This is a genomic window from Pseudomonas sp. FW305-96 (assembly GCF_058783825.1).
On the sequence record NZ_JBYSYW010000036.1, the window covers coordinates 1 to 57,671 of the forward strand.

The window sequence follows — 57,671 nt, forward strand, 5'->3', positions numbered from 1 at the left end:
GTCGGCCAGCGTATCGAACTGGGGCTGAGCGGCGCGCTGGATAACCGCAGCGGCATCATCGAAAGCGCCAGTACCCTCGCCATCACGGCCGCCACTCTGGACAACCAGGGGGGGCAACTGCGTGCCGTGGGCACCAGCGGCAAGAGCCAGTTCGCCATTGGCGGGTTGTTCGACAACCGCAATGGCCAGGTGGAGATCGGCAACAGTGACCTGACCCTCGGCGCCGGCCTGCTGCAGAACGTCGGTGGCAAGGTGCTGCACGTGGGCAAGGGCGTGTTCGACATCGACACCGCCAACCTTACCCGTGCCGGCGGCAGCCTCAGCACCCGCGGCGGCCTGACCCTGACCGCCGACAGCTGGACCAACGGCAGCGCCATCCAGGCCGGGCGCCTGACGGTCAATGTCAACAACCTCACCCAGACCGGTGGCGGCCAGTTGCTGGCATTCGACAGCCTGGTGGGCAACGGCGGCAACTGGAGCAACGAAGGTCTGATCGCCAGTGACGGCGCGCTCAGCCTCAACCTGGGGGGTACCTACAGCAGCGCCAATGGGCGGGTGAACAGCCTGGGTACCCTGGGGGTGAGCGCGGCGCAGATGAACCTGGGCAGCAACGCCAGCATCACGGGGGTGGGCAACACCACGATCAATGTGGCGGGCCTGCTGACCAACCAGGGGCGGCTGAGCTCGGCGGGGGATCTGCTGGTCAATGCCGGTAGCGTGAACAACCTGGGGACTTTGGGTGGCAACCAGTTGGTGCGGGTGACCACCGGCAGCCTGCGCAACGATCACAGCCTGTTGTTCAGTGGCGGGGACATGCAGCTGTATACCGGCGCCTTGACCAACTTCTATGGCGACGTCTACAGCCTGGGTGGCTTGACGGTGGCTGGCAATGCCGCGGGCGGGCTGGCGAACAAGATGGAGAACATTTCCGGCAGCCTCGAGAGTGCCGGGGACATGCGCCTGAATGCGCAGGCCATCGAGAACAGGAAGGAGGTTTTCAAGACCACGGGCACACCGAAGTGGAGCTCGATCGGTATGCGTCAGACTGGGCCGGGCGCCGGTCATATGGTGCTCGAAGAGTACTACGAGAGAAAGGTCGAGATCGACTCGCCTGCCGGGGCAATCCGTGCTGGCCGCGACCTGTTTGTGCTCGGGGGGCGGCTGGAGAACTCGGCTTCGGTGATCACCGCCCAGCGTGATATCACGGTCAACGTGCAGAACTTCCTCAACAAGGGCGAGGCACTGGGCACCTATTCGGAGCTGAAGTCGTTCTACCTGACAGGCGTTGACAAGGTCAAATACGCCATGCCGTACTTTGCCGCGGTGATGCGCTATAACGCTGCCAATGACCCGGAATATAAAAGGGACACCAGTAACGGCGGCAGGAATGTCGTAGGCACGATGCGAATGTGGGATGCCAACTGGAACGAATCACGCATCACGCCCTATACCCGGCTTGGCGGTACCGCAAACTACAACACCATCGCGGTCATCGGCTGGAAGAGCTGGTTTGACGGATTCTCGATCGGCTCGCTGAACATCGCGCCGGCATACAACCCTGATGTGAGAGCGCCGCTGCCCGCGCAGATTCAAGGCGTCACGTTCTTCGATCCGCGCACCATCGTGCATGACACCCAGGTCGGTGCGGCGAATGCCGTTGTACAGGCGGGTGGCCGGGTAAGCATCAACGCCACCAGGGACGTGATCAACAGCGTCATCCAGGAAGGGCTGACGGTCGGTGGCCCGGCAGCCAAGGCGTTCGACCCCAAGTTGCCGAGCGCTGCCGGCAGCACGGTCATCAATATTCATGCCCAGCTTCCCCCTGACCTGGCACAACAACAGGTCAACCCCCTCGCCTTGGGTGGTTTCACCTTGCCCACCGGGCAGAATGGACTGTTCCGCCTGAGTGGTCAGGGCGGCAGTGGCGCAGGTGGTACAGCCCCGAGCTGGACGCTTGGCAGTGCTGAAGTCTTGACCCAAGGCCGCCAGGTGTCGACCCCAGGCGCCCAGCCTGGTGCGCTGCAGGCTGTGGATGCCAGTGCGGGGAACCAGAGCCATCAGCAGATCGACCGCATCGCCCATCAGGGCGGTGCCGTGGGCGGCAACGCAAGTACCATCGGTGTCTACGCACCGAACGGCGCACCGGTCGACGTCAATCGCGCGACGCGACATCCCGGTGCCGATGCCCGGGAACCCTCGGTCAACGGCAACCTGGGGATCAGCGCGCGTCCCGACATTGCGGGTGTCACCCGTATGCCGGACAGCCAGTACACCAGCAAGCCACACAAGTATCTGATCGAGACCAACCCGGTCCTCACCGACCTCAAGCAGTTCATGAGCTCGGACTATCTGCTCGGCAACCTGGGCTACGACCCGGACCAGAGTTGGAAGCGCCTGGGTGATGGACTCTACGAGCAGCGCCTGATCCAGCAGGCGGTGGTGGCCCGTACCGGCCAGCAGTTCATCGATGGCCAGACCTCTGGCGATCAGCTGTTCAAGTACCTGATGGACAACGCCATCCGCAGCAAGGACCAGCTCCAGCTGAGCCTGGGTGTGGGCCTGACGGCCTCCCAGGTGGCGGCGCTGACCCATGACATCGTGTGGATGGAAAAACACCAGGTCAACGGCGAAGAGGTCCTGGTCCCGGTGCTTTACCTGGCCCAGGCCAACAACCGCCTGGCCCCCAACGGTGCGTTGATCGCCGGCCAGGACGTACAACTGATCGCCGGCGAGAACCTGACCAACGTCGGGACCTTGCAGGCCAGCCGCAACCTGTCCGCCACCGCTGGCAACAACCTGGTCAACACTGGCCTGATCCAGGCCGGAGAGCGTCTGGAACTGCTGGCCGGCAACAACCTGAGCAACAGCGCCGGCGGCATCATCACCGGGCGCGACGTGAGCCTGACTGCGGTCAATGGCGATATCCTCAACCAGCGTGACCAGGTGCGCGCCGTCACCCATTTCGGCGGCACCAGCCAGCACAAGGACTACCTGGATAACGCCGCCCGTATCGAAGCCGGGAACAGCCTCAGCCTCAAGGCCGGCCAGGATATCAACAACGTCGCCAGCGTGATCCAGAGTGGCGGCGACCTGTCCCTCAACGCCGGGCGCGATGTCAGCGTGCTGTCGGTCGAGGAGCGCGAAGGCTTCTACAGCAACCGCCAGCGCAACAACACCGTGCAGCAGCATGGCGCGACGGTTACCGCCGGTCGCGACCTGAGCATTGGCGCGGGCCGTGATCTCACCGCGGTGGCCAGCCAGATCGATGCGGGCCGCAACCTCTCCCTGGCCGCAGGCGAGGACCTGAACCTGACCTCCGCCGCCAACGAAGCCCACAGCTTCAGCCGCAGCAAGAAGGTCACCCAGTCCAAGGACCAGGTCACCCAGGTCTCGACCACGGTCAAGGCCGGGGGTGACGTGTCGCTGTCTGCCGGCCAGGACATGGCCATCGTCGCCAGCCAGGTCAAGGGCAAGGGCGACGTCGACATCGACGTCGAGCGCGACCTGACCATCGCTTCCGACCAGAACGAAAGCGCGTCCTATTACCTCAAGAAGAGCAAGGGGTCGTTCGGTCGCAAGAGTTCGAACCAGAAGGAGAGCTACCACAGCACCAACGTCGCCTCGGTGATCGAGGCGGGTGGCGATCTCACCGTCAACGTCAGTAAGCAGGACTATGGCGGCATCTCCCTGGACGGCGGCCGCGATGTCACGGTGATCGGCAGCCAGCTCAAGGCCGGCGGCGATCTCATGATTGGCGCGACGCGCGATGTGGCGGTGTTGTCCGGCGTCGAGGAACACGGCGAGTTCAGCAAGAAGACCAAGTCCGGCTTCCTGGGCCTGTCGAAGAGCGGCAAGAGCCAGCTGCAGACCCGCGCCACGCAGGTGGGCAGCGAGCTCGATGCCGGCAACGACATTGTCCTGGCGGCTGGCAGCGATGTGCGCTTGCGCGCGAGCAAGGCCAATGCCGGCAACGATGTGGAGCTACGCGCCGGGTTGGTGGACGACGAGGGCGATGTCAACCTGGTGTCGGCCAACGACACCGCCTATAGCCGCAGCGAGGAGTACAAGCAGAAGCTCAAGCTCTCGCTTTCGGTCAAGGACATGCTGTCGCCGACAGCGCTGATGCTGCCGGGCGTGCAAAACGTCTCGATCCCCTCGGTCTCGATTGCGTCGGCAAAGACCTCCGGGCATGAAGCGCGCAGCAGCACCAGTGTCGGCAGCCAAGTGGTCGCCGTACGCGACGCCACTCTGGAGGCGGAACGCGATATCAACGTGCTCGGTAGCGGCATCAATGCCGGACGCAATGTCAGCCTGAATGCCGGGCGTGACGTGAACATCACTGCGGCGCAGAACCAACGTGACGATACACAGTGGTCCAAGTCGAGCAGCGTCGGGCTGCATTCGGACACCGACGACAACGGTACCAATTTCTTCGCGGGCGTTGAAAAAGAGAAAGCCAAGGACCGCCTGCGCGAGCAGTTGGCTGCCGGCAGTCGCATCCAGGCTGGCAAGGACCTGGATATCAATGCTGGACGTGATATCAACCAGACCGGTTCGGACTTGCTGGCGGGGCACGATATCAGCCTTGGCGCCGGACGAGACATCAACATCGATGCCGGCCGTGACACGCGTATTCAGGAGCAGGAGCGCGAGTATGAGAGCCAGGGGGTCAGCGGCTCGATCAAACATAACGCCGGCAGTACCAAGGATGCGATAAGCAATACCGGCAAGGGCGAGGATGGTGTCAGCAAGGGTTCCAGCACCTTGCAGACCGTGGATGCCATCGGCCAGTTCTTCACCGGCCCCACCGGTGACGGCAAGATCGGCAACAGCAAGCAGACCAGCAGCCAGCAAAGCGTGGAGCAGAGCAATCGGCCTTCGACGCTGGACGCCGGCAACGATGTGAAGATGCAGGCTGGCAACGACGTCAATATCAAGGGCAGCAAGGTCCAGGCCGGGCGTGACATCGACATCAAAGGCCGGGATATCAACATAGATGTCGCCAAGGGCAGCAGCAGCCAGGAAAACAACCAGTCGCAGAGCTGGGGCGGCGTGCATGGTGGCACCAGCGGTGGCTTCAAGGTCGGCATCGGCGGCAGCCATGGCACTGCCAGTGCCGATAGCCAGCAGGGTACCTCCACGCCTGCGCAGCTGGAGGCCGGGGGCAACATCAAGCTCGATGCCAGCAATGACCTGAACATCGTGGGCAGTCAGGTCAAGGCCGGTCGCGATGTGGAGTTGAACGCGGGGAATGAGCTGAACATCGTGGCTGCCAAGAACGACAGTCAGCAGGAGCAGAACCGTCATAGCGGCGGTGGCGAGGTCGGCCTGACCTTCGGCTCGGAAGGTGTGGGCGTTTACGCCAGCGTCAACATGGGCAAGGGCGACCTGGAGCGTGAAACCCAGCGTCATCAGCAAGCCTATGTGTATGCCGGTGACCAGCTGAAGTTCACCAGCGGCAAGGACACCAACATCAAGGGCGCCCAGGTACGCGGCGACGAAGTGATCGGCCGTGTCGGTGGCGACCTCAACGTGGCCTCGGCCATCGACACTGGCAAGGTCAAGGGCAAGGAGTTCGACATCAATGCCACTGTTACCGTGGGCCCGGGCGCCGGTGTCAGTGGGTCGGTCGGCTATGGCAAGACCACCGGCAAGACCGAGTGGGTCGAGGACCAGACTCGCATCACCGGGCGTGACAAGGTCGATATCCGCACCGAGAACCACACCCAGCTCGACGGTGCGCTGATCGCCGCCGACAACGGCAATCTCAAACTCGACACCGGCACCCTGGGCTTCAGCGACATTGCCGGCAAGGACAAGGAGCACGGTTACTACCTGAATGTGGGTGGCAGCTGGAAGAAGGGTTCGGCCAGTGCCGAGCAGGATCCTTCCAACGGCAAGGTCACCGCAGACGCAGGTAACGACGAGAAGGGCCCGAAGAACCAGACCAGCTGGAGCGTCAGCGGCTGGGAGTATGAAAAGGACCGTGAGCAGACCGTCCGTGCCACCGTGGGTGCAGGTGATATCACTGTGCGCAAGGACGCCGAGAGCGGCCAGGACTCCACCGTCGGGCTGAACCGTGACCTCGACAAAGCCTACGAAATCACGCGGGACAAGGAGTCGCGCACCGATCTCTATGTGACCGACAGCTCGCTGAACGATGTGCTCAATCCCAAGGAGACGCTACAGAAGTGGAGCGATGGGCTGCTCGACTACGACAAGACGGCGCTGAAGAACTTCGAACAGGCCGGCAATGCCCTCAACGCTCTGGTCAATCGTTACCAGCGGATGACCGGGCGGCCAATGGACAGCGGCGCTGTCGCGGTCGCGGGCCGGGCGCTGGCGGAAAACACCCTCGAGTCGTTGATCCTGGCAGGGATGTCGCCACGCGATGCCATGGTCTTGATGGGCAATGAAGACTTCCAGACCCAGGTATTGCAGCAGCTCAACAATCTTGAGCATGTGTTCGAGCAGTCGCAGGATTTCACCCGGGAGCTCGAGCGAAAACTGGGGGCTCTTGAGCTTGATACAACGCATGTCACGGCGGAGCGCGACAGCGTCCAATGGACACTGACCTACGTCTCTACCATCAACGAGTACCTGGGTGCGCATCCGGATGCGGCCGAGGCGGTCACCGTGGCAATTGCCATGCTGCAAGGCCCCAAGGCTGTCATTCAGATGGCTGTCAGCCAGGTGATCGACCAGACGGAGCTGGGCAAGGACTTCAATGCTAAGGTCGAGGAGGCCGTGGCGAAGGTTGGCAAGTACATTGCCGAGCGCATGGAGGGAGAGGGCGACCTCGACAAGAAGGAAGGCGGCGACTTCCTGATTGGCGGTGGCAAGTTGATCACCAGCGTGATCATGGGCGCCATACCAGGACGCAAGGGCGGCACCCACCATGAAGGAAGCAATGGGCCGGGCTCTCACCTGGATGTGCCGGACACCCGCAAGCCGCACGAGCCTCCTGCCGGCGAGGGGCCGCCCAAGGGGCCGGCATCGGCGTTCACCCAGCTTTCCAGCCAGGCACGGCGTTATCTCAATGAGCTGGAGGCGCACACGGGCCTGAAAGTCACCGCCGAGCAACGCGACAACCTGGCAAATGCCTTGCGGGAAAAGAACTACACCAAGCTCACGCCCAAGGAAACCCAGAAACACCGACGCGAGTTCAACAAGATCAAGGACGAGCTGATCGGCCAGTGGGAAACCAAGACAGGCCAGACGTGGCCCCGCTACACCGAAAATGTGATGAGCAAGGATGGGACAAAGGTGGTACGTAAGGCCGGACAGCCCTACGATGCACACCACATCATCGAAAGTGGGTTCGGCGGACCTAACGAATGGTGGAACATGCACCCGGCACGCTTCCCCGACCAGCATCAAGGTGGCATCCATGGGAAAGACAGTGTGGGCAGGGAAATCTTCACATCACGATAAGAGGGTAGGGTGAATGGGAATGTATGACGATCTACAGCCGGACAAGGTGTCCGGCCCCCTTTCCAAACTGGCGACCGCCGAAGCGCAGGTGCTCTCGGCGCTGGCTGGCGCCCATTCGCAGGTGCCGGCTGATTACCTGGCATTCATCAGGGAGCTTGGATGGGGGGAAGTGGGTGAGGCGGCCTATATGTTGTACGAAGGCCTGCTTACGCCTGACCAGGTCTACGATGAGGATGGGGAGAACGCCCTGGAAGGCATACTGCTGTTCGGGGATGACCTGCAGGGATACTGTTCAGGGTTTGACACGAACAACGGTTGGGTGGTCGTCGATATCGACCCGGTGAGCCGTGAGGCTCATCAGGTTGCGGACAGTTTTTCCGAATACATCCGTGAAATGCTGAACGACTTGTAACCTGCAGGGCGCGCTGCGCAGAGCAATGAGCGGGTTCGTGGTTTTGATGGAACACCTGGCAACCTCTGTCAGTCCCACGCTGTGTACCTACTTGTCCACAGCAGGAGGCTTACCCCATGAGCACATACGACTGGGACCTGATCGAACGCTTGCTGCACGAAGTGCAGAACGGCGCCGGTCACAGTTTTACGCCGCGCCCCTATGCCGAGCAGCATGCCGCCGCGCTGGCCGCCGATGGCGAGGCGCCGGGCGACCTGAACCAGCTCAAGGCCCAGGCCTGCAAGTACGAAAAGATCCTCTTCGAACGGGGTTTTATCGAGAGCCGGCCTGAAGCGGAAGGCGGCAATGGCGAGAATTTCGTCCTCAGCCCGCGCGGTTCGCGCCTGCTCAGTCTGATCGACAGCAGCATTCCGGGCTTCGAACACCCACGCCAGGTGCTCGATGAACAGCCCGATGCCCTGGATGAAGCCACCTTCGAGCACGTCTCGGCCAAGGCGCAGATCGCTGGCGGGTCAATTTAGACTGGCATCGGCAAGGCCGGTCCCCCGATAATCGGGATCCATTCTCACTGCCGAGCCTTGCCATGTCATTCAACCCGCAGAGGGGCCGCCCATGACCGCGGTCCGCAAGAACCCCGACGCTTTTGCTTTCCAGGTCATGCTGGGGCTGTGCCTGATCTGGGGCTGCCAGCAGGTGCTGATCAAATCCGCCGCGGTGGATATCGCACCGGTCATGCAGGCGGCGTTTCGTAATGGCATCGCGGCGGTACTGGTCGGCTTGCTGGTGTGCTTCCGGGGTGGCTGGAACCAGGTCGGCAGCACCTGGCGCGCCGGGCTGTTGGCCGGCGCGTTGTTCGGCCTGGAGTTCCTGTTCATCGCCGAGGGGCTGAAACTGACTTCGGCGGCGCATATGTCGGTGTTCCTCTACACCGCGCCGATCTTCACCGCCCTGGGGCTGCATTTCATGATGCCCAGCGAGCGGTTGCGGCTGTTGCAGTGGCTGGGGATCCTGCTGGCGTTTGCAGGGATTGCCCTGGCCTTTGCGGGCGGTGTTTCCCTCGAACATCTCGATGGGCGCATGTTGCTGGGCGACGCCTTGGCGATCCTGGCAGGCCTGGCCTGGGGCGCGACCACGGTGGTGGTGCGCGGCTCGCGGTTGTCCGAGGCGCCGGCGACCCTGACTTTGTTCTACCAGTTGGCAGTGGGGTTTGTCGGGCTGGTGCTGATCGCCTTGGTGAGCGGGCAGATCGCCGATTTCTCGCTGACCCCGCTGGCGGTGGGCAGCGTGCTGTTCCAGGGGATCGTGGTGTCGTTCGTGAGTTACCTGACCTGGTTCTGGTTGCTGCGCAAGTACCTGGCCTCGAACCTGGCGGTGTTTTCCTTCATCACGCCGCTGTTCGGGGTGACCTTTGGCGTGCTGCTGCTGGACGAGCCGCTGAGCCTGAACTTCGTGATCGGCGCGGTGATGGTGCTGCTCGGGGTGATCATGGTCAGCGCCGAGGCGTGGGTGCGGCAGCAGTTGCGCAAACTGGTGGGGTAAGCGGTCGGCAGTTCCGGCCCTATCGCGAGGCAAGCCCGTTCCCACAAGGGCTTGCCTCATCACAGGGTCAGCCTGCCTGTCTCAAGCTGGCACAGGTTGGTGGACCCGAGAAGCCCCCGGTCAATATCCCGGCCAATCCCATCCCTACCGCAGCCAGTACCAGTGCGGGCTGTAATCCCCCACTGAAATGGCTGCTCAACGCCGCCAGCAACGGCCCACTCAATTGCCCAAGGGCGAAACAAGCGGTCAACATCCCGGCATTGCGCTGCGTGGCATGAGGCGCCAGCTCCCGCGAGCGCTGCATCACCAGTTGCATGCAGGCCAGGAACGGCCCGCCGCACAGCAGCACGCCCAATGCCAGGCCTACGCCGCCCCCCAGCAGGCAGGCCAGAACACCCAGCCCTTGCAGCCACAGGGTGATGCTCAGCCAGGTCGAGGTGCGGCCCGGGCGGCGCAGGCTGACGATCATCACACCCAGCGCCGAGGCCAGGCCGAACGCTGGCCAGAACAGGTCGGCCAGCCATTGCCCATGGAACTGCTGGCTGGCCATCTGCGACAGGAAGGTGGCCGGCAGGATGTAGCCGATCCCGTATAGCGCGTAGACCAGGCCCAGGCGGCTGATGCCATTGTTGGGGCCGCGGTCGTTGCCAAGGGGCAAGGTGACGGGTTCGAGCGCTCGCGGCAGCCACGGCAGCACTGCGAGCAGCATGACCAGTGCGGCGACCCCGTAAACCAGCCACAGGGCCGCCGAATCCAGCCCCAGCAGGTGCGCAGCCAAGGCCAGCAAGCCTGTCACCGCAATCCCGACACCGGGCCCGGCGAACACCAGTGCGCCGAGGCGCTGGCGGCCATGGGCACTGGCCAGTTGCTGGCTGAGGCTGGCGATCATCACCAGCACCCAGGCGCTGGCCACGCCGGTGCCGAAGCGCAGCAGCAAATGGCTCCAGAACCCGTCGGCCGCCCAGGACGCCAGGGTCAGCAGTACGCACAGCCACAGCCCGCCATGCAGGCGCAGGCGGACCTGGCGTGGCTGGCGGGCGAACATGGCGTCCACCGCGCCGAGGAAGTAGCCCAGGTAGTTGGCGGCGGCGACCAGGCCGCCAGCGGTCAGGTCGAACTGGCCCTCGGCGATCAGCCGGGGCAGTTGCGGGGTCAGGGCGAAGCGGCCGATGCCCATGGCCATCATCAGGGCCACGGCACTGGCCAGCAGTTGCACGAAGGGCGACATGGAAAGTCTCCTGCACGAAGGGGATGCGATGGATGGCAGGGTAGGGCGCATTGACTTTCAATAAAATTGAATAATGATGATGAAGTTGTTCTGTTTTGGAGAATCTCATGGAGTTCAGCCAACTGCGCATCTTCCAGGCCGTGGCCGAGGAGGGGTCATTGACCCGCGCCGCCGAACGCTTGCACCGGGTGCCCTCGAACCTGTCGACACGCCTGCGTCAGCTTGAGGAGCAACTGGGGGTGGAGCTGTTCCTGCGCGAGCGCCAGCGTCTGCAGTTATCGCCGGCTGGCAAGGTACTGCTGGATTATGCTCAAAGCCTGTCCAACCTGCGTGACGAGGCGCTCGCGGCGGTGCAGGGTGGCCAGCCAGCGGGAGATTTCGTGCTGGGCACCATGTACAGCACGGCGGCCATCCACTTGCCGGCGCTACTGGCGCGTTATCACCAGGCCTATCCAGCAGTGAACCTGCAGGTCCAGGCGGCGCCTAGTGCCGAACTGCTCGAAGGCGTGCTCAGCCATCGGTTGGACGCGGCGTTGGTCGACGGCCCGCTCAACCTGGCCGGGCTGGATGGCGTGCCACTGTGCGAGGAAACGCTGGTACTGATCACCAGCCCCGAGCACCCGGTGGTGCACAGCGCCAGGGATGTCGCCGGCAAGGCGGTGTTCACCTTCCGCCAGGGCTGCTCCTACCGCATGCGTCTGGAAGCCTGGTATGCCCATGCTCACACGCCCATGGGCCGGGTGATGGAGATCGAGTCCTACCAGAGCATGCTGGCTTGCGTGATCGCCGGGGCCGGGGTGGCTTTGATGGCGCAATCGATGCTCGACAGCCTGCCGGGGCGCGACCAGGTGCGTGCCCACCGTTTGCAGGCACCGTTCGATCATGCGATGACCTGGTTGATGTGGCGCCAGGGCAAACGCGGGGCCAATCTGCAGGCCTGGATTGATTTGCAACAAAGCGAAACGATTGACCGACCGTCGGAAGCTGCCATCTGCGCTTGATCCGGGTCAGAATCGCCCATATCTGTAAAAGCAGAGGCATGCGCAATACAAGACATCGGACTATGATCTGTATGACGCATCGCAAGATTGATTGACCGAGAGGCTGACCCGTCAAGGGGGCAATATGAACGAACGCATGTACAACTGGCTCCATGACCTCGCTGTCGCCTTGGGCCTGCTCCCGCCACCGTTGCAGCCGGTGCCGATCCCGACCGACGAAGAGCAGCGCAAGCGCCAGCCGCGTCGGCGTTGAGCACCCGGCAAAAGGCCGCCGCATCCGATCGATGCGGCGGCCTTTTGCGTTCAATGGGCGCGCTACTTGCCCCGTATGAGCCGACGCAGCGCGAAGCGGTTGGGATGGCACGCCTCGGCCACCGCCCTGGGCACCGGCAGCGGCTCACCAGTGACCCACGCCGCAATCAACTCACCGGACAACGGCGCTGTGATCAGGCCCCGTGAGCCGTGCCCACTGTTCACGTACAACCCATCAAGCCACGGGCAGGCCACGTCCGGTACCTGCCGCGCATCCTTGCCCAGCATGGCGTAAGCCTCGTTGAACGCCTCGACATCGGCCATCGGCCCGACGATGGGCAGGTAATCCGGGCTGGTGCAGCGAAACGCCGCCCGGCCCTGCAACTGCGCCGGGTCCAGCTCGGCGGTGCACAGGCGGGTGGCGAGGTCTGGCGAGATATCATCGAGCAGTGCCAGGTTACCTTGATGCTCGGCCACAGTCGGTGCCAGGTCTTCGCTGTTGAAGTCGAAGCTGGCGCCAAGGGTGTGCTCGTCCCCGCGCGGGGGTGCCACGTAGCCGTCGGCACAGACCACGGTGCACAGCGCACGGCTGCCTTCGGTCACGGGCAGGCGGGTGATCTGCCCACGAATGCGCTTGAGCGGCAGCCCGGCGCACGCCGGGAAACGGCGGATATCGGCGGCGCCGGCCAGCACCACCAGCGGTGCGCTGGCCAGCAGGCGCTCACCTTCCCAGGCCTGCCACAGGCCATCGGTACGGCGCAGTTCGAGCACATCGGCGTGGGTAAGCAGGCGGATACGCGGGTGATCCAGTTGGGCCTGGCACAGCGCAGGCGGGTGCACCCAGCCACCTTCGGGGTAGTACAGGCCGCCGCTGGGCAACGCGACCCCGGCGATGGCTTCGGCCTGGGCGCGCTCCAGGCGCTGTAGCAGGCTGTTGTCAAAGGCCGCGGCCAGCTTGGCCTGGCGCGCGTTCTCCTGGTCATCGAAAGCCAGTTGCAATACGCCGCAGGCCTCCCAGTCCTGGCCATGCTGCAGGTGCTCGAGCCAGCGGCGGGTGTAGCCGAAGCCGGCGAGGATCATCTGCGAAAGGGCTGTGCCGTGGGCGGAAAGCTTCAGGTACAGCACACCTTGTGGATTGCCCGAGGCCTCCCGGGCCGGGCCGTCGTGGCGCTCCAGCACGCAGACCTGCCAGCCCCGTGCTGCCAGGCTCTGGGCGGTGGCGCTGCCGGCCAGGCCGGCGCCGATGACCAGCGCTTCGCGTGGCCCCGATGCGGGTGCCGGGTGGGCGTACCAGGGTGGTGCGCCAGTGGCCGGCGCACCGCTGTAGACCCCGTGCATCACTTCCCACTTCTTGCCGATGCCCGGCACTTTCTTCATGGTAAAGCCGGCCTCGATCAGCGAGCGACGCACCCAGCCGGTGGTGGTGAAGGTACCCAGGGTGGTGCCGGGGTGCGACAGCCGCGCCAGCTGGGCGAACAATTCCGGCGTCCACATGTCGGGGTTCTTTGCCGGGGCGAAGCCATCGAGGAACCAGGCGTCGATGCGGGCATCGAGCTGAGGCAACTGTTCCAGCGCGTCGCCGATCATCAGGGTCAGGGTGACGCGGCCACCGGCGAGGCTGAATTGCTGGAAGCCTGGGTGGATCGCCACGTACTGTTCCAGCAACGGCTGGGTGAAGGCGGCCAGCTCCGGCCACAGTTGCATGGCGCGGGCCAGGTCGTCGCGGGCCAGCGGGTACTTCTCGACGCTGACGAAATGCAGTCGCGCCTCGGCGGGCGCAAGCTCCGCGAACAGTTGCCAGGCACAGAAGAAGTTCATGCCGGTGCCAAAACCCGTTTCACCGATCACCAGGCAGGCATGCGGCTGCAGCTCGGCGAAGCGCTGGCGCAGGTGGTTCTGCTCGATGAACACATGCAGGGTCTCGTCGATGCCTTCGTTGATGGCGAAGTAGACATCATCGTATTGCCGGGAGTGGGGACGGCCCTGGTCATCCCAGTCGATCTGGGCCTGTGTGGGGGGGAGGGTGTCGGACATGGTCGGCTCGGTTGCAACAAAGGGGGGATCTTAAGCGATCTGCAGACGCTTGCGTCGTTCGTGGCAGCGGCCTGGTGTCGCGATGGTGAGCGCAGAGGGCGCAAAAATCCTCCTCGATCCGCTAATCTTGCTTATCCATTGAAGGAGCCCTCCATGTTCGAATCCGCCGAAATCGGTCACAGCATCGACAAGGACACCTACGAAGCCGAAGTGCCCGCCCTGCGCGAGGCCCTGCTCGAAGCCCAGTACGAACTCAAGCAGCAGGCACGCTTTCCGGTGATCGTGCTGATCAACGGCATCGAGGGCGCCGGCAAGGGCGAGACGGTCAAGCTGCTCAATGAATGGATGGACCCGCGGCTGATCGAGGTTCGCACCTTCGACCAGCAGACCGACGAAGAGCTGGCCCGCCCGCCGGCCTGGCGCTACTGGCGGGCGCTGCCACCGAAAGGGCGCATGGGCGTGTTCTTCGGCAACTGGTACAGCCAGATGCTCGAAGGGCGGGTGCACGGCCAGTTCAAGGACGCGGTGCTCGACCAGGCCATCGCCGGCGCCGAGCGCCTGGAGCAGATGCTATGCGACGAGGGCGCGCTGATCATCAAGTTCTGGTTCCACTTGTCCAAGAAACAGATGAAGGCGCGGCTCAAGGCGCTCAAGGAAGACCCGCTGCACAACTGGCGCATCAGCCCGCTGGACTGGCAGCAGTCGCAAACCTACGACCGCTTCGTGCGCTTCGGCGAGCGGGTGCTGCGTCGTACCAGTCGCGACTACGCGCCTTGGCACGTGATCGAGGGCGTCGATCCGTATTACCGCAGCCTCGCGGTGGGGCGCATTCTGTTGGAGAGCCTGCAGGCGGCGCTGGACAACAAGCCACTCAAGCACCAGGGCAATGTGACACCGCTGGGGCGCAGCATTGACCAGAAGAGCCTGCTGGGCGCACTTGACCTGAGCAAGCGCCTGGACAAACGCGATTACGAAGAGCAGCTGGTCACCGAGCAGGCACGCCTGGCGGGGCTTTTGCGTAACAAGCACATGCGCCGGCATGCGCTGGTGGCGGTTTTCGAAGGTAACGACGCTGCCGGCAAGGGCGGGGCCATTCGCCGCGTGGCGGCGGCGCTGGACCCGCGCCAGTACCGCATCGTACCGATTGCCGCGCCCACCGAGGAAGAGCGTGCCCAGCCGTACCTCTGGCGGTTCTGGCGGCACATTCCGGCGCGCGGCAAATTCACCGTCTTCGACCGCTCCTGGTATGGCCGGGTGCTGGTGGAGCGGGTCGAGGGCTTCTGCAGCCCGGCGGACTGGATGCGCGCCTACGGCGAGATCAACGATTTCGAGGAGCAACTGAGCAATGCTGGCGTGGTGGTGGTCAAGTTCTGGCTGGCCATCGACCAGCAAACCCAGCTCGAGCGGTTCGAGGAGCGCGAGCAGATCCCGTTCAAGCGCTACAAGATCACCGAGGAAGACTGGCGCAACCGCGACAAGTGGGATGTCTATTCCGAAGCGGTGGGCGACATGGTCGACCGCACCAGCACCGAGATCGCGCCGTGGACCCTGGTGGAGGCCAACGACAAGCGCTGGGCGCGGGTAAAGGTGCTGCGCACGATCAACCAGGCGCTGGAGGCGGCGTTCGCCAAGGACAAGAAGTAGATAGTGCATGGGTGTTGGCTTGCCCCTATCGCGGGGCAAGTCGCATCGGCGCACCGCCGCTCCCACGAAAGCCCGCCCACGCATTGAGCATGCATCCTGGGAATGACCTGATGAAATCTTTTCCCACCACATCCTTCCCGGCAAGCCTTTAGACTGCAGCTTCCCCCGCCAAAGCCTGATTCGAGGACACCATGCACATATCTTCCGGACGCTGGGTCCAGGGCCTGCTGCTGGCGCTGCTGACCGCGTTTCTCTGGGGCATTCTGCCGATCAAGCTCAAGCAGGTGCTGCAGGTGATGGACCCGGTGACCGTCACCTGGTATCGCCTGAGCGTATCCGGGGGCCTGCTGTTCGCGTGGCTGGCGGCCAATCGGCGACTGCCGTCGTTCAGCCGACTCGGCGTCAAGGGCAAGGGGCTGGTGGCCGTCGCGGTGGCGGGTCTGGTCGGCAACTACGTGTTGTATCTGGTCGGGCTCAACCTGCTCAGTCCCGGTACCGCGCAACTGGTGGTGCAACTGGGGCCGGTGCTGTTGCTGGTGGCCAGCGTCTTCGTCTTCAAAGAGCGTTTCAGCGTGGGGCAAGGCCTGGGGCTGTTGGTGCTGCTATTGGGCTTCGCGTTGTTCTTCAACCAGCGCCTGGAAGAACTGCTCACGTCACTCGGCACCTACACCACCGGTGTACTCACCATCATCCTGGCCACCAGCATCTGGGTGTTCTATGCCCTGAGCCAGAAGCAACTGTTGACGGTGTGGAGCTCGCAGCAGGTGATGATGGTGATCTACATCTGCTGCGCGCTGCTGCTGACGCCTTGGGTGCATCCGCTGGAGGCGTTGCAGCTCAGCCCGTTGCAGGGCTGGTTGTTGCTGGCCTGCTGCCTGAACACGCTGGTGGCCTATGGCGCGTTCGCCGAGGCACTGGCGCATTGGGAGGCCTCGCGGGTGAGCGCGACGCTGGCGCTGACGCCGTTGGTGACGTTCGTTGCGGTGGCCCTGGCGGCCTGGCTATGGCCGGACTACGTGCATGCCGAGCAGATCAATGGCCTGGGGTATGTCGGGGCGGTGACCGTTGTACTGGGTTCGGCGTTGGTGGCGCTGGGGCCATCGCTGGTGGCTGGCTGGAAAGCGCGTCGCGCGCTGGTTGATTGACGCCTCATCACGGCGCACCGCAATGAGGCCGCTGGATCAACCCTTGCCGCCGGGCGCCAGCATGTTCTCTGGTCGCACCCACTGGTCGAACTGCTCGTTAGTCAGGTACTTGAGCTCCAGCGCCGCCTCGCGCAGGGTCTTGCCCTCGGCATAGGCTTTCTTGGCGATTTCCGCCGCCTTGTCGTAGCCAATGTGCGGGTTCAGCGCTGTCACCAGCATCAATCCACGCTCCAGGTGCGCCGCCATCTGCTCGGCATCCGGCTCGATGCCGGCCACGCAGTGCTGCTGGAAGTTGCTGCAACCATCGGCCAGCAGTTCGATCGACTGCAGCAGGTTGTGGATGATTACCGGTTTGAACACGTTCAGTTGCAGATGCCCCTGGCTTGCGGCAAAGCCGATTGCCGTATCGTTGCCCAGCACCTGGCAGGCCAGCATCGACAAGGCCTCGCACTGCGTCGGGTTGACCTTGCCGGGCATGATCGAACTCCCTGGCTCGTTGGCTGGCAGGCGTACCTCGGCAATCCCCGCGCGCGGGCCGGAACCCAGCAGCCGCAGGTCGTTGGCGATCTTCATCAGGGCCACGGCGAGGGTCTTCAGCGCCCCGGCCAGGCTGGTCAGCGGCTCATGGCCGGCCAGGGCGGCGAACTTGTTCGGCGCGGTGACGAACGGCAGGCCGGACAAGGCCGCCAGCTCCGCGGCGATGGCTTCGGCGAAACCGTGCGGGGCATTGAGCCCGGTGCCCACGGCGGTGCCCCCCTGGGCCAACTCGCAAACCGCCGGCAAAGTCGCGCGGATGGCGCGCTGGGCGTAGTCGAGCTGGGCGACGAAGGCCGAGACCTCCTGGCCGAAGGTGATCGGCGTGGCGTCCATCATGTGCGTGCGCCCGGTTTTCACCAGGTGCGAGTGGCGCGCCGACAGCTCGGCCAGGCCGGCCGACAGTTCGGCGATCGCCGGCAGCAGTTTCTCATGCACCGCCTGGGCCGCGGCGATGTGCATGGCGGTGGGGAAGCAGTCATTGGAGCTCTGCGAGCGGTTGACGTGATCATTGGGGTGCACCGGCACCTTGCCGCCGCGCCCCTTGCCGGCCAGCTCGTTGGCGCGGCCAGCGATCACCTCGTTGACGTTCATGTTGCTCTGGGTGCCGCTGCCGGTCTGCCACACCACCAGCGGAAACTGGTCGTCGTGTTCGCCGTCGAGCACTTCGTCGGCGGCCTGCTCGATCAGGCGGGCGATGTCGGCGGGCAGGTCGCCGTTGCGGTCGTTGACCCGGGCAGCGGCTTTCTTGACCAGCGCCAGGGCGTGCAGCACCGCGAGCGGCATGCGCTCCTTGCCAATGGCGAAGTTGATCAGCGAACGCTGGGTTTGCGCACCCCAGTAGGCGCCCTCTGGAACTTCGACCGGGCCCAGGCTGTCTGTCTCGATACGGCTCATGCTGCGCTCACTCCTTTGTGGTTCGAAATCGCAGTTTAGGCCCTGATTCGACAGAGCGGTTCCATCGCTCGTCGTGCCACTTGAGCACTTCGCCATCACAGCGCAGAATGCTCTACTCTGAGGTACTCGCCTCCCTTTCTTGAAGGAAATGCAATGACCCGTCTCCGTGTCCTCTGTGCCGCCGTTGCCCTGGTTTGCGCCAGCGGCCAGGTACTCGCCGCCACTCCAGCCCACAACGCTGCCGCCGAGAAATTCCTGACCCTGGCCAATGCCGACAAGCTGGGCACCCCGGTGTACATGCAGGTCCAGCAGATGTTCGCCCAGCGCTTCGAGCAGACCAAGGCGCCGGCCTCCAAGAAAACCGTGCTCGACAGCTACCAGGCCAAGGCCAACGCCGCCCTGGACAACGCCATCGGCTGGAAAAAACTCAAGCCGAAGATGGTCGACCTGTACACCGCGACCTTCACCGAGGCCGAGCTGAACGATCTGGTCAAGTTCTACGAATCGCCGCTGGGCAAGAAGGTCCTGCGGGAAATGCCCAAGGTCACCCAGCAGTCCGCCCAGCTGACCCAGCAGAGCCTGGAACCGGCCGTGCCAGTGGTCAACAAGCTGCTCGAAGACATGACCAAGGAACTGGACCCAAGCGCCGGCAAGGCCCCGGCGAAGAAGTGAGCGTGACGCGATGAGCATGCAGCAACGCATCGAGCAGCAACTGGCGCCGCTGGGCACGCAACACCTCGAAGTGCACAACGAAAGCCACATGCACAGCCGTGGCCAGGAAACGCACTACAAGGCGGTGCTGGTCAGCGAGCAGTTCGCCGGGCTGAACAGCGTCAAGCGCCACCAGAAGGTCTACGCCACCATGGGTGATCTGATGGGCCAGATCCACGCCCTGGCGATTCACACCTACACGCCTGAGGAATGGGCGGCGGTCGGTGTGGCACCGGCCTCGCCGGTGTGTGCCGGCGGCGGCAAGCACTGAATCCTTTCCGTCGTTCTGGTACAATTCGCGTTATTCCTTCGGGGCCGCTTTGCGGCCCCATGCTTTTGCCAAACCCGGTCCGCCCCTTACGAGGGCAACCACCTGGAGATTCAACGCAATGACCCAACCGATCGTCGTGGCGGCGCTGTACAAGTTCGTCACCCTGGAAGACTACGTCGAACTGCGCGAGCCGCTGCTCAAGGCGATGCTCGACAACGGCGTAAAAGGCACCCTGCTGCTGGCCAACGAAGGTATCAACGGCACCGTTTCGGCCACCCGCGAAGGCATCGACGCGCTGCTGGCCTGGCTGCGCAACGACCCACGCCTGGTGGACGTCGACCATAAAGAGTCGTACTGCGACGAGCAGCCGTTCTACCGCACCAAGGTCAAGCTCAAGAAAGAGATCGTCACCCTCGGCGTGCCGGGCGTGGACCCGAACAAGGCGGTCGGCACCTACGTCGATCCGAAAGACTGGAACGCCCTGATCAGCGACCCGGAAGTGCTGCTGATCGACACCCGCAATGACTATGAAGTGGCCATCGGCACCTTCAAGGGTGCCATCGACCCGAAGACCGAGACCTTCCGCGAGTTCCCCGACTACATCAAGGCCCACTTCGACCCGAGCAAGCACAAGAAGGTCGCCATGTTCTGCACCGGCGGCATCCGCTGCGAGAAGGCCTCCAGCTACATGCTCGGTGAGGGCTACGAAGCGGTCTATCATCTTAAGGGCGGCATCCTGAAATACTTCGAGGAAGTACCCCAGGAAGAAAGCCTCTGGGACGGCGACTGCTTCGTCTTCGACAATCGGGTCACGGTGCGTCACGACCTGACCGAGGGCGAGTACGACCAGTGCCATGCCTGCCGCCACCCGATCGACGTGAAGGACCGGGAGTCGGAGCACTATTCGCCAGGCGTGAGCTGCCCGCACTGCTGGGACAGCCTGAGCGAGAAGACCCGGCGCAGCGCCATCGACCGCCAAAAGCAGATCGAGCTGGCCAAGGCGCGCAACCAGCCGCACCCGATCGGTTTCAACTACAAAGCCGAGGCCTGATGCATGTCCGCACGCCTGCTCTATGTGATGGACCCGATGTGCTCCTGGTGCTGGGGCTTTGCCCCGGTGGCCGAGGCGCTGATCGCCCAGGCCCTTGAGGCGGGTGTCGAGACCCGCCTGGTGCCGGGCGGCCTGCGCACCGGCGGCAGCGCCCTGGACGCCTCGACCCGCAAGTACATCCTCGAGCATTGGCAGGCGGTGCATGACGCCACCGGGCAGCCGTTCCGTTTCGACAACGCGATGCCCGACGGTTTCGTCTACGACACGGAGCCGGCATGCCGCGCCCTGGTGACGGCACGCGAGCTGGACGACAAGCGGGCCTGGCGCCTGCTGCAACTGATCCAGGCATCGTTCTACCAGCAGGGCGTGGATGTCACCCGCGCCCCGCAACTGGTGGAGCTGGCCGAGCAGGCCGGCTTCGACCGTGAACAGTTCTCCCAGCGCTTTACCCTCCCTGACACCCGAATCGCCACCAGTGCCGATTTCGCCTGGGTGCAGGACCTGGGCATCGCTGGCTTCCCCACGCTGCTGGCCGAGCGCAATGGCCAACTGGCCCTGCTGACCAATGGCTACCAGCCGCTGGAAAGCCTGCAACCCTTGCTCGGCCGCTGGCTGCAGCAGGCCGCCTGTGCTTGACCTGCCAGGGTCGCCAGACCCTGTGCCAGGGAAGTCGCCCGCTGTGCCCGATCGCCTGAGCTGGGCGGAAATCCGCCGTCTGGCCCTGCACCACAAGCAAGCCCTGTGGACTGCCAACCTGGTGGCCGTGCTTGCCGCCCTGTGCAGCGTGCCGATTCCCTTGCTGCTGCCTTTGCTGGTGGATGAAGTGTTGCTGGGGCATGGCGACGCGGCGCTGAAGTGGATGAACAATTTCCTGCCCGCGGGCTGGCAGGTGGCCGCGGGTTACATCGGGCTGATGCTGTGCGCCACCCTCGGCCTGCGCCTGGCGGCGCTGGTGTTCAACGTGGTCCAGGCCAAGCTGTTCGCCGGCCTGGCCAAGGACATCGTCTACCGCCTGCGCATCCGCCTGATCGAGCGGCTCAAGCGCATTTCGCTCAAGGAGTACGAAAGCCTGGGCAGCGGCACGGTGACCACCCACCTGGTCACCGACCTGGACACCCTCGACAAGTTCGTCGGCGAAACCCTGAGTCGCTTCCTGGTGGCCGTGCTCACGCTGACCGGCACCGCGGCCATCCTGATCTGGATGCACTGGCAGCTGGCGCTGCTGATCCTGCTGTTCAACCCGCTGGTGATCTATTTCACCGTGCAGTTGGGCAAGCGCGTCAAGCACCTGAAGAAGCTCGAGAACGACAGCACCGCACGTTTCACCCAGGCATTGACCGAGACCCTCGACGCGATCCAGGAAATCCGCGCCAGCAACCGCCAGGGCTACTTCCTCGGCCGCTTGGGACTGCGCGCCCGCGAGGTGCGCGACTACGCGGTTGCCTCGCAGTGGAAGAGCGACGCCAGCGGTCGCGCCAGTGGCCTGTTGTTCCAGTTCGGCATCGACATCTTCCGTGCCGCTGCCATGCTCACGGTGCTGTTCTCCGACCTGTCGATCGGCCAGATGCTGGCGGTGTTCAGCTACCTGTGGTTCATGATCGGGCCGGTGGAGCAGTTGCTGAACCTGCAATATGCCTACTACGCCGCCGGCGGTGCGCTGAGTCGCTTGAACGAGCTGCTGGCGCGGGCCGACGAGCCGCAGTACCCGGCGGCCGGCGACCCGTTCGCCGGGCGCGAGACGGTTGGTATCGAGGTGCGCGACCTGCGCTTCGCCTATGCCGACGAGCCGGTGCTCGACCAGCTCAACCTGACCATCGCCCCGGGCGAGAAGGTCGCCATCGTCGGTGCCAGCGGCGGTGGCAAGAGTACCTTGGTGCAGTTGCTGCTTGGGCTGTACAGCGCCCAGGCCGGGACCATCCGCTTCGGGGGCGCCAGCCTGCAGGAGATCGGCCTGGAGACCCTGCGCGAAAATGTCGCGGTGGTGCTGCAGCACCCCTCGCTGTTCAACGACAGCGTGCGTGCCAACCTGGCCATGGGTCGTGACTGCAGTGACGAGGACTGCTGGCAGGCGCTGCGCATCGCCCAGCTGGACGCCACCATCGCCGCGCTGCCCCAGGGCCTGGACAGCATCGTCGGGCGTTCCGGCGTGCGCCTGTCTGGTGGCCAGCGCCAGCGCCTGGCGATCGCCCGCATGGTGCTGGCCGAACCCAAGGTGGTCATCCTCGATGAGGCCACCTCTGCGTTGGACGCGGCTACCGAGTACAACCTGCACCTGGCCTTGGCACGCTTCCTCAGCGGGCGCACCACGCTGATCATCGCCCACCGCCTGTCGGCGGTGAAGCAGGCGGACCGGGTGCTGGTGTTCGATGGCGGCCATGTCGCCGAAGATGGCGACCACCAGCAACTGATCGCCGAAGGCGGCCTGTACGCCAAGCTCTACGGCCACCTGCAGCAAACCTGAAAACCGCCTCAAGCTTCGAGCTGCAAGCGGCAAGTTGAAGTCAGCGCACTTTTTCTTGCCGCTTGGGGCTTGCAGCTTGTCGCTCCTTCATGGCAAATGGCCTACGCTGTGCTTGTCTAGGTCGATTCGTGCCTTATCTGCCGTCATGACAGGGATTACATGAAGGGAAATCGGACTCTCGAAGCGCCAAGGCTGCTGGGTATCATCTGGCCCTTCGTCGCCGTTGTGGTTTTCCAGGTACTGCTGGGCAGTCTGAGTCTTTATGCGTTGTCCGCCGTGCGTGCCTATGTGGCGGGCGAGAGCCTGTGGTCCAAGGCGCAGAAGGACGCTATCTACTACCTCAACCTCTATGCCGATGATCGTGATCCGCTGACCTATGCCCGCTATCGTCGGGCCATCCTGGTGCCCCAGGGGGATCACAACCTGCGCCTGGCCCTGGATCGGCCCGAGCCAGACCTGGAGGCGGCGCGCCAAGGCGTGCTGCAGGGCGGCAACCATCCCGAAGACGTTGCCCGGATCATCTGGTTCTACCGCAACTTTCGCCATATCAGCTACATGGAAACCGCCATCGATTATTGGGACATCGGTGACGACTACCTGCGCCAGCTCGACGTACTGGCCCAGCAGATGCGCGAAGGGTTTGCCGGCGACAAGGTCGACGCCCACCAGGTAGCCAACTGGAAGGCGCGCATCGTTGCCATCAATGATGGCGTGACGCCCGCCGCCAAGGCGTTCAGCGATGCCCTGGGCGAAGGTTCGCGGATGCTGCTCAAGGTGTTGATGCTCACCAACCTGGCAACCGCGCTGTTCCTTATCGCCATGGCCTGGCGGCGCTCGAGCAAGCTGCTGGCACAGCGCCAGGCGTTCGCCAGTGCGTTGCAGGAGGAGAAGGAGCGGGCGCAGATCACCCTGGAGTCGATCGGCGACGCGGTGATCACCGCCGATGTCGACGGTTGCATCAGCTACATGAACCCGGCCGCCGAGCAACTGACTCACTGGCAGGCGGTGCAGGCCCAGGGCCTGCCGCTGGCGGCGCTGTTCAGCCTGCTCGACGAGAATGCCGAAGGCGATAGCATGACGCTGGTCGAGCAGGTGCTCAGCGGCAGCCTCAAGGGCGGCGCCGAGCACGCCCGGTTGATCCAGCGCCTGGATGGCAGCACGGTGTCGGTCAACCTGGTGGGCTCGCCCATTCTCACCGAAGGGCAGGTCAGTGGCATCGTGGTGGTGCTGCACGACATGACCCAGGAGCGCCAGTACATCGCCAACCTGTCGTGGCAGGCCACCCATGACGCGCTGACCGGGCTGGCCAACCGCCGCGAGTTCGAGTACCGCCTGGAGCAAGCGCTCAATGGCCTGGCGCGCCAGGCCGGGCGACATTCGCTGATGTTCCTCGACCTGGACCAGTTCAAGCTGGTCAACGACACCTGTGGCCATGCCGCTGGCGACGAGCTGTTGCGGCATATCTGCGCGGTGCTGCAGTCGGGCCTGCGCGAGGGCGACACCCTGGCGCGCCTGGGTGGTGACGAGTTCGGCGTGCTGCTCGAGAACTGCCCCCCCGAGCAGGGCGAGCGCATCGCCGAGCAATTGCGCCAGGCCGTGCAGAGCCTGCATTTCGTGTGGAAGGGCAGGCCCTTCGTCACCACTGTCAGCATCGGCCTGGTGCATATCGCCCAGGTGCCCAGCACCCTGGAGGCGTCGTTGCGCGCGGCGGACATGGCCTGCTACATGGCCAAGGAGAAAGGACGCAACCGCGTCCAGGTCTATCACGCCGACGACAGCGAGCTGTCCATGCGCTTCGGTGAAATGGCCTGGATCCAGCGCTTGCACGTGGCGCTGGAGGAGAATCGCTTCTGCCTCTACGCCCAGGAAATCGCCCCGCTGCATCCCCATGAAGGACCGGGGCATATCGAAATCCTCCTGCGCCTGCACGATGAAAGTGGACGTACCATTTTGCCCGACAGCTTCATTCCCGCAGCCGAGCGCTACGGCCTGATGACCGCGCTCGATCGCTGGGTGGTGCGCAGTGTGTTCCAGGTGATTCGCCAGTGCCTGGACGAGGGGCGGGAGGGGCCGTTGGCCATGTGCGCCATCAACCTGTCGGGTTCGAGTATCGGCGACGACAAGTTCCTCGAGTACCTGCAGCGCCTGTTTGGCGAGTTCGACATTCCGCCACGGTTGATCTGTTTTGAAATTACCGAAACCAGCGCCATCGCCAATCTGGGCAGCGCAATCCGCTTCATCAATGAATTGAAAGGATTGGGCTGCAAATTCTCGCTGGACGACTTCTGCGCCGGAATGTCGTCATTCGCCTATTTGAAGCATTTGCCTGTAGACTTCCTGAAGATCGACGGAAGTTTCGTCAAGGACATGCTCGATGACCCGATCAACCGGGCGATGGTTGAAGTGATCAATCACATCGGCCACGTCATGGGTAAGCGGACCATCGCCGAGTTCGTCGAGACGCCACTGATCGAGCAGGCTTTGCAGGAGATCGGCGTGGATTACGCCCAGGGATATCTCATCGAACGCCCGCAGGTGTTCACCTGCGACAGCCTGCAGCGCCAACGGATTGCCGCGAGGCCCCTTCTGCACCGGGCGCCGGGGACCTTTCGCTGAACAACGCCCGGAAATCACAGGGAATCAAGGAGCTGACAGTGATCGACGCGTTCGTAAGGATCGGACCATTGATGGATCCGGCCAGTTATCCGCAGTGGGCCCAACAACTGATAGAGGATTGCCGCGAAAGCAAGCGCCGAGTGGTGGAGCATGAGTTCTACCAACGCCTGCGCGATGGCCAGCTCAAGCAGTCGACCATCCGCCAGTACCTGATCGGTGGCTGGCCGGTGGTCGAGCAGTTCTCCCTCTACATGGCCCACAACCTCACCAAGACCCGTTACGCCCGGCATCCCGGCGAGGACATGGCGCGCCGCTGGCTGATGCGCAACATCCGCGTCGAGCTCAATCATGCCGACTACTGGGTGCACTGGTGCCAGGCCCATGGCATCCACCTGCATGAGCTGCAGTCCCAGGAAGTGCCGCCCGAGCTCAATGGCTTGAACGACTGGTGTTGGCGGGTATGCGCCACCGAGTCACTGGCCATCGCCATGGCAGCCACCAACTACGCCATCGAGGGGGCCACCGGCGAGTGGTCGGCGGTGGTCTGCGCCGAAGATACCTACGCCCAGGGCTTCCCCGAAGACACCCGCAAGCGCGCCATGAAATGGCTGAAGATGCATGCGCAGTATGATGACGCGCACCCGTGGGAAGCGCTGGAAATCATCTGCACCCTGGCCGGCGAGAGCCCGACCCTGGGGCTGCGCACCGAGTTGCGTCGGGCGATCTGCAAGAGCTACGACTGCATGTTCCTGTTCCTGGAGCGTTGCATGCAGCTCGAAGGGCGTCAGCAGGGGCGCCTGCGCCCGGCCTTGGCGGCGGGCTGAAAGCATCGCGGGGCAAGTCGCATCGGCGCACCGCCGCCCCACGCAGCAAGGCGTGGGGCGGGCTTGCCCCGCGATCAGTCTTATCGGTTTTACTGTGCGTTCAGCGCCTGCCCGTTCACATCCTTGCTGTCCGGTCCCATCAGGTACAGGTACACCGGCATGATGTCCTCGGGCAGCGGGTTGTTCTGTGGGTTTTCGCTTGGGTAAGCCTGGGCGCGCATCGCCGTGCGCGTGGCGCCCGGGTTGATGCTGTTGGAGCGCACTGGCGCTACGCCTTCCAGTTCATCCGCCAGGGTCTGCATCAGGCCCTCGGTGGCGAATTTCGACACCCCGTAGGCGCCCCAGTAAGCGCGGCCCTTGCGCCCGACGCTGCTGGAAGTGAACACCACCGAGGCATCCTCCGACAGCTTCAGCAGCGGCAGCAAGGTGCTGGTCAGCATGAAGGTGGCGTTGACGTTGATGTGCATCACGCGCATGAAGTTGTCGCCCGACAGCTGCTCCAGCGGCGTGCGCGGACCAATGATCGAGGCGTTGTTGAGCAGGCCGTCGAGGCGGCCGAACTGGTCCTCGATCATCACCGCCAGTTCGTCGTACTGGTGGGGCAGGGCGGTTTCCAGGTTGAACGGGATCACCACCGGTTGCGGGTGGCCCGCGGCTTCGATCTGGTCGTAGACCTCGTTCAGGTTGGCTTCGGTCTTGCCCAGCAGCAGCACGGTGGCGCCCAGGGCGGCATAGGCCTTGGCGGCGGCGGCGCCGATACCGCGGCCGGCACCGGTGACCAGGATGATCCGGCCCTTGAGCAGGTCGGGGCGGGCGGTGTAGTCGAACATAGGTCTGTCCTTGAATATGAGCTGCAAGCTATAAGCGGCAAGCTACAAGAGAAAGCGGATCAGTGTTGGAGCTGCTCTTTCTTGAGGCTTGAAGCTTGACGCTTGCGACTTGAAATCAGCAGCCGCACAGCGCGCTGTCGATCACCTTGCGCAGTTCCAGCGGGTGGTCCACCACCACGTCGGCGCCCCAGTTGTTGGGGTTGTCCTCTGGATGAATATAGCCATAGCGCACCGCTGCGGTGCGGGTGCCGGCGTCGCGGCCGGACTCGATGTCGCGCAGGTCGTCGCCGACGAACAGAACGCTGGCCGGGTCCAGGTCAAGCGTCTTGCAAGCCAGGATCAGTGGCTCGGGGTCGGGCTTGCTGTTTTTCACATGATCCGGGCAGATCAGCAGCGCCGAGCGCTCGGCCAGGCCCAGACGTTGCATGATCGGCTCGGCGAAGCGCACCGGCTTGTTGGTGACCACGCCCCACAGCAGGTTGCCTTTCTCGATGTCGGCCAGCAGCTCCGGCATGCCGTCGAACAGCTTGCTGTGCACCGCGCAATCGCGCTGGTAGCGCTCGAGGAACTCCAGGCGCAGGGCTTCGAAGCCGTCGGCCTCGGGGTCCATGGCGAACGTCGCGGCGACCATGGCGCGGGCGCCGCCGGAAATCACCTCGCGGATGCGCGCGTCGTCGATGGCCGGCAGGCCGCGGTCGGCGAGCATCGCCTGGCAGATGGCGATGAAGTCCGGCGCCGTGTCCAGCAGGGTGCCGTCCATGTCGAAGAGTACTGCTCGCAGGCGCATGCTCATTCCTCGCGCAGGGTCTGGATCATGTAGTTGACGTCGACGTCGTTGCACAGCTTGTAGTGCTTGGTCAGCGGGTTGTAGGTCAGGCCGATGATGTCCTTGACCTCCAGGCCTGCGGCACGGCTCCAGGCGCCCAGCTCTGAGGGGCGGATGAACTTCTTGAAGTCGTGGGTGCCGCGCGGCAGCATCTTCAGCACGTATTCGGCGCCAATGATCGCCAGCAGGTAGGCCTTGGGGTTGCGGTTGATGGTCGAGAAGAACACCTGGCCGCCGGGCTTGACCATGCGGTAGCAGGCGCGAATCACCGAAGAAGGGTCGGGTACGTGCTCGAGCATCTCCAGACAGGTGACCACGTCGAACTGGCCGGGCATCTCTTCGGCCAGCGCTTCGGCGGTGATCTGCCGGTACTCCACCGCAACGCCCGACTCCAGCTGGTGCAACTGGGCCACCGCCAGCGGTGCCTCGCCCATGTCGATGCCGGTGACGGTGGCGCCACGCTGGGCCATCGCCTCGCTGAGGATGCCGCCGCCGCAGCCGACGTCCAGCACCTTCTTGCCGGCCAGGCCGACACGCTCGTCGATCCAGTTGACCCGCAGCGGGTTGATGTCGTGCAGTGGCTTGAACTCGCTCTCGCGGTCCCACCAGCGGTGGGCCAGGGCTTCGAACTTGGCGATTTCGGCGTGGTCGACGTTGCTCATGGGAACAGTCCTCTGAATCTTCGATAAATAGTGTCGCGGGGCGGCAGCCGCAGCTGCCGGCCGTTCATTCGTTGCGCCCGCCGATGCGGGTTCCCCAGGCGCGGGCGTTGGCGGCCAGCGCGGCTTCGTCCATCCGTGTCAGGCGGCGGTCCTCGACAAGTTGCTGCCCGGCGACCCAGACATCCTTCACGCAGTCGCGACCGGTGGCGTAGATCAGTTGCGAGACCGGGTCGTGCACCGGTTGCTGCGCCAGCCCCGACAGGTCGAAGACTGTCAGGTCGGCGGCCTTGCCCACCTCGAGCGAGCCGGTGATCGGCTCCAGCCCGAGGGCCCGGGCGCCATTGAGCGTGGCCATGCGCAGCGCCCGGTGGGCGTCAAGGGCGGTGGCCGAGCCGGCCACGGCCTTGGCCAGCAACGCAGCGGTGCGGGTTTCACCGAGCAGGTCGAGGTCATTGTTGCTGGCGGCGCCATCGGTGCCGACGGCCACGTTCACTCCGGCCTGCCACAGGCGCTCCACCGGGCAGAACCCGCTGGCCAGCTTGAGGTTGGACTCGGGGCAGTGGACCACGCTGGTGTTGCTTTCTACCAGCAGCGCCAGGTCTTCGTCGCTGATCTGGGTCATGTGCACCGCTTGCAGGTTCGGGCCCAGCAGGCCCAGGCGCGCGAGGCGCGCCAGTGGCCGCTCGCCGTTGTCCTTGAGTGCCTGCTCGACTTCGCTGGCGGTCTCGTGGATGTGCATGTGCAGCGGTGCGTCCAGCTGGTCGGCGATCACCCGGATCTTTTGCAGGTTCTCGTCGCTCACCGTGTAGGGGGCGTGCGGGCCCAGGGCAATGGTAATGCGCGGGTGGTGGCGCAGCTCGCCGAACAGCTCGATGGCCAGGTGCAGGGCCTCGTCCGGGGTGCGTGCGCCGGGGATGGGGAAATCCAGTAGCGGCACGGCGATCTGCGCGCGGATGCCGCTGCGGTGCACGCGGTCGCAGGCCTCGCGGGGGTAGAAATACATGTCGGCGAAGCAGGTGATGCCGCCCTTGAGCTGTTCGGCGATGGCCAAGTCGGTGCCGTCGGCCACGAAGGCCTCGTTCACCCAGCGACCCTCGGCGGGCCAGATGTGCTCCTGCAGCCAGGTCATCAACGGCAGGTCGTCGGCCAAACCGCGGAACAGGGTCATGGCGGCGTGGCCGTGGGCGTTGACCAGCCCGGGCGTCAGCAGGCAGTCGGGCAGCGTTTGCACTTCCCGCGCTTGTGGCGCCCGCTCGCGTGGGCCGAGCCAGGCGATCTGGCCGTCGCGGATGCCCAGCGCATGGCCCTCCAGCACTACACCGGCCGGCTCGACGGGGACCAGCCAGTCCGGCACAAGCAGCAGGTCGAGGAGGGGGGTGGCGATGGGCATGCGCGATATATACCTGGATCGGTTCGGCTAAACGCGCAGTATACCCGAGCGTCCGCGACGCAGGCTCGCTATAATCGCCGGCTTTTGATGCCAGGGCGACGGGGAGAGGCGATGCGCGAGCAACTGATGGCGGCGGAGACGGTGACGGGCATCGAGTGGCGCGACGGCGTGCTGCACCTGCTCGACCAGCGCCTGCTGCCGCTTGAGCAGTGCTGGCTGGCCTGCACCGAGGCGGCCGAGGTGGCTGAGGCGATCAGCGACATGGCCGTGCGTGGCGCTCCGGCGATCGGCATCTGCGCCGCCTACGGCCTGGTGCTGGCGCTGCGCCGTCGTTTGGCCGAAGGCGAGAGCTGGGAAGAGAGCCTGGAAGAAGACTTCATGATACTCGGCGAGGCGCGGCCCACCCCGGCCAACCTGTTCTGGGCGCTCAACCGCATGCGTGAGCGCCTGCAGCGCCTGCGCCCGGATGAAGACGTGCTGAAGGTGATGGAGGCCGAGGCGGTGGCGATTCACCAGAGTGATCGCGAGGCCAACCTGACCATGGCCCAGTTCGGTGTCGAGCAGATCCGCAGGCACCAGGGCAGCGAGCAGGCCCTGCTCACCCACGGCAACGCCGGGGCCCTGGCCACCGGCGGCTTCGGCACCGCCCTGGGGGTAATCCGCGCCGCCACCCTGGAGGGCATGGTCGAACAGGTCTATGCCTGCGAGTCGCGGCCGTGGCTGCAGGGTTCGCGCCTGACCGCCTGGGAGCTGGCCGCTGACGGAGTGCCGGTGACCGTGGTCGCCGACGCGGCGGCCGGGCACCTGATGAAGACCAAGGGCATCACCTGGGTGGTGGTCGGCGCCGACTGCATTGCCGCCAATGGCGATGTGGCGGCGAAGATCGGCACCTACCAGATGGCGGTGGCGGCCATGCACCACGGGCTGCGCTTCATGGTGGTGGCGCCGAGCACCAGCATTGATCTGAATCTGCCTACCGGCGAGGATATCCCGCTGGAGACCCGCGGCGAGGAAGAGCTGCTGGAGGTAGCGGGCATCCAGGTAACCGCTGATGTCGAAGCCTACAACCCGGTGGTCGATGTCACGCCGGCCGACCTGATCGACGTGATCGTCACCGAGAGGGGCGTTGTCGAGCGCCCGGATACCGCAAAGATCGCCCAGTTGATGTGCCGCAAACGCCTCCATTGAGGCGTTTTTCCATCCGTGCGGATGGTGCTGTACGGCAACCTGCCATATCTCCCATGCGCGCAGCGTTTGTGATACCATCCGGCAGTTTCCAAGGCCACTCTTTAGCGCGGCCTTCATTGCGCAGATCCATGGCACAACTCATTGATTTGTCGTAAGTCGTCGCACCCCAATTGCGCTGCGGCGGCGAGCTTCGTTCGTCCTTCGAGGGATCAGGCGAAGTTTCACCAGAAAAAGGAATCAGGCTTCTCATGGGCGAACTGGCCAAAGAAATCCTCCCGGTCAATATCGAAGACGAACTGAGACAGTCTTACCTCGACTACGCGATGAGCGTTATTGTCGGGCGAGCGCTGCCCGATGCGCGTGACGGCTTGAAGCCCGTGCATCGTCGCGTTCTGTATGCGATGAGCGAACTGGGCAACGACTGGAACAAACCGTACAAGAAATCCGCCCGTGTGGTCGGTGACGTGATCGGTAAGTACCACCCGCACGGCGACACCGCCGTGTACGACACCATCGTGCGCATGGCCCAGCCATTCTCGCTGCGCTACCTGCTTGTCGATGGCCAGGGCAACTTCGGTTCGGTGGACGGCGACAACGCCGCGGCCATGCGATACACCGAAGTGCGCATGTCCAAGCTGGCCCATGAACTGCTGGCCGACCTGCACAAAGAGACCGTCGACTGGGTGCCGAACTACGACGGTACCGAGCAGATCCCGGCGGTCATGCCGACCAAGATCCCCAACCTGCTGGTCAATGGCTCCAGCGGTATCGCCGTGGGCATGGCGACGAACATTCCGCCGCACAACCTCGGCGAAGTGATCGACGGCTGCCTGGCGCTGATCGACAACTCCGACATCACGGTCGATGAGCTGATGCAGTTCATCCCGGGGCCGGACTTCCCGACAGCGGGCCTGATCAACGGCCGCCAGGGCATCATCGAGGCCTATCGCACCGGCCGTGGCCGCATCTATATGCGTGCCCGCTCCGAGATCGAAGACATCGACAAGGTCGGCGGCCGCCAGCAGATCGTGGTCACCGAGCTGCCGTACCAGCTGAACAAGGCGCGCCTGATCGAGAAGATCGCCGAGCTGGTCAAAGAGAAGAAGATCGAAGGCATCACCGAGCTGCGCGACGAGTCCGACAAGGACGGCATGCGCATCGTCATCGAGCTGCGCCGCGGCGAGGTGCCGGAGGTGGTGCTCAACAACCTCTATCAGCAGACCCAGCTGCAGAGTGTGTTCGGTATCAACATCGTCGCCCTGATCGACGGTCGCCCGCGTCTGCTGAACCTGAAGGACCTGCTCGAGGCGTTCGTCCGTCACCGCCGCGAGGTGGTCACCCGTCGCACCGTGTTCGAGCTGCGCAAAGCCCGCGAGCGTGGCCATATCCTTGAAGGCCAGGCGGTCGCGCTGTCCAACATCGACCCGGTCATCGCTCTGATCAAGGCCTCGCCGACGCCGTCCGAAGCCAAGGAAGCGCTGATCAGCACGGCCTGGGAGTCCAGCGCGGTGCAGGTCATGGTCGAGCGTGCCGGTGCCGAGTCATGCCGTCCGGAAGACCTGCCGGAGCAATACGGCCTGCGCGAAGGCAAGTACTACCTGTCGCCGGAACAGGCCCAGGCGATCCTGGAGCTGCGCCTGCACCGCCTGACCGGCCTGGAGCACGAGAAGCTGCTGGCCGAGTACCAGGAGATCCTCGAGCAGATCGGCGAGCTGATCCGCATCCTCAGCAGCGCCGAGCGCCTGATGGAAGTGATCCGCGAAGAGCTTGAAGCGATCCGCGCCGAGTACGGCGATGCCCGCCGCACCGAAATCCTCAATGCCAGCCATGACCTCAACTACGGCGATATGATCCCCGAAGAAGAGCGTGTGGTGACCATCTCCCACGGTGGCTACGCCAAGACCCAGCCACTGTCCGCGTACCAGGCCCAGCGCCGTGGTGGCAAGGGCAAGTCGGCCACAGGCGTCAAGGACGAGGACTACATCGAGCACCTGCTGGTCGCCAACAGCCACGCCACCCTGCTGCTGTTCTCCAGCAAGGGCAAGGTGTACTGGAAGAAGACCTACGAGATTCCCGAGGCCTCCCGCGCCGCTCGCGGCCGCCCGCTGGTCAACTTGCTGCCGCTGGAGGAGGGTGAGCGCATCACCGCCATGCTGCAGATCGACCTGGAGGCGCTGCAGCAGCACGCAGACCCAGACGAAGAACTGGAAGACAGCGACGACAGCGTGATCGAAGGCGAGCTGGTGGAAGCCGAGGAGATCGACGAGGAAGACGGCGACACCCCTGAGTGGGTCGCCGAAGCGACCGGTGCCTACATCTTCATGGCCACTGCTTCCGGTACCGTCAAGAAGACTCCGCTGGTGCAGTTCGCCCGTCCGCGTTCCAACGGCCTGATTGCCCTGAAGCTCAAGGAAGGTGACACCCTGATCGCCGCCGCCATCACCGATGGCGCCAAGGAAGTCATGATGTTCTCCGACGCCGGCAAGGTGATCCGCTTCGCCGAGAGCGTGGTGCGCGAGATGGGCCGTACCGCCCGTGGCGTGCGCGGCATGAAGCTGGGTAAGGGTCAGCAGATCATTTCCATGCTGATTCCGGAGTCTGGCGCGCAGATCCTCACCGCTTCCGAGCGTGGTTTCGGCAAGCGTACCCCGCTGTCCAAGTTCCCGCGTCGCGGCCGTGGCGGTCAGGGCGTGATCGCCATGGGCACCAAGGGGCGCAACGGTCTGCTGATCGGCGCTATCCAGGTGCAGGAAGGCGAGGAAATCATGCTGATCTCCGACCAGGGCACGCTGGTGCGTACCCGGGTCGGCGAGGTGTCCAGCCTGGGCCGTAACACCCAGGGTGTCACGCTGATCAAGCTGGCCACCGACGAGACGCTGGTGGGGCTTGAGCGCGTCCAGGAACCCTCCGAGGAAGAGCTCGATGAGCTGATCGAGACGGACGAGGAGGGCGCCCCGCTCGATGCGGTGGGCGACGACGATGCCGGCACCGAAGAGGCGCCTCAGGAATAATCGATGCAACAACCCGAGCGGGGCGACCAAGGTCGCCCCGTTTGACTGATGAAGGTGGGGCATTGGCGCTGCGAGGCAGCCCTGATGCTGGCGATACAGTCTTGACTGGTCCGCAGCGAATTACGATTTTGTTCTATTTGGCAGAGCGAGAGTGGATGTGAGCAAACGAGCCTTTAACTTCTGCGCAGGCCCTGCCGCGCTTCCTGATGCCGTGCTGCAGCGCGCCCAGGCCGAGATGCTGGACTGGCGCGGCAAGGGTCTGTCGGTGATGGAGATGAGCCATCGCAGTGACGACTATGTGGCCATCGCCGAAAAGGCCGAGCAGGACCTGCGCGACCTGCTGTCCGTCCCCTCCAACTACAAGGTGCTGTTCCTGCAGGGCGGCGCCAGCCAGCAGTTCGCCGAGATTCCGCTGAACCTGCTGCCGGAAAACGGCACCGCCGACTACGTCGAGACCGGTATCTGGTCGAAGAAGGCCATCGAGGAAGCGCGCCGCTTCGGCACTGTCAACGTTGCTGCCAGCGCCAAGCCCTACGACTACCTGGCCATCCCGGGCCAGAACGAGTGGCAGCTGACCCGCAACGCCGCCTACGTGCACTATGCGTCCAACGAGACCATTGGGGGCCTGCAGTTCGACTGGGTGCCCGAAACCGGTGACGTCCCGCTGGTGGTCGACATGTCCTCAGACATCCTGTCGCGCCCGATCGACGTGTCGCAGTACGGCCTGATCTATGCCGGCGCGCAGAAGAACATCGGCCCGAGTGGCCTGGTGGTGGTGATCGTGCGCGAAGACCTGCTGGGTCGTGCCCGCAGCAGCTGCCCGACCATGCTCGACTACAAGGTGTCGGCCGACAACGGCTCGATGTACAACACTCCGGCCACTTATTCCTGGTACCTCTCGGGCCTGGTGTTCGAGTGGCTCAAGGAGCAGGGTGGCGTCGAGGCCATGGAGCAGCGCAACCGCGCCAAGAAAGAGCGCCTGTACGGCTTCATCGATGCCAGCGAGTTCTACACCAACCCGATCAGCGTCAACGCCCGCTCGTGGATGAACGTGCCGTTCCGCCTGGCCGACGAACGTCTGGACAAGGCCTTCCTGGCCGGTGCCGATGCCCGTGGCTTGCTCAACCTCAAGGGCCATCGTTCGGTTGGAGGCATGCGCGCTTCGATCTACAACGCCCTGGGCCTGGAGGCTGTCGAGGCGCTGGTGCAGTACATGGGTGAATTCGAGAAGGAGCACGGCTGATGTCCGATCAGGAGCTCAAGGCCCTGCGTGTGCGCATCGACAGCCTCGACGAGAAGATCCTCGAGCTGATCAGCGAGCGCGCCCGTTGCGCCCAGGAAGTGGCCAAGGTCAAGACCGCATCGTTGCCAGAAGGCGAGGCGCCGGTGTTCTACCGTCCCGAGCGCGAGGCCGCGGTGCTCAAGCGCGTCATGCAGCGTAATCAGGGGCCGCTGGACAACGAAGAGATGGCACGGTTGTTCCGCGAGATCATGTCCTCCTGCCTGGCGCTCGAAGAGCCGCTTAAGGTGGCCTACCTCGGCCCTGAAGGGACCTTCACCCAGGCCGCAGCCATGAAGCACTTCGGCCATGCCGTGGTCAGTCGCCCGATGGCGGCCATCGACGAAGTGTTCCGCGAAGTGGCGGCGGGTGCGGTCAATTTCGGCGTGGTGCCGGTGGAGAACTCCACCGAAGGCGCCGTCAGCCACACGCTGGACAGCTTCCTCGAGCATGACATGGTGATCTGCGGCGAGGTCGAGCTGCGTATCCACCATCACCTGCTGGTGGGCGAGAACACCAAGACCGACAGCATCACCCGTATCTACTCCCACGCCCAGTCGCTGGCTCAGTGCCGCAAGTGGCTGGACGCCCATTACCCGAACGTCGAGCGCGTGGCTGTGTCGAGCAACGCCGAGGCGGCCAAGCGGGTCAAGGGTGAGTGGAATTCGGCGGCGATCGCCGGCGATATGGCGGCCAACCTGTATGGTCTGACCCGTCTGGCCGAAAAGATCGAGGACCGCCCGGACAACTCCACGCGCTTCCTGATGATCGGTAACCAGGAAGTGCCGCCGACCGGCGACGACAAGACTTCGATCATCGTCTCCATGAGCAACAAGCCGGGTGCTCTGCACGAGCTGCTGGTGCCGTTCCACGAAAACGGCATCGACCTCACGCGCATCGAGACCCGTCCGTCGCGCAGCGGCAAGTGGACCTACGTGTTCTTCATCGACTTTGTCGGCCATCACCGTGATCCGCTGATCAAGGCGGTACTCGAGCAGATCAGCCAGGAGGCTGTGGCGCTGAAGGTGTTGGGCTCTTATCCGAAAGCGGTGCTCTGATCGATTTTGTTGGGGTCGCTTTGCGGCCCATCGCCGGCAAGCCGGCTCCCACGGGGAGCGGTGTATCGCTGGCCTATGCGGGAGCTGGCTTGCCAGCGATGGGCTGCGCAGCAGCCCCCTGCGGTCTCAACGACTGGCATGTTTTTGAACAGGGTTCGCACTCGTGGTTAATGCTGTAACAAACAATCCCGCTCCGCTCGTCGACCGTCTGGTGGTCGTAGGTCTCGGCCTGATCGGCGGCTCCTTTGCCAAAGGCCTGCGCGAAAGCGGCCTGTGCCGCGAAGTGGTCGGCGTCGACCTCGACGGCGAGTCGCGCAAACAAGCCGTGGCGCTGGGCGTGGTCGATCGCTGCGAGGCTGACCTTGCGGCCGCATGTGTCGGCGCCGACGTCATCCAGTTGGCTGTGCCGATCCTGGCCATGGAGAAAGTCCTGGCTCGCCTGGCCCAGCTCGACTTGGGTAATGCGGTGATCACCGACGTGGGCAGTGCCAAGGGCAATGTGGTGCGTGCCGCGCGCGAGGCGTTCGCCGAGCGCCTGCCGCGTTTCGTGCCGGGGCACCCGATCGCCGGGTCCGAGCAGAGCGGGGTGGAGGCCTCCAATGCGGCGCTGTTCCGCCGGCACAAGGTGATCCTCACTCCGCTGGCGGAAACCGAGCCGGGCGCGCTAGCCCTGGTCGATCGCCTCTGGCGGGCGCTGGATGCCGATGTCGAGCACATGTCGGTGGAGCGCCATGACGAAGTGCTGGCCGCCACCAGCCACCTGCCGCACCTGCTGGCCTTCGGCCTGGTCGACTCGCTGGCCAAGCGCAATGAAAACCTGGAGATCTTCCGGTACGCTGCGGGAGGCTTCCGCGATTTCACGAGAATCGCCGGCAGCGACCCGATCATGTGGCACGACATCTTCCTCGCCAACCGCGAGGCGGTCCTGCGCACTCTCGATACATTTCGCAGCGACCTCGACGCCTTGCGCGACGCGGTCGATGCTGGGGACGGGCACCAACTGCTGGGCGTGTTCACCCGCGCCCGGGTTGCCCGCGAGCATTTCAGTAAAATCCTTGCCCGTCGGGCCTATGTGGACGCTATGAACGCCAACGATCTGATTTTCCTGGCCCAACCGGGTGGCCGCGTGTCCGGACGGATCCGCGTACCTGGCGACAAATCGATTTCCCATCGCTCGATCATGCTCGGCTCGCTGGCCGAGGGCACGACGGAAGTCGAAGGTTTCCTCGAGGGTGAAGACGCCCTGGCGACCTTGCAGGCCTTCCGCGACATGGGTGTGGTCATCGAAGGGCCGCACCATGGTCGCGTGACCATTCACGGTGTTGGCCTGCATGGCCTGAAGCCGCCGCCCGGCCCGCTGTATGTGGGTAACTCCGGCACCTCGATGCGCCTGCTGTCCGGCCTGCTGGCAGCGCAGTCGTTCGACACCACCATGACCGGCGACGCCTCGCTGTCCAAGCGTCCGATGAACCGCGTGGCCAATCCGCTGCGTGAAATGGGTGCTGTGGTCGAGACCGGCCCTGAAGGTCGTCCGCCGCTGACCATCCGTGGTGGGCACAAGCTCAAGGCGCTGAACTACACGCTGCCGATGGCCAGTGCCCAGGTCAAGTCGTGCCTGCTGCTGGCCGGCCTGTACGCCGAAGGCACCACCACTGTCACCGAGCCTGCTCCGACCCGTGACCACACCGAGCGCATGCTGCGCGGCTTCGGCTACGCGGTCGAGTCGAACGGTCCGGTAGCCTCCCTGCAGTCCGGTGGCAAGCTCACTGCCACCCGTATCGAAGTGCCGGCGGACATTTCCTCCTCGGCGTTCTTCCTGGTGGCGGCGTCCATCGCCGAGGGTTCTGATCTGGTCCTGGAGCACGTCGGCATCAACCCGACCCGCACCGGCGTTATCGACATCCTGCGCCTGATGGGCGGCGACATCACCCTGGAAAACCAGCGTGAAGTCGGCGGCGAGCCGGTGGCCGACCTGCGCGTGCGTGGCGCCAAGCTCAAGGGTATCGACATCCCGCAAGAGCTGGTGCCGCTGGCCATCGACGAGTTCCCGGTGCTGTTCGTCGCCGCCGCCTGCGCCGAAGGGCGTACCGTGCTGCGTGGCGCCGAAGAGCTGCGGGTCAAGGAGTCGGACCGCATCCAGGTGATGGCCGACGGCCTGGTTGCCCTGGGCGTGAAGTGCGAGCCGACCCCGGATGGCATCATCATCGACGGCGGCCAGATCGGCGGCGGCGAAGTGCACGGCCACGGCGACCATCGCATCGCCATGGCGTTCAGCATCGCTTCGCTGCGCGCCAGTGCCCCGATCGTCATTCATGACTGCGCCAACGTCGCCACGTCGTTCCCCAACTTCCTGGCGCTGTGCAAGGAAGTCGGCATTCGCGTCGCCGAAGAGGGCAAGTCGTGAATTCGCAAGCACCGGTCATCACCATCGACGGGCCTAGCGGCTCGGGCAAGGGCACGGTCGCAGGGCTGCTGGCTCGTGAGCTGGGCTGGCGTCTGCTCGACTCTGGCGCCCTCTACCGCTTGTTGGCATTCAATGCCAGCAATCACGGTGTCGACCTGACCAACGAAGAGCTGCTCAAGGCGCTGGCCGCGCATCTGGACGTGCAGTTCGTCGCGGCGGAGCCGGGCAAGCTGCAGCAGATCATTCTCGAAGGTGAGGATGTCAGCAATGCCATTCGCACCGAGACAGTCGGTGCCGGGGCCTCGATGGTTGCCTCGCTGCCGGCGGTGCGCGAGGCGCTGCTGCAGCGCCAGCGTGCTTTCCGTGAAGCCCCTGGGCTGATCGCCGACGGTCGCGACATGGGGACCGTGGTGTTCCCGGACGCGCCGTTGAAGGTGTTCCTTACCGCCAGTGCCGAGGAGCGTGCCCGTCGCCGTTACCTGCAGTTGAAGGGCAAGGGCGAAGATGTTAGTCTGTCGAGTCTGCTAGATGAGATCCGTGCGCGCGATGAGCGCGACACCCAGCGCGCAGTGGCCCCGCTCAAGCCGGCGGCCGATGCAATCCAGTTGGATTCCACGGAGTTGTCCATCGAGCAGGTGCTGCAACGCATCAGAAGCGAGCTCGCCCTGCGCGACCTGGCCTGATGGAGAGGAGGGCCGGCAGGGGCACCAGTCAACGTCCTGCCAGCACTTCTTAACTTAACGAAACCCACATTGTCTGGAATGTGGCTATGGGCGTCTTTTTCGCCCGAATCTACAGGAATTAAAATGAGCGAAAGCTTTGCAGAACTCTTTGAAGAAAGCCTGAAAACCCTCAATCTTCAGCCGGGTGCAATCATCACCGGTATCGTTGTCGACATCGACGGCGACTGGGTTACCGTACACGCTGGTCTGAAGTCCGAGGGTGTCATCCCGCTCGAGCAGTTCTACAACGAAACTGGCGAACTGACCATCAAGGTCGGTGACGAAGTTCACGTTGCGCTGGACGCGGTCGAAGACGGCTTCGGCGAAACCAAGCTGTCCCGTGAAAAAGCCAAGCGCGCCGAGTGCTGGATTGTTCTGGAAGCTGCTTTCGCTGCTGAAGAAGTGGTCAAGGGCGTTATCAACGGTAAGGTTAAAGGCGGCTTCACTGTCGACGTTAACGGCATCCGTGCGTTCCTGCCGGGCTCCCTGGTTGATGTCCGCCCAGTGCGCGACACCACCCACCTCGAAGGCAAAGAGCTGGAATTCAAGGTCATCAAGCTGGACCAGAAGCGCAACAACGTTGTCGTTTCCCGTCGCAGCGTCCTGGAAGCCGAAAACAGCGCCGAGCGCGAAGCTCTGCTGGAATCGCTGCAGGAAGGCCAGCAGGTCAAAGGTATCGTCAAGAACCTCACCGACTACGGTGCGTTCGTTGACCTGGGCGGCGTCGATGGTCTGCTGCACATCACCGACATGGCCTGGAAGCGTATCAAGCACCCGTCCGAGATCGTCAACGTTGGTGACGAGATCGACGTCAAGGTCCTGAAGTACGATCGTGAGCGCAACCGCGTTTCGCTGGGCCTGAAGCAACTGGGCGAAGACCCATGGGTTGCTATCAAAGCCCGTTACCCAGAGAGCACCCGCGTGACTGCTCGCGTTACCAACCTGACCGACTACGGCTGCTTCGCTGAGCTGGAAGAAGGCGTTGAAGGCCTGGTACACGTTTCCGAAATGGACTGGACCAACAAGAACATCCACCCGTCGAAAGTCGTTCAGGTTGGCGATGAAGTGGAAGTCATGGTTCTGGACATCGACGAAGAGCGTCGTCGTATCTCCTTGGGCATCAAGCAGTGCAAGTCCAACCCATGGGAAGACTTCTCCGGCCAGTTCAACAAGGGTGACAAGATCACCGGTACCATCAAGTCGATCACCGACTTCGGTATCTTCATCGGCCTGGACGGCGGCATCGATGGTCTGGTTCACCTGTCCGACATCTCCTGGAACGAAGCCGGCGAAGAAGCCGTGCGTCGCTTCAAGAAGGGCGACGAGCTGGAAACCGTCATCCTGTCGGTTGACCCAGAGCGCGAGCGCATCTCCCTGGGCATCAAGCAGCTGGAAGACGATCCGTTCTCCAACTTCGTTGCTGTCAACGACAAGGGCGCTATCGTCAAGGGTATCGTCAAGGAAGTTGACGCCAAGGGCGCTATCGTGACCCTGGCCGACGACATCGAAGCTACTCTGAAGGCTTCCGAAATCAGCCGTGACCGCGTTGAAGACGCTCGTAACGTGCTGAAGGAAGGCGAAGAGATCGAAGCCAAGATCATCAGCGTCGACCGCAAGTCCCGCGTCATCAGCCTGTCCATCAAGTCGAAGGACGATGCTGAAGAGCGCGAAGCCATCCAGAGCCTGAAAAACGCTCCGGAAGCGGCTGCCGACACCACCATGGCCGCGCTGCTGCGCGAAGCTATGGCCAAGCAGAACTGAGTTCTGTTTGATCGGTAAAAAGGGCGACCCTCGGGTCGCCCTTTTTTGTGCCTGTGATTTCTCGGCAGGTGTGGAGCCTCCGGTATCCTGGCCCGATTCCTGGCGGCTTGTTACGACTGTGAACAAATCCTTACCTTGAATTTTTTTGTTTAGTCAAGAACCGGCCTGTTCAAATCGCTCGGAGCGTGCTACAAACTGATTAAGCAATGATCTAGCTGCTTGATAACGAAGGGAAAAATATGACGAAGTCGGAGCTGATCGAACGTATTGTCACCCATCAGGGGCTACTCTCGTCCAAGGACGTCGAGTTGGCCATCAAGACCATGCTTGAGCAGATGTCGCAGTGCCTGGCGACCGGGGATCGTATCGAGATCCGTGGCTTCGGCAGCTTTTCCCTGCACTATCGCGCGCCCCGTGTAGGGCGCAACCCCAAGACCGGTCAGTCGGTCAGCCTGGACGGCAAGTACGTGCCGCATTTCAAACCCGGCAAGGAGTTGCGTGACCGGGTTAATGAAGAAGAGCATGAGCACCCTTGAATGGAGGAGCAGCCTGATGCGTAATCTCAAGCGCGCCCTGATGGCGTTGTTCGTGCTGCTATTGGCGGCTGTAGTGTTGTTCTTTGTGTTGGAGAACCAGCAGGCTGTCTCCCTGGTTTTGTTTGGCTGGTCGGCGCCCTCCCTCCCCATAGCAGTGTTAGTGTTGGCGGCGTTGGTGGTTGGCTTGGCAATGGGGCCGCTGCTGGGTTCGTTTGGGCGGTGGCGCAAGGTTGCCCGGTAAGTCGTGTCTTCCAGGAGCAGGTAAAGGGGGCATGTCTTATGTTGAAGTGCCATCATGTTGTGAGCGAGTAGTAGTGAGTCGTCACTTTCAATTTCTGCCTATGCGTCTTTAGCGAGCAGGGATTTCGGCCGCCCTCATCTGTGATGGGTGTGCGCAAGCGTTTGGATTCTCCGGTGGCCTAACGAAGCAGTCGCCTACCTGTTGGACCGTCATGGACAAAGAGTGCCTAAAGGCCGCTCAATTGCGAAATGCTCTGTCGGTTTTTTCTCCATTTGTCGTATGAATGGAACTAATGCGGAGGAGTGCTTTCATTATCTGGCTTAGCGTGGGAGTGAATTTGCGCTTGGTATTGAGTAATGCCGGCTATGCTTGGGGTATGTGACAGGATGTTCTGCTAGCGCCTAAAGGCGTAGTCGATCTGACAGACCTAAGGAAAACTAGAATAGATGCAAAATATACGTGGTGGCGCTGATGTAGGGGAGATGGACCTGATCACCTTGATCGCGGTGTTGTGGGGGGAAAAAATCCTGGTGGTCGGTGTGGCATTGGTTGTCACGCTTGCTTCGATCGGCTACGCGTTTTTCGCTTCACCTCTGTTTGAAGCTAAAGTGTACGTCCAGCCGCCTTTTGCCCATGATGTCGCGCGTCTCAATCAAGGGCGGGGAGGGGACAGTGGCTTGAAGCTGATTTCGCCTAAGGATGCCTATGCTATTTTTCTGGATTGTTTGAATTCGGAGTTTTTGCGTCGAAAGTTTTTTCTTGAATATTATTTGCCCAGTCTTTCGCAAGGGGAGCGCTCACGCTCTCAGGACGATTTGTATGCGCGGTTCAACAAGCTGTTAGCTGTTGCTGAAAGCCAAGCGCCTGAGCGTTACTCGATCGCGATGCGGCAGTCGACTCCAGTTATGGCGGCCGAATGGCTTTCTCGCTATATGCAAATGGCCAATGAAGAGGCGAAAGCAGCTTTAATTCGAGGGGCGCAGGTGGAAGTTGCGTTAAAAGTGGACAGTCTCATAAAAAAAATTGAAGTCGCTCGAGCCAATGCCCTCGGAGAGCGCGAAGATCGGATGGTGCAGTTATCGGAAGCGCTGGTGATCGCAGAAAAAATCGGGCAGGAAAAGCCAGTAGAGGTGGTTGATACATCGGTTGCGGAAAGGGGGGGGGCGCGTGAACTGGTTTATCTACGCGGATCCAAGGCATTGAAAGCCGAGATAGAGATGCTTGGCAAGCGGGCAACTAACGATCCCTTTACCCCGGGGTTGCGCGTTTATCAAGAAGAGCTCGCCTTTTATCAGGCATTGAAAGTGGGTGAAGCGGTGTTCGAGGTGTATCGTCCGGATGGCGAGGTGTTGGAGCCTGATGAGCAGGTCAAGCCGAATCGTGCTCTGGTCATATCGCTGGGTGTGCTGTCGGGCCTGCTTATCGGTGTCGCAGCCGCTTTGTCGCGCCTCGTATGGCGAGGGGTGCGGCGTCGAGGGTCCAGCGCTGCCGAGTTATCGTCAAGCTAAGCTTTGTACTAACAGTGCCTGTGCTACGATCATATCGCGTTGAAAGCTGGCTCGGAATGCTCATTTACAACCCGCAAACTCTGCTTCCTCGCCTGATTTTTACTTGCCTGAGCGTCGCTCGGGTACTTTTCGTACAAGCCCTCAGGCGCGGGGGTAGGAGCTTGCGTAATGTAAGTGTCTAAAATACGGCATGCTGAAAGCGTGTTAAAGCAGGGATTTCGGAGCAGGAAAATGGGTGTTGAGTTGGATTATTTTGTGCATGAGCGTGCTTTGTGCGAATCTCTATCAATTGGAGCGGGCTCCAGGATATGGGCATTTGCTCATGTTCTGCCTGGGGCTGTAGTGGGCAAGGAATGTAATATCTGTGATAATGTTTTTGTTGAGAATGACGTCGTAATTGGTGACCGGGTAACACTCAAGTGTGGTGTGCAGGTGTGGGATGGCATTACCTTGGAGGACGATGTATTTGTTGGTCCTAATGTTACCTTTACAAATGATCTATTCCCACGAAGCAAAGTCTATCCTGGAGAATTCCTGCGAACTATTGTTCGGCGAGGGGCGTCTCTCGGTGCGAACTGTACCATACTGCCGGGTTTGACCATTGGGGAGCGGGCCATGGTCGGCGCTGGGGCTGTAGTTACGCGCTCGGTCCCGCCTGGGGCAATCGTCGTAGGCAATCCTGCGAAAATTATCGGCCATGTGGACACTGAGCGTACCTCTCCGTTGCCGACTGAACCGTCATGCGAGCTTGGTGTGACAGCCACAAAAGTTCGTGGAGTAACCCTTCATTGCCAAAAAGTAATGAGTGATTCGCGTGGCTGTCTGACGGTTGGAGAGTTTGAGCGAAGTGTGCCTTTTGCGGCGAAGCGATATTTCCTTGTCTATGGTGTCCCGGCTGGTGAAACTCGCGGCGAGCACGCGCATTTGAAGTGCCATCAATACCTGGTGGTAGTCAAGGGTAGTGTTCATGTGATTGTCGATGATGGCCGTGTGCGGGATGAATTTCTACTCGACAAGCCGAACATGGGCATTTACCTGCCTCCCCTGACCTGGGGGGTTCAATACCAATACTCTAGTGATGCCGTGCTCTTGGTGTTCGCATCCGATGACTATGATGTGGAAGATTACATCAACAGTTATGAAGATTTTGTCGACCTTGTAAAGTAAGGTCCTTTGTCACCCCTCCCCCCCCCTGGGTTCACAGGTGTCGATTGGCTTCTGGGGGCAATTGATACCTCCACCAGCACGGAGCCGAGCCGTTTCTGCTGCGGGCCATTCTCATTCGACGATAGTCACGAGAATGCCCAGGGGGTGTCATCCTGCTGTCAGTCAAGCGTGCCAGCAAAAGGTCGGCGTTGACGCTTGTATAAATAGCTCCCGCTGCCATAATACGACCCTTTCCTTGCATGCAGGTATGCCCTGCATTCCACGTCGTGGCACGGATATGCCTTTAGCCAAGCCATGGGATGGGGCCTGCCGCGGTATTTTTCAGGCTCGAAGGCAGGTCTGTCGTGACTAGCATCAATCAGTTTCCATCATTAGGTGTTCTTGAGTTCAACCTTTTCAGTGCGAGTGCCGCGCTGTGGCACGGGAGGCGACTGGTTCTCGCCACCACTGCCCTGGCTACGATCGCCGCCTTGACCTACGCTTTCCTTGTCACCCCCAGTTATAAGGTAACAAGTGTCCTGCGTCCGGTAGCCCAATTCGAGTTGGACGCACTGAACCGCTCGGGGGTATATAAGCTCGGGCCCGAGCAAGCGTTACAGCGTGTCGGCGCAGCACTGGAATCTTACGACACCCGATTTGCTTACTTTCGAGCCCATCCTGAGCAGTTCAAGTCATTCAATGACCCCGCTTTAAGTGTCGAGCAACGCTTCGAGTTGTTTAATCGCAATTCATTGCAGGTGCGCCGTGTCAGTGCTTCAGCTGGGGAAGGAAGTAGTGATGCGGTCGTGCTCGAGCTTACTTATCGCGCAGGTGATGAGGGCGTCGCTATTGTGGAGGGCTTGCTGGATCAAGCCTTTGTGGTTGAGCGTGAAAGAATCAATAGTGATATAAGCACTGTTGTTAATAATCAGCTGAAAGCATTGGATTTGCGGTTGCAAAAGTCTCGGCTCTCCTACGAGACATTAAAAGACCTCCAGATTGCCTCGTTGAATGAAGAAGACTCGGTAAAACGAGCCCGGCTGCTTGACGAGATGCGTGCGCGACGTGCCGAGCTCAAAACATTGCGCGCCAACCGTATTGCTCAATTAGACGAGGCGCTACTCATCGCTCGACGCTTAGGCATCAAGCGACCTTCCACACCTGCTTCGATTGCCGATAACCCGGCGAATAATGCCACCAGCGTAGTCGTGGCAGATGGTGTCAGCCGTGACCCTCTCTACTTCCTTGGCAGCGATGCCCTGGAGGCCGAGCGCGCAGCATTGGTCCAGCGCCGCTCCGACGATTTTGTGGACACTCGAATTCCTCAGATTGCGAAGGAGCTGCAGATGCTCGAGCGCAATCGTGAAATTGAGGCGCTTGAGCAGCGCAAGCTTACTGATTTGTACGCACAGGATATCGCTAGTATCAGGGCGGAGCGATTTGAATTGGAGCAGCTCAAATTGCAGGCGTCGATGCTCAAGCTTGTGAGTATTGATCAACGTGCGGTGAGCCCGCAGGCACCGATTTCACCGAACAAATGGCTGTTAGGCATCAGCGGCATGCTGGTGGGGTTGTTATTAGGGGTGAGTTTTGTGCTACTTCGGCACCTGTTCATGAGCAATGCCTCGCAGTTCAAAGGTACTGCCTTCGATCGGGTAGAGTCTCCGGGCGCTGTCCTGCGGCGCGAAGATCTCAGCGGGGGGCGTTTGCGTTGAGAACTGCTTTCCTAACCCCTCGGCGGCTTTATCAACGACGGGTGGGGTGGCATTTTGCCTTGTAACGCTGGTGTCACTAATGTGAGATAGTAGGCATTCCGCGCACCGTTCATGTCTTGAGGTAGGGTCGCAGCGTTGCGTTGCGACCGTGAAGACACAGGCTTTCAAAGTGTCGTGATGATAGGGTTGTCCCGGGTTCGCTTACACGGTCGAACCGGGCTCAGGATTTCATGAGGAATATGATGGTCAGCTTTCTCAATCTGAAGAAAATAAACGAAACGCTTCAAGATGAATTGGTGGAAGCGTGCAAGCGGGTTATCGAGTCAGGATGGTATATTGCGGGTAAAGAGCTTTCTGAGTTTGAGAGTGCTTGGGCAAAGTACTGTGGTGTAAAACATTGTGTTGGTGTCGCTAATGGCTTGGATGCCTTGGTGCTGACGCTCCGAGCCTGGAAAGAATTGGGTAGGCTCAAGGCGGGTGATGAAGTGATTGTCCCGGCTAATACTTATATAGCAAGTATTCTTGCCATTTCGGAAAATCAGTTACAGCCCGTTTTGGTTGAGCCTGATCCTGACACGTTTAATATTTCTGTGGACGCTATCAAGCGCTCCATTTCGTCGAATACCAAGGCGATCTTACCTGTTCACCTGTACGGACAGTTGGCTGACATGCCCGCCATTATGCAATTGGCCAAGGAGCATGGGTTGCTTGTTCTGGAGGACTCCGCACAGTCACACGGTGCAAGTATTGATGGGCGGCGATGTGGAAACTGGGGGGATGCTTCAGGGTTCAGCTTCTACCCAGGTAAGAATCTTGGTGCCCTGGGTGATGCAGGGGCTGTCACGACCAATGATGACGATCTCGCTCTGACGCTGCGAGCATTGCGCAATTATGGCTCTCACAAGAAGTACGAAAACCTGTACAGAGGAGTAAATAGCCGGTTGGACGAAATTCAGGCGGCGATGCTTTCTGTAAAGCTTCGTGTGCTTGACGTTCATACGCAGCAACGGCGGGTTATTGCAAGTCGCTATATTGCTGGTATTGATAATCCAGCGATCAGGCTGCCAACGGTAGAACGAGAGGAGCAACATGTTTGGCATCTTTTCGTAGTGCGAACGGCTCAGAGGGAAGCATTGCAGCAGCATCTTAATGAGCAAGGTGTACAAACGCTGATTCACTATCCCATTCCGCCACATCAACAACAGGCGTATGCGGACTGGCGCGGGGACAGTTATCCCGTCAGCGAGCAGCTGCATCAAGAGGTGCTGAGTCTACCCATGGACCCGACCATGATGGAGGCGGACGTCGAAAAGGTTATCGCTGCCTGTAACTCCTTCAAGGGTATGGTCCTCTAAGTCGATGACGCTTATAAAGACCAGTCTTCTTAATGGTATTTCCGTAATTGTGCGGATGTTGACCCTGCTCGGACTGAACAAGATTCTAGCAATCTATGTCGGTCCGTCGGGCTACGCCGTACTTGGACAGTTTCAAAATGCGGTTCAAATGATCACCACGTTTGCCAGTGGTGCAATCAATACTGGCGTAACCAAGTATACTGCCGAGTATGGAGATGATCTGCCGCGTCAGCGAGAAGTTTGGCGCACAGCGTTGATCATTACCGGGGCAGGCTCTGTACTGTCGAGCCTGCTCATTTTCGCGTTCAGCGATCATTTAGCTGTTTTGCTTATGAAGGATTCAGCCTATGCAAGTGTGTTTGTGTGGTTTGCCGCATTCCTTCTCCCTTTTACGCTCAATGCCCTGCTGATTGCTATCCTAAATGGCAGGAAGGAGATCGCGCTTTACGTAATCGCCAATATTGCCGGTAGTCTTTTTTCTCTTCTCGTCACTACTGTATTGGCTATTCGATTGGGGTTGTACGGTGCCTTGGTTGCGTTGGCGGTGTATCAGTCCCTTAGTTTTTTCGTCACGTTGGTCATCATTCTCAGAACCTCTTGGTTCACCGTGGCTAATTTTTTTGGACGTTTCGACAAGTCTATCGCGCTGAATCTGCTTAAATTTACCTCCATGGCTTTGGCTTCGGCCATTTGTGTTCCACTCAGCCAAATTGCTATTCGTGAGTACATTGGTACTCAAGTTGGGTGGGAAGTTGCGGGCTATTGGGAGGCTATGTGGCGTCTTAGTGCGGCTTATCTGATGCTTGTAACGACCACGCTCAGTGTTTATTTTCTGCCTCGTTTCTCCGAGTTGGAGGACCTGGCGGATATTCGTCGTGAAATTATTGCGGGCTACAAGATAATTGTACCTGTCACGGTACTCTGTGCGCTGATAATGTATGCGCTGCGCGACTTTATTATTGGCCTGCTGTTTACTGAGGATTTTCTGCCTATTCGCGATATGTTTGCCTGGCAGATGCTGGGTGATGTACTGCGTATTTGTAGCTGGATGCTGGCTTACGTATTTATCGCGAAAGGCCGATTTAAAATTTATATTGCATCTGAAGTTCTATTTGCCTTTTTATTCTATGCGTTGACGCGTTTGCTCTTGCCATGGCTAGGTCTTTCGGGTTTGGCTATGGCGCATGCGTTGAACTATGCAGCGTATCTTGTCTTCATGTACTTGGCGTTGAAGCGGTTCGGGGTGTTCAAATGAGTCGGGTGCTAGATCTACCTTGCGGTGGCGAATCGGAAAAACTTGTGAAAGGTCTAGTCAGTGTCTGTATACCTGTTTATAACCATCAGCGCTACGTCGAGCAGTGCGTACGCAGCATTCTAGAGCAGGATTACTCGCGTATCGAGTTGATCGTAATCGATGACGGCTCTCCTGATGAGAGTTGCCAGGTGATTAAACAACTTATTACCGAGTGCGAGGCGCGTTTCGAACGGTTCGAATTTCGCAGTCGTCCAAACAAGGGGCTTTCCAATACCCTTAACGAGGGATTGGCATGGAGTCGCGGCGAATACTTCTGTGTGATTGCTTCGGATGACGCCATGTTGCCGGACAAGACAACGAAACTGTTGGCGCACTTGGAGGAGGACGCGACGTTTGCTGGAGCATTTGGCGGCATCATGATGATGGACGATGATGGAAAAATCGTAGGGCAGGTCAACCCTGGTTCGCGCGATTGTTGTTTTGCCGATATTTTCCTGGCCAAAGTCAAGCTGCTGGCCCCTGCCAATCTGCTACGTACCGAAGTGGTTCGCCGTATGGGCGGGTTTAATCCGCAAGTCAAGGTCGAGGACTGGGATTTGTGGCTTCGGATGACCCATGGTGGAGAGCGATTGAGAATTGTCGGTGAAGTGGTCTCTCTCTATCGTCGGCATGATAGCAATACATCAAAAAACTATGCGTTGATGCAGAATGAGATGGCGAAAATTGCGAGTGCCTATCGCCTCCACCCATTGTATGCCTCCAATCAATCGATGTTGCATTGTATGAAGTTTCGCGATCATGCCATGGTGGCAAAACTCCAAGCGGTCAAGATGCTACCTTCGGTGTGTTGGCGAGTAGGAGATGTGCGCATGTGGCAAGGGCTTTTTAATTTGCTGTTCAAATGGTAAAGATCCGATGACAATAGATGTAGGCGTGCATGGCAATGAGCAGGCTGAGAAAAAAGGCTCTTTTCTGTTGGCGCTCATTGTACTCGTGCTGGTAATTGGGTTTCCGCGTATCTACGGTACCGAAATCCCAATGGCGGTTTTACTCATGCCCTTCTATCTGTTTGGATTTCTTCGGTTGCTGGTTGACAATGGTGGTTTTTCGGTTGCCTTAATATTGTTGTTTGGAAGCTGGTTGCTCGGTGGTGCGCTTGTCGCTACTTCCGGTGCGCCGGGAGATATGTTCTTTCATTTTGTCGTGTCCAGCAAGATTTTTCTCAATATATTTTTTGGCTACGTGATATATCGCGTTACGAGTAAAAGGCCTTCGGTTATATTGGCTTGGATTGCCTTGCAAAGCGCCTTGGTCATCATTTCTGTTGTTGATCGCGAGGTATACCTTGCGCTGTTAGGCTTTATTTCACCGCGATCGGCCGAGGTGTTTCAGCATATTTATGGATTGCGTGCGCTCGGTTTTGGCCTGTTTCATGTTGATGGCGCCCTTACACTTGTTATAACGACCTTCTATTATTTGCTAATTTCTCGCCCTGGTTATTTTAAGGGGTTGTTGATTATTCTGATTTTTCCGGTCGCGATGGCGATAGCGCGCAGCGCGATAATTCCTTTCGCGATCCTCGGCGCCAGTCGTCGTGGTCTGGGCCTGAAGGTTCTGATGCTAGTCGCTCTGGTGGGAATGGTCGTGCTGAGTTTCTATGTAACATCGGGTGCTTTCTACCAAGCTACAGAGATCTTCAGAAATTTTGCAACGACAGGTGAACTGCACAGCGACAGTGTTCAATCTCTGTCATTCATGTATAGACTGCCTGATCAGTTATCGACGTATCTGTATGGTGACGGTCGTTACTTCTCCGAGGATACATCAGTGCTAGGTTTCTATAAGGGAACCGACGTTGGTTACCTGCGGCTTCTGTATTTTTCGGGTGTGGGATCTATTGCGTTATTTGTACTTTTGAATAGCTTTTACCTTTTTCCGATACTTTTTTCCGGACGCTATGAAAAAAGTCGGGAGATCAAGGTTTTTGCGCTCGCCTTGCTTTTGATATTTGTAATCATAAATTTCAAAGGACTGCAGGTCATGCCGATCTTTGCAGTGTCCTTGTATCTGTTCGCTGGGCAACAGCAACGCGATACGCTCCGCCAAGCAGGTATACACAAGTCAGGGGAGGTAGAGACGTGAAGGTTGGAGTAACAGGAGCTAGTGGTTTTATCGGCAGACTCCTTTGCCAGGCTTTGCTGGAGCGTGGAGATGAAGTCGTGGTGCTCACCCGTCGCGCTGATTTCGACATGCCCGGTGTAAAGGTGCACGTGGGGGATCTGACGAGTGACGAACAGGAATTGTCAGGATTCGTCGCGGGATTGGACGTTTTATTTCACTGCGCTGGAGAGCTGAAAAGAACCGAGTTCATGCATGATTTGCATGTGAATGGTACTCGTGCATTGTTGGGTGCCGCGGTGCGTCATATCCAACGCTCGGAGCGTGATCTGCACTGGATTCAGTTAAGTAGTGTTGGAGCATATGGACCAGGTAGTGGTGCTCCTCATTCGCTGCGCGTGGTAGATGAGCAGAGTACCCCTGCGCCAGTAGGAGACTATGAGGTAACCAAAACCATTGCTGATGAGGCACTGGTGGCGGTAGCGTCTGTTACACCGCGTTTGCATTACACGATCGTGAGGCCGTCGATAGTGCTTCACGCGGCAATGTCTAACCAATCGTTTTTCCAGTTGGCCCGCGCTGTTCATCGCAGGTTGTTTTTCTATATAGGTCAGATAGGTGCGATCTCAACCTATATACATGCCGATGATGTAGTGAGAGCCTTACTGATCTGTTCTGAAAAGTCCGAGTCGAAAAATCAGACTTTCATCATATCCAATGATTGCGAGCAAGTGGCTTTGGTCGAGGCCATAGCCTCCATCCAAGGCGTTCGCCCGCCGCGTTTTCGCCTTCCAGAAAAATTTCTGAGGGCTATGGTAGCGCTGCTGCCCCCAAGGTTGTCTCCGCTTACTCAAGAGCGAATTGATGCCTTGGTCAAGCGTACAGCTTACGATACCAGTTTGGCGCAATCGCTCCTTGGCTTTAGTCCTTCGGCCACAATGCCCGAGCAATTAGTCTCTATTTTGAAAAAAAGTGAGCCATTTGGATACTGATATGCATTCGCGTAAAAAAATTTGCATAGTGGCTACAGTCCCTGTTGTTTTGCATGTGTTCATGCGGGCGCATATCAAGCGCCTTTCTGAAAAATATGACGTAACATTGATGGTCCCCGGTACGCATCATGAGGTTGAAGAGCTGCTGGGAGAGCATGTCGACTTCATTCCCTATGCCATCGAACGCAAGATCTCTCTCAAACGTGACGTGATCTCGCTGTACCGGCTTTGGCGAATCCTGATGCAGCGTCGCTATGACTGCGTGCTATCCCTGATGCCCAAGTCTGGACTTGTCGCCATGTTGGCGGGGTGGCTGTCGGCGACACGGTGCCGCGTGCACATTTTCACCGGGCAGGTCTGGTTCACGCGGCGTGGGCTGGGGCGTCGTTTCCTGATGTTCCTTGACCGTCTCCTGGCCGGCGCCGCAACTCATCTGCTGACTGACAGTCATTCGCAAAGAGACTTTCTGATCGAGTCGAAGATCGTCGCCCCAGACAAGATCAGGGTGCTTGGCAAAGGCTCCATCAGTGGTGTGGATATCGAGCGCTTCAAGCCGGATCCGCAGCGGGCCGCGCAAATGCGTAGCGAGATGAACATTGCCGACAATGCCAAGGTTTTCCTGTTTCTTGGGCGGGTCAATACGGCCAAGGGGATATTGGATCTTGCCCGGGCCTTTGCATCGCTTGACGAAGCGTACGCCGATGCACATCTGTTGGTTGTCGGCCCCGATGACGAGGGTATCGATGAGTCGCTCGCCGCCATCATGCAACCCTGTCAGGGCCGGTTTCATCGTGTGGGCTTCACTCGGACACCAGAGCACTACATGGCAATGGCCGACGTGTTTTGCATGCCCAGCTACCGGGAAGGTTTTGGCCTGGCGGTCATCGAGGCGGCAGCGGTGGGAGTGCCCAGCATGGTCTCGCGAATCTACGGATTGACCGATGCCGTCGAAGAAGATGTCACCGGGTTGTTCCATGAAGCAGGGGACATTGCGCAGATTCGGCAGGTTCTCACCCGGCTTCATAGCGACTCCGTACTTCGTGATAGGCTCGCGGTCTCTGGACTGCAGAGGGCCCGCCGGGACTTTTCGCAGGATCTGGTAGTTGGGGAAATGCAGATGTTCATCAAGGCGATCATGGACCGCCAATGATGCCGCAAGTAGAAAGGACAAGGGGCGATGGTACGATGCGCATAGTGTTAACAGGCGGTTCCGGATTTGTTGGTCAAGGTGTGTTGAAGCGATTGGCGACGATGCCGGTAGAGGTGATTGCGGCAGTGCGCCGGCAATCGACCTCGTTGCCCGCCGGGGTCAAGCAACACCTGTTTGATGACTTGGCAAGCGAATCTGCCTGGCCTCAGGCTGAGCGGGCGTTTGACGTGGTGATTCATTGTGCCTCCCGGGTGCATGTGATGAACGAGGTCGCCGCCGACCCGTTGGCGGAATTTCGCAAGGTCAATGTCGAGGCAACGCTTGCCTTTGCCCGGCGCGCCGCCCAGGCTGGGGTAAAGCGCTTTGTCTTTATCAGCTCGATCAAGGTCAATGGCGAGGGAACGCCTCTGGGGCAGCCCTACCATGCAGATGATGATGCCTCGCCCTCGGACCCTTACGGGGTGTCCAAGCAGGAAGCGGAAGAGCAGTTGATGAAGCTGGGACGTGACCTGGGCATGGAGATCGTCGTCATCAGGCCTGTGCTGGTTTACGGACCTGGGGTCAAGGCCAACTTCCACAATATGATGCGTTGGCTCGACAAACAGATTCCGTTGCCTTTCGGTGCCATACATAACAAGCGCAGCCTTGTGGCCCTGGACAACCTCGTCGACCTGATCGTGTTGTGCTGCTCGCACCCGGCGGCCGCCAACCAAGTGTTTCTGGTGAGTGACGGCCATGACGTTTCCACCACGGAGCTGCTACAGAAGATGTCGGTCGCCCTGGGCAAGCCGGCCAGGTTGATACCGGTACCGAGCTCGCTACTGACCTTCGGGGCCAATCTGCTGGGTAAGCGGGCGCTGTCACAACGTCTCTGCGGCTCGCTTCAGGTCGATATCTCCAAGACACGCCAGATGCTCGGTTGGGAGCCGCCTGTGTCACTGGAGGAAGCGCTCGGTATCACTGCAAAACATTTCCTGGAAAACCCCATTCGATGAGTTACTGGATCCTTCCCATTGCTGCTCTGCTGGTTTCTTACTTGCTGACAGGGACGTTGCGTCGTTATGCAATTGCCCGAAGCATCATCGATGTTCCCAATGCCCGCAGTTCTCACTCCGTTCCCACTCCACGCGGTGGTGGTGTGGCAATCGTGCTGGCGTTCCTCGCGGCATTGCCGGTTGCCTACGGCCTCGATCTCATCTCGACCGGGCTGCTGATCGGTTCTTTGGGTGGATGCGGCCTGGTGGCAGTAATCGGATTTCTCGATGACCATGGCCATATCGCGGCCCGGTGGCGATTGCTGGGACATTTTTCCGCAGCCTGCTGGGTGTTGTTCTGGCTAGGTAATGCGCCAAAGCTGGTGATCCTGGGCGCGACACTGGACATCAGCCTGGTTACCTACGTGCTGGCGGCTTTCTACATTGTGTGGATGCTTAATCTCTATAATTTCATGGACGGCATCGACGGCTTGGCTAGCCTTCAGGCGATAACGGTCTGTTTGGGTGCATGCGTCATCTATGTCGCTTGTGGCGCTTCATCAATGGTTTGGGCACCAGCATTGCTTGCATTGGCCGTGGCTGGTTTTCTGTTCTGGAACTTCCCACCGGCGCGTATTTTCATGGGTGACGCAGGCAGTGGTTTCCTGGGAATCCAGTTGGCGCTGCTGTCATTGCATGCCGCGAACGGCGACCCCGTGCTGCTCTGGTCGTGGATCATCCTGATGGGTGTTTTCATTGTCGATGCCACCTTTACCCTGGCTCGACGGCTGTTGCGTGGCGACAAGGTCTATGAAGCACACCGAAGCCATGCCTACCAGTATGCTTCGCGATATTTCGGTAAGCACCGTCCCGTCACGCTGGCCGTAACGGCCATCAATCTGCTCTGGCTGCTGCCTTGGGCGGCCATTGTGGCACTGGGACATGTGGATGCATTGGTTGGCGTGATCGTGGCTTATGCACCGCTCCTCGCGCTTGCCGTCAAATTCAAGGCGGGGCAAAGGGAAATGGTCGACAAGTCGCCAGCATGAGTGACCAAGACCAAAAGGCCCCGGCGGCATCGTTCATGCCAGCCACTATTGTTGCGAGTGCGGCTCAGGTTCAGTAAGAGGAGAATGATTTTGAAAGGGGTTATGGATAGTTTTCGGTCCGCATTGCTAGGGTTGCCTCGGCGATACAAAAGGCTGTTGCAGGTTGCAACTGACGTTGTATTGGTCTGGGGCAGCTTGTGGCTGGCATTTCTTGTTCGCCTGGGGGTCGAAGAGCTATCCAATCCGATCAAGGAGCACCTGTGGCTTTTTATCGCCGCCCCGATTGTGGCGATCCCACTGTTCATACGCTTCGGCATGTACCGTGCAGTCATGCGATATTTCGGTAACGATGCGCTGATCGCCATCGCCAAGGCCGTTAGCCTTTCGTCGTTGATCCTTGCACTGGTGGTCTATTGGTACAGCAACCATCAGGCGGTGGTGCCACGCTCGATCATCTTCAACTACTGGTGGTTGAGCTTGGTGTTTCTTGGTGGACTGCGTCTGTTGATGCGCCAATACTTTTTGGGCGACTGGTTTGCAGCGGCCAAGCATGTCCCTTTCACAAACCGTGATGATGGATTGCCGAAAGTCGCGGTTTATGGGGCTGGAGCTGCCGGCAACCAGTTGGTCGCGGCCTTGCGCATGGGCCGGCTGATGCGTCCGGTGGCTTTCATTGACGATGATCTGAGCATCAGTGATCGGGTGATCGCCGGGCTGCAGGTCTACAAACCCAAGCATATTCAAAGAATGCTGGAATTGACCGGCGCTGAGGAAATCCTGCTCGCCATTCCTTCGGCAACCCGTGCGCGCCGGCGTGAAATACTGAGCTTCCTCGAAGGCTTCCCCTTGCATGTGCGTAGTGTGCCTGGCTTCATGGACCTGGCCCGTGGTCAGGTCAAAGTAGATGATATCCAGGAAGTCGACATCGCCGATTTGCTTGGGCGTGATCCAGTGCCGGCACAGAGCGAGTTGCTGGAGCGCTGTGTTGTCGGCCAATCTGTGCTGGTCACCGGGGCCGGGGGCTCGATCGGGTCCGAACTCTGTCGTCAGATATTGAGTCTTCGTCCGAAGAATCTGCTGCTGTTTGAACACAGTGAGTTTAATCTCTATAGCATTCTGAGCGAGCTCGAGCAGCGGGTTTCCCGCGAGTCTTTGCCTGTCAGGGTATTACCGATTCTGGGATCCATTCGCAATCCTGATCAACTGTTCGACGTCATGCGTACTTGGCATATCGACACGGTCTACCATGCTGCCGCGTATAAGCATGTACCTATGGTCGAGCACAATATCGCCGAAGGGGTTCTCAATAACATTTTTGGAACGCTCAACACCGCACAGGCTGCGTTGCAGGCCGGCGTATCGAATTTTGTGCTGATTTCCACCGACAAAGCGGTTCGTCCTACCAACGTCATGGGCAGTACCAAGCGTTTGGCAGAGATGATCCTGCAGGCGTTGAGCCGTGAGTCTGCCCCTGTCCTGTTTGGCCGCAGCAGTAATCTTCCTCATGTCAACCGGACTAGGTTCACCATGGTCCGGTTCGGCAACGTGCTGGGATCCTCGGGTTCAGTCATTCCGCTTTTCCACAAGCAGATCAAGTCTGGTGGTCCACTGACCGTCACGCACCCCAAGATTACCCGTTACTTCATGACCATTCCCGAGGCCGCGCAGCTTGTCATCCAGGCTGGTTCCATGGGGTTGGGAGGGGATGTGTTCGTGCTGGACATGGGAAAACCGGTGAAGATCGTGGAGCTGGCAGAGAAGATGATTCACCTTTCTGGCCTTAGCGTTCGGTCGGAGCGTAATCCGAATGGTGACATCGCCGTTGAGTTCACCGGATTGCGGCCAGGAGAGAAACTCTATGAAGAGCTGCTGATCGGCGACAACGTCGTCTCCACTCAGCACCCGATGATCATGAGCGCCGATGAGGACTTCCTCGAGTGGTCAGCACTCAAGGAACAGTTGGTTCGACTGCAGAGTGCGGTGCAGATGGATGATTATGTTTCTGTTCGCCAGTTGCTTCGGGAAATGGTCAGCGGCTATTCTCCGGACAGTGAAATTGTAGATTGGATCTATCTTCAGAGGCGAATGGATCCGTGATTTAATAGATGTATGCATGTCGATCAGGGTGTGCCCCGCAATCAATGTGCGGGATACACCTGTTCGTCCGGTTCTGAGTAAGATCGACTGTGTGCTGTGCTTATAAGTTACTGCGTTTTATTAAGTTCGCGCTGTGGGTCGATATTAGCCCTGCATCTCTCGGTCAGGCAATGGCAAGGTAAATTTTTATGGGCTCTAAACTTTCTGCCCTGACATCGTTGCGTTTCTTTGGCGCGCTTTTGGTTTTTGTCAGTCATCTGAATTTTTTAAGGCAAAGCGATTCCGTAGTGGTGTCCGATTTTTATGGTGACTATATGTATGAAGGATACATTGGGGTCACCTTTTTTTTT

General features: G+C 60.8%; 44 protein-coding genes (1 of these 44 running past the window's edge). 37 read left to right on the top strand and 7 right to left on the bottom strand.

All coding sequences use genetic code 11. The features are described from left to right. The 4 genes from AC3WL2_RS21870 to AC3WL2_RS21885 form a co-directional block, all read left to right on the top strand. On the top strand, positions 1–7,434 hold a 7,434-nt coding region (locus AC3WL2_RS21870; RefSeq protein ID WP_173862456.1), incomplete at its 5' end, for a hemagglutinin repeat-containing protein. A gap of 19 nt (positions 7,435–7,453) precedes the next feature. After that, positions 7,454–7,846: an SMI1/KNR4 family protein gene (locus AC3WL2_RS21875; protein ID WP_139672906.1), complete on the top strand. Its 393-nt coding sequence runs from the start codon at positions 7,454–7,456 to the stop codon at positions 7,844–7,846. 116 nt (positions 7,847–7,962) lie between these two features. Continuing rightward, a complete protein-coding gene (locus AC3WL2_RS21880) occupies positions 7,963–8,367 on the top strand; it encodes a transcriptional regulator (protein ID WP_102684355.1) in 405 nt (134 codons plus the stop codon). 91 nt (positions 8,368–8,458) lie between these two features. Beyond that, positions 8,459–9,385 (top strand): DMT family transporter, encoded by a 927-nt coding sequence (locus tag AC3WL2_RS21885; RefSeq protein ID WP_102684354.1) that lies wholly within the window; start codon positions 8,459–8,461, stop codon positions 9,383–9,385. Between the two features lie 67 nt (positions 9,386–9,452). Here AC3WL2_RS21885 and AC3WL2_RS21890 read toward each other — a convergent pair whose 3' ends face one another. Next, on the bottom strand, positions 9,453–10,613 hold the full coding sequence (locus tag AC3WL2_RS21890) for an MFS transporter (protein ID WP_102684353.1): 1,161 nt from the start codon (positions 10,611–10,613) through the stop codon (positions 9,453–9,455). A 107-nt stretch (positions 10,614–10,720) separates the two neighbouring features. On the opposite strand from AC3WL2_RS21890, the gene ptrR reads away from it, so the two are divergent. Next, positions 10,721–11,614: a putrescine utilization regulator PtrR gene (ptrR, locus tag AC3WL2_RS21895; protein ID WP_102684352.1), complete on the top strand. Its 894-nt coding sequence runs from the start codon at positions 10,721–10,723 to the stop codon at positions 11,612–11,614. Positions 11,615–11,738: 124 nt separating this feature from the next. Then, positions 11,739–11,867 (top strand): PA1414 family protein, encoded by a 129-nt coding sequence (locus tag AC3WL2_RS21900; protein ID WP_256206021.1) that lies wholly within the window; start codon positions 11,739–11,741, stop codon positions 11,865–11,867. 62 nt (positions 11,868–11,929) lie between these two features. On the opposite strand, the gene mnmC is transcribed toward AC3WL2_RS21900, so the two are convergent. Next, positions 11,930–13,900 (bottom strand): bifunctional tRNA (5-methylaminomethyl-2-thiouridine)(34)-methyltransferase MnmC2/FAD-dependent 5-carboxymethylaminomethyl-2-thiouridine(34) oxidoreductase MnmC1, encoded by a 1,971-nt coding sequence (mnmC, locus tag AC3WL2_RS21905; protein WP_102684351.1) that lies wholly within the window; start codon positions 13,898–13,900, stop codon positions 11,930–11,932. A gap of 153 nt (positions 13,901–14,053) precedes the next feature. Here mnmC and pap point away from each other — a divergent pair, with 153 nt between their 5' ends. Further along, positions 14,054–15,544 (top strand): polyphosphate:AMP phosphotransferase, encoded by a 1,491-nt coding sequence (pap, locus tag AC3WL2_RS21910; protein WP_102684350.1) that lies wholly within the window; start codon positions 14,054–14,056, stop codon positions 15,542–15,544. Between the two features lie 191 nt (positions 15,545–15,735). Further along, on the top strand, positions 15,736–16,689 hold the full coding sequence (locus tag AC3WL2_RS21915) for a DMT family transporter (RefSeq protein WP_102684349.1): 954 nt from the start codon (positions 15,736–15,738) through the stop codon (positions 16,687–16,689). Positions 16,690–16,725: 36 nt separating this feature from the next. Here AC3WL2_RS21915 and AC3WL2_RS21920 read toward each other — a convergent pair whose 3' ends face one another. Continuing rightward, positions 16,726–18,120: a class II fumarate hydratase gene (locus tag AC3WL2_RS21920; protein ID WP_102684348.1), complete on the bottom strand. Its 1,395-nt coding sequence runs from the start codon at positions 18,118–18,120 to the stop codon at positions 16,726–16,728. Positions 18,121–18,273: 153 nt separating this feature from the next. Between AC3WL2_RS21920 and AC3WL2_RS21925 the strand changes: the two genes are divergently transcribed. The 7 genes from AC3WL2_RS21925 (at position 18,274) to AC3WL2_RS21955 (ending at position 26,054) form a co-directional block, all read left to right on the top strand. Beyond that, a complete protein-coding gene (locus tag AC3WL2_RS21925; protein WP_102684347.1) occupies positions 18,274–18,792 on the top strand; it encodes a DUF2059 domain-containing protein in 519 nt (172 codons plus the stop codon). Between the two features lie 10 nt (positions 18,793–18,802). Continuing rightward, positions 18,803–19,102, top strand: a complete 300-nt coding sequence (locus tag AC3WL2_RS21930; RefSeq protein ID WP_102684346.1) for a BolA family protein — start codon at positions 18,803–18,805, stop codon at positions 19,100–19,102. A 118-nt stretch (positions 19,103–19,220) separates the two neighbouring features. Beyond that, positions 19,221–20,153: an oxygen-dependent tRNA uridine(34) hydroxylase TrhO gene (gene trhO, locus AC3WL2_RS21935; RefSeq protein ID WP_023631440.1), complete on the top strand. Its 933-nt coding sequence runs from the start codon at positions 19,221–19,223 to the stop codon at positions 20,151–20,153. Between the two features lie 3 nt (positions 20,154–20,156). Further along, a complete protein-coding gene (locus AC3WL2_RS21940) occupies positions 20,157–20,789 on the top strand; it encodes a DsbA family protein (RefSeq protein WP_102684345.1) in 633 nt (210 codons plus the stop codon). Further along, a complete protein-coding gene (locus AC3WL2_RS21945; RefSeq protein ID WP_102684344.1) occupies positions 20,782–22,614 on the top strand; it encodes an ABC transporter ATP-binding protein in 1,833 nt (610 codons plus the stop codon). Before AC3WL2_RS21940 ends, AC3WL2_RS21945 begins: the two co-directional genes overlap by 8 nt. A gap of 159 nt (positions 22,615–22,773) precedes the next feature. Then, positions 22,774–25,230, top strand: a complete 2,457-nt coding sequence (locus tag AC3WL2_RS21950) for an EAL domain-containing protein (protein ID WP_102684343.1) — start codon at positions 22,774–22,776, stop codon at positions 25,228–25,230. A 38-nt stretch (positions 25,231–25,268) separates the two neighbouring features. Continuing rightward, the gene (locus tag AC3WL2_RS21955) at positions 25,269–26,054 is read left to right on the top strand and encodes an iron-containing redox enzyme family protein (RefSeq protein ID WP_046856627.1); all 786 of its coding nucleotides are present in this window, start codon (positions 25,269–25,271) and stop codon (positions 26,052–26,054) included. A gap of 89 nt (positions 26,055–26,143) precedes the next feature. Here the strand turns inward: AC3WL2_RS21955 and AC3WL2_RS21960 are convergent, their stop codons facing one another. From AC3WL2_RS21960 to AC3WL2_RS21975, 4 genes are all read right to left on the bottom strand, one after another. Continuing rightward, positions 26,144–26,884, bottom strand: coding sequence for a YciK family oxidoreductase (locus tag AC3WL2_RS21960; RefSeq protein ID WP_102684342.1), 741 nt, complete (start codon positions 26,882–26,884; stop codon positions 26,144–26,146). 115 nt (positions 26,885–26,999) lie between these two features. Then, the gene (mupP, locus tag AC3WL2_RS21965) at positions 27,000–27,671 is read right to left on the bottom strand and encodes an N-acetylmuramic acid 6-phosphate phosphatase MupP (protein WP_102684341.1); all 672 of its coding nucleotides are present in this window, start codon (positions 27,669–27,671) and stop codon (positions 27,000–27,002) included. Between the two features lie 2 nt (positions 27,672–27,673). Then, positions 27,674–28,372, bottom strand: a complete 699-nt coding sequence (gene ubiG, locus AC3WL2_RS21970; RefSeq protein WP_023630595.1) for a bifunctional 2-polyprenyl-6-hydroxyphenol methylase/3-demethylubiquinol 3-O-methyltransferase UbiG — start codon at positions 28,370–28,372, stop codon at positions 27,674–27,676. A 64-nt stretch (positions 28,373–28,436) separates the two neighbouring features. Then, on the bottom strand, positions 28,437–29,762 hold the full coding sequence (locus tag AC3WL2_RS21975; RefSeq protein WP_102684340.1) for a TRZ/ATZ family hydrolase: 1,326 nt from the start codon (positions 29,760–29,762) through the stop codon (positions 28,437–28,439). A 111-nt stretch (positions 29,763–29,873) separates the two neighbouring features. Here AC3WL2_RS21975 and mtnA point away from each other — a divergent pair, with 111 nt between their 5' ends. The 22 genes from mtnA to AC3WL2_RS22085 all read left to right on the top strand — a co-directional run. Next, positions 29,874–30,950: an S-methyl-5-thioribose-1-phosphate isomerase gene (gene mtnA / locus AC3WL2_RS21980; protein WP_102684339.1), complete on the top strand. Its 1,077-nt coding sequence runs from the start codon at positions 29,874–29,876 to the stop codon at positions 30,948–30,950. A 248-nt stretch (positions 30,951–31,198) separates the two neighbouring features. Beyond that, the gene (gene gyrA / locus AC3WL2_RS21985) at positions 31,199–33,961 is read left to right on the top strand and encodes a DNA gyrase subunit A (RefSeq protein WP_102684338.1); all 2,763 of its coding nucleotides are present in this window, start codon (positions 31,199–31,201) and stop codon (positions 33,959–33,961) included. 157 nt (positions 33,962–34,118) lie between these two features. Next, positions 34,119–35,204 carry a 3-phosphoserine/phosphohydroxythreonine transaminase gene (gene serC, locus AC3WL2_RS21990; protein WP_094010761.1) on the top strand — a complete coding sequence of 362 codons (1,086 nt, stop codon included), beginning with the start codon at positions 34,119–34,121 and terminating at the stop codon, positions 35,202–35,204. Continuing rightward, positions 35,204–36,298 (top strand): prephenate dehydratase, encoded by a 1,095-nt coding sequence (gene pheA, locus AC3WL2_RS21995; protein ID WP_094010729.1) that lies wholly within the window; start codon positions 35,204–35,206, stop codon positions 36,296–36,298. Before serC ends, pheA begins: the two co-directional genes overlap by 1 nt. Before the next feature lie 163 nt (positions 36,299–36,461). Further along, positions 36,462–38,702, top strand: coding sequence for a bifunctional prephenate dehydrogenase/3-phosphoshikimate 1-carboxyvinyltransferase (locus AC3WL2_RS22000; protein ID WP_102690679.1), 2,241 nt, complete (start codon positions 36,462–36,464; stop codon positions 38,700–38,702). After that, positions 38,699–39,385: a (d)CMP kinase gene (gene cmk, locus AC3WL2_RS22005; RefSeq protein WP_102684336.1), complete on the top strand. Its 687-nt coding sequence runs from the start codon at positions 38,699–38,701 to the stop codon at positions 39,383–39,385. The genes AC3WL2_RS22000 and cmk overlap by 4 nt, the downstream gene beginning before the upstream one ends. 123 nt (positions 39,386–39,508) lie before the next feature. Further along, complete coding sequence (rpsA, locus tag AC3WL2_RS22010; RefSeq protein WP_046856619.1) at positions 39,509–41,185, top strand: 30S ribosomal protein S1; 1,677 nt, start codon at positions 39,509–39,511, stop codon at positions 41,183–41,185. 239 nt (positions 41,186–41,424) lie between these two features. Then, positions 41,425–41,721: an integration host factor subunit beta gene (gene ihfB, locus AC3WL2_RS22015; RefSeq protein ID WP_102684335.1), complete on the top strand. Its 297-nt coding sequence runs from the start codon at positions 41,425–41,427 to the stop codon at positions 41,719–41,721. Positions 41,722–41,737: 16 nt separating this feature from the next. Then, positions 41,738–41,962, top strand: coding sequence for a lipopolysaccharide assembly protein LapA domain-containing protein (locus AC3WL2_RS22020; protein ID WP_102684360.1), 225 nt, complete (start codon positions 41,738–41,740; stop codon positions 41,960–41,962). A 446-nt stretch (positions 41,963–42,408) separates the two neighbouring features. Beyond that, positions 42,409–43,470 (top strand): LPS O-antigen chain length determinant protein WzzB, encoded by a 1,062-nt coding sequence (locus tag AC3WL2_RS22025; RefSeq protein WP_102684334.1) that lies wholly within the window; start codon positions 42,409–42,411, stop codon positions 43,468–43,470. A gap of 231 nt (positions 43,471–43,701) precedes the next feature. Beyond that, complete coding sequence (locus tag AC3WL2_RS22030; RefSeq protein ID WP_102684333.1) at positions 43,702–44,637, top strand: WxcM-like domain-containing protein; 936 nt, start codon at positions 43,702–43,704, stop codon at positions 44,635–44,637. Between the two features lie 344 nt (positions 44,638–44,981). Then, entirely contained in the window at positions 44,982–46,331 is a 1,350-nt protein-coding gene (locus AC3WL2_RS22035; RefSeq protein WP_158247523.1) for a Wzz/FepE/Etk N-terminal domain-containing protein, read from the top strand. Positions 46,332–46,573: 242 nt separating this feature from the next. Further along, on the top strand, positions 46,574–47,686 hold the full coding sequence (locus AC3WL2_RS22040; RefSeq protein WP_102684359.1) for a DegT/DnrJ/EryC1/StrS family aminotransferase: 1,113 nt from the start codon (positions 46,574–46,576) through the stop codon (positions 47,684–47,686). A gap of 4 nt (positions 47,687–47,690) precedes the next feature. Continuing rightward, the gene (locus AC3WL2_RS22045; protein ID WP_102684331.1) at positions 47,691–48,941 is read left to right on the top strand and encodes an O-antigen translocase; all 1,251 of its coding nucleotides are present in this window, start codon (positions 47,691–47,693) and stop codon (positions 48,939–48,941) included. Continuing rightward, positions 48,938–49,849 carry a glycosyltransferase family 2 protein gene (locus AC3WL2_RS22050; RefSeq protein WP_158248188.1) on the top strand — a complete coding sequence of 304 codons (912 nt, stop codon included), beginning with the start codon at positions 48,938–48,940 and terminating at the stop codon, positions 49,847–49,849. Before AC3WL2_RS22045 ends, AC3WL2_RS22050 begins: the two co-directional genes overlap by 4 nt. Positions 49,850–49,856: 7 nt before the next feature. After that, positions 49,857–51,083: a hypothetical protein gene (locus AC3WL2_RS22055; protein ID WP_102684329.1), complete on the top strand. Its 1,227-nt coding sequence runs from the start codon at positions 49,857–49,859 to the stop codon at positions 51,081–51,083. Further along, positions 51,080–52,051: an NAD-dependent epimerase/dehydratase family protein gene (locus tag AC3WL2_RS22060; protein ID WP_102684328.1), complete on the top strand. Its 972-nt coding sequence runs from the start codon at positions 51,080–51,082 to the stop codon at positions 52,049–52,051. Before AC3WL2_RS22055 ends, AC3WL2_RS22060 begins: the two co-directional genes overlap by 4 nt. Position 52,052: 1 nt before the next feature. After that, positions 52,053–53,201 (top strand): glycosyltransferase, encoded by a 1,149-nt coding sequence (locus tag AC3WL2_RS22065; RefSeq protein ID WP_102684327.1) that lies wholly within the window; start codon positions 52,053–52,055, stop codon positions 53,199–53,201. Next, positions 53,198–54,196, top strand: coding sequence for a UDP-glucose 4-epimerase family protein (locus AC3WL2_RS22070; protein WP_256582578.1), 999 nt, complete (start codon positions 53,198–53,200; stop codon positions 54,194–54,196). Before AC3WL2_RS22065 ends, AC3WL2_RS22070 begins: the two co-directional genes overlap by 4 nt. Then, entirely contained in the window at positions 54,193–55,224 is a 1,032-nt protein-coding gene (locus tag AC3WL2_RS22075) for an MraY family glycosyltransferase (RefSeq protein WP_102684326.1), read from the top strand. Before AC3WL2_RS22070 ends, AC3WL2_RS22075 begins: the two co-directional genes overlap by 4 nt. 102 nt (positions 55,225–55,326) lie before the next feature. After that, positions 55,327–57,321 carry a polysaccharide biosynthesis protein gene (locus tag AC3WL2_RS22080; protein ID WP_102684357.1) on the top strand — a complete coding sequence of 665 codons (1,995 nt, stop codon included), beginning with the start codon at positions 55,327–55,329 and terminating at the stop codon, positions 57,319–57,321. 188 nt (positions 57,322–57,509) lie between these two features. Then, positions 57,510–57,671 carry the 5' end (the start) of an acyltransferase family protein gene (locus tag AC3WL2_RS22085; protein ID WP_102684325.1) on the top strand. It continues 921 nt past the right edge of the window, so only the first 162 of its 1,083 coding nucleotides appear in the window; it begins with the start codon at positions 57,510–57,512; the stop codon falls past the right edge of the window.

Bases quoted from the DNA above. Each gene is read 5' to 3' on its own strand.
- AC3WL2_RS21875 (WP_139672906.1), top strand. From the start codon at position 7,454: ATGTATGACGATCTACAGCCGGACAAGGTGTCCGGCCCCCTTTCCAAA.
- AC3WL2_RS21880 (WP_102684355.1), top strand. From the start codon at position 7,963: ATGAGCACATACGACTGGGACCTGATCGAACGCTTGCTGCACGAAGTG.
- AC3WL2_RS21885 (WP_102684354.1), top strand. From the start codon at position 8,459: ATGACCGCGGTCCGCAAGAACCCCGACGCTTTTGCTTTCCAGGTCATG.
- AC3WL2_RS21890 (WP_102684353.1), bottom strand. From the start codon at position 10,613: ATGTCGCCCTTCGTGCAACTGCTGGCCAGTGCCGTGGCCCTGATGATG.
- ptrR (WP_102684352.1), top strand. From the start codon at position 10,721: ATGGAGTTCAGCCAACTGCGCATCTTCCAGGCCGTGGCCGAGGAGGGG.
- AC3WL2_RS21900 (WP_256206021.1), top strand. From the start codon at position 11,739: ATGAACGAACGCATGTACAACTGGCTCCATGACCTCGCTGTCGCCTTG.
- mnmC (WP_102684351.1), bottom strand. From the start codon at position 13,900: ATGTCCGACACCCTCCCCCCCACACAGGCCCAGATCGACTGGGATGAC.
- pap (WP_102684350.1), top strand. From the start codon at position 14,054: ATGTTCGAATCCGCCGAAATCGGTCACAGCATCGACAAGGACACCTAC.
- AC3WL2_RS21915 (WP_102684349.1), top strand. From the start codon at position 15,736: ATGCACATATCTTCCGGACGCTGGGTCCAGGGCCTGCTGCTGGCGCTG.
- AC3WL2_RS21920 (WP_102684348.1), bottom strand. From the start codon at position 18,120: ATGAGCCGTATCGAGACAGACAGCCTGGGCCCGGTCGAAGTTCCAGAG.
- AC3WL2_RS21925 (WP_102684347.1), top strand. From the start codon at position 18,274: ATGACCCGTCTCCGTGTCCTCTGTGCCGCCGTTGCCCTGGTTTGCGCC.
- AC3WL2_RS21930 (WP_102684346.1), top strand. From the start codon at position 18,803: ATGAGCATGCAGCAACGCATCGAGCAGCAACTGGCGCCGCTGGGCACG.
- trhO (WP_023631440.1), top strand. From the start codon at position 19,221: ATGACCCAACCGATCGTCGTGGCGGCGCTGTACAAGTTCGTCACCCTG.
- AC3WL2_RS21940 (WP_102684345.1), top strand. From the start codon at position 20,157: ATGTCCGCACGCCTGCTCTATGTGATGGACCCGATGTGCTCCTGGTGC.
- AC3WL2_RS21950 (WP_102684343.1), top strand. From the start codon at position 22,774: ATGAAGGGAAATCGGACTCTCGAAGCGCCAAGGCTGCTGGGTATCATC.
- AC3WL2_RS21960 (WP_102684342.1), bottom strand. From the start codon at position 26,884: ATGTTCGACTACACCGCCCGCCCCGACCTGCTCAAGGGCCGGATCATC.
- mupP (WP_102684341.1), bottom strand. From the start codon at position 27,671: ATGCGCCTGCGAGCAGTACTCTTCGACATGGACGGCACCCTGCTGGAC.
- ubiG (WP_023630595.1), bottom strand. From the start codon at position 28,372: ATGAGCAACGTCGACCACGCCGAAATCGCCAAGTTCGAAGCCCTGGCC.
- AC3WL2_RS21975 (WP_102684340.1), bottom strand. From the start codon at position 29,762: ATGCCCATCGCCACCCCCCTCCTCGACCTGCTGCTTGTGCCGGACTGG.
- mtnA (WP_102684339.1), top strand. From the start codon at position 29,874: ATGCGCGAGCAACTGATGGCGGCGGAGACGGTGACGGGCATCGAGTGG.
- gyrA (WP_102684338.1), top strand. From the start codon at position 31,199: ATGGGCGAACTGGCCAAAGAAATCCTCCCGGTCAATATCGAAGACGAA.
- pheA (WP_094010729.1), top strand. From the start codon at position 35,204: ATGTCCGATCAGGAGCTCAAGGCCCTGCGTGTGCGCATCGACAGCCTC.
- rpsA (WP_046856619.1), top strand. From the start codon at position 39,509: ATGAGCGAAAGCTTTGCAGAACTCTTTGAAGAAAGCCTGAAAACCCTC.
- ihfB (WP_102684335.1), top strand. From the start codon at position 41,425: ATGACGAAGTCGGAGCTGATCGAACGTATTGTCACCCATCAGGGGCTA.
- AC3WL2_RS22020 (WP_102684360.1), top strand. From the start codon at position 41,738: ATGCGTAATCTCAAGCGCGCCCTGATGGCGTTGTTCGTGCTGCTATTG.
- AC3WL2_RS22025 (WP_102684334.1), top strand. From the start codon at position 42,409: ATGCAAAATATACGTGGTGGCGCTGATGTAGGGGAGATGGACCTGATC.
- AC3WL2_RS22030 (WP_102684333.1), top strand. From the start codon at position 43,702: ATGGGTGTTGAGTTGGATTATTTTGTGCATGAGCGTGCTTTGTGCGAA.
- AC3WL2_RS22040 (WP_102684359.1), top strand. From the start codon at position 46,574: ATGGTCAGCTTTCTCAATCTGAAGAAAATAAACGAAACGCTTCAAGAT.
- AC3WL2_RS22045 (WP_102684331.1), top strand. From the start codon at position 47,691: ATGACGCTTATAAAGACCAGTCTTCTTAATGGTATTTCCGTAATTGTG.
- AC3WL2_RS22050 (WP_158248188.1), top strand. From the start codon at position 48,938: ATGAGTCGGGTGCTAGATCTACCTTGCGGTGGCGAATCGGAAAAACTT.
- AC3WL2_RS22055 (WP_102684329.1), top strand. From the start codon at position 49,857: ATGACAATAGATGTAGGCGTGCATGGCAATGAGCAGGCTGAGAAAAAA.
- AC3WL2_RS22065 (WP_102684327.1), top strand. From the start codon at position 52,053: ATGCATTCGCGTAAAAAAATTTGCATAGTGGCTACAGTCCCTGTTGTT.
- AC3WL2_RS22070 (WP_256582578.1), top strand. From the start codon at position 53,198: ATGATGCCGCAAGTAGAAAGGACAAGGGGCGATGGTACGATGCGCATA.
- AC3WL2_RS22075 (WP_102684326.1), top strand. From the start codon at position 54,193: ATGAGTTACTGGATCCTTCCCATTGCTGCTCTGCTGGTTTCTTACTTG.
- AC3WL2_RS22080 (WP_102684357.1), top strand. From the start codon at position 55,327: ATGGATAGTTTTCGGTCCGCATTGCTAGGGTTGCCTCGGCGATACAAA.